Source organism: Afifella sp. IM 167, assembly GCF_020144925.1.
In the GTDB taxonomy this organism is placed as follows: Bacteria; Pseudomonadota; Alphaproteobacteria; order Rhizobiales; family Afifellaceae; genus Afifella.
In genome coordinates, this window is the sequence record NZ_NSLC01000001.1 from 55,869 (window position 1) to 111,521 (window position 55,653).

General features: G+C 66.8%; 53 protein-coding genes (2 of these 53 running past the window's edge). 31 read left to right on the forward strand and 22 right to left on the reverse strand.

All coding sequences use genetic code 11. The features are described 5' to 3' along the window. Window positions 1-940, forward strand: partial view of a hydrogen peroxide-inducible genes activator gene (locus CLD20_RS00270; RefSeq protein ID WP_224404582.1) — the 3' portion only. Its footprint begins 2 nt before the window's first position; 940 of the gene's 942 nt are visible here — the last part of the coding sequence; its start codon straddles the left edge of the window (only 1 of its three bases is visible, at window position 1); the stop codon is at window positions 938-940. 93 nt (window positions 941-1,033) lie between these two features. Then, a complete protein-coding gene (gene ndk / locus CLD20_RS00275) occupies window positions 1,034-1,456 on the forward strand; it encodes a nucleoside-diphosphate kinase (protein ID WP_224404583.1) in 423 nt (140 codons plus the stop codon). Between the two features lie 198 nt (window positions 1,457-1,654). On the opposite strand, the gene CLD20_RS00280 is transcribed toward ndk, so the two are convergent. Beyond that, window positions 1,655-2,944 carry an O-acetylhomoserine aminocarboxypropyltransferase gene (locus CLD20_RS00280; protein WP_224404584.1) on the reverse strand — a complete coding sequence of 430 codons (1,290 nt, stop codon included), beginning with the start codon at window positions 2,942-2,944 and terminating at the stop codon, window positions 1,655-1,657. Window positions 2,945-3,083: 139 nt separating this feature from the next. On the opposite strand from CLD20_RS00280, the gene CLD20_RS00285 reads away from it, so the two are divergent. Beyond that, window positions 3,084-3,581, forward strand: a complete 498-nt coding sequence (locus tag CLD20_RS00285; RefSeq protein ID WP_224404585.1) for a GNAT family N-acetyltransferase — start codon at window positions 3,084-3,086, stop codon at window positions 3,579-3,581. 4 nt (window positions 3,582-3,585) lie between these two features. Here CLD20_RS00285 and CLD20_RS00290 read toward each other — a convergent pair whose 3' ends face one another. Next, window positions 3,586-4,110: a CoA-binding protein gene (locus CLD20_RS00290; RefSeq protein ID WP_224404586.1), complete on the reverse strand. Its 525-nt coding sequence runs from the start codon at window positions 4,108-4,110 to the stop codon at window positions 3,586-3,588. 43 nt (window positions 4,111-4,153) lie between these two features. Continuing rightward, window positions 4,154-4,984, reverse strand: a complete 831-nt coding sequence (locus CLD20_RS00295) for an enoyl-CoA hydratase (RefSeq protein ID WP_224404587.1) — start codon at window positions 4,982-4,984, stop codon at window positions 4,154-4,156. A 92-nt stretch (window positions 4,985-5,076) separates the two neighbouring features. Between CLD20_RS00295 and CLD20_RS00300 the strand changes: the two genes are divergently transcribed. The 4 genes from CLD20_RS00300 (at window position 5,077) to CLD20_RS00315 (ending at window position 8,144) form a co-directional block, all read left to right on the forward strand. Then, entirely contained in the window at window positions 5,077-5,529 is a 453-nt protein-coding gene (locus tag CLD20_RS00300) for a PaaI family thioesterase (RefSeq protein WP_224404588.1), read from the forward strand. A gap of 167 nt (window positions 5,530-5,696) precedes the next feature. Next, window positions 5,697-6,161: a 50S ribosomal protein L13 gene (rplM, locus tag CLD20_RS00305; RefSeq protein ID WP_224404589.1), complete on the forward strand. Its 465-nt coding sequence runs from the start codon at window positions 5,697-5,699 to the stop codon at window positions 6,159-6,161. Continuing rightward, window positions 6,161-6,640, forward strand: a complete 480-nt coding sequence (gene rpsI / locus CLD20_RS00310) for a 30S ribosomal protein S9 (protein ID WP_224404590.1) — start codon at window positions 6,161-6,163, stop codon at window positions 6,638-6,640. The genes rplM and rpsI overlap by 1 nt, the downstream gene beginning before the upstream one ends. 190 nt (window positions 6,641-6,830) lie before the next feature. Beyond that, a complete protein-coding gene (locus CLD20_RS00315; protein ID WP_224404591.1) occupies window positions 6,831-8,144 on the forward strand; it encodes an alpha-amylase family protein in 1,314 nt (437 codons plus the stop codon). A gap of 13 nt (window positions 8,145-8,157) precedes the next feature. Here the strand turns inward: CLD20_RS00315 and CLD20_RS00320 are convergent, their stop codons facing one another. Beyond that, window positions 8,158-8,745, reverse strand: coding sequence for an NADPH-dependent FMN reductase (locus tag CLD20_RS00320; RefSeq protein ID WP_224404592.1), 588 nt, complete (start codon window positions 8,743-8,745; stop codon window positions 8,158-8,160). Window positions 8,746-8,914: 169 nt separating this feature from the next. Here CLD20_RS00320 and CLD20_RS00325 point away from each other — a divergent pair, with 169 nt between their 5' ends. Continuing rightward, window positions 8,915-9,262 (forward strand): helix-turn-helix domain-containing protein, encoded by a 348-nt coding sequence (locus CLD20_RS00325; protein WP_224404593.1) that lies wholly within the window; start codon window positions 8,915-8,917, stop codon window positions 9,260-9,262. On the opposite strand, the gene CLD20_RS00330 is transcribed toward CLD20_RS00325, so the two are convergent. Next, complete coding sequence (locus CLD20_RS00330) at window positions 9,238-11,094, reverse strand: bifunctional diguanylate cyclase/phosphodiesterase (RefSeq protein WP_224404594.1); 1,857 nt, start codon at window positions 11,092-11,094, stop codon at window positions 9,238-9,240. The two genes, CLD20_RS00325 and CLD20_RS00330, sit on opposite strands and share 25 nt — an antisense overlap. 16 nt (window positions 11,095-11,110) lie before the next feature. Further along, window positions 11,111-11,980 (reverse strand): substrate-binding domain-containing protein, encoded by an 870-nt coding sequence (locus tag CLD20_RS00335; RefSeq protein ID WP_224404595.1) that lies wholly within the window; start codon window positions 11,978-11,980, stop codon window positions 11,111-11,113. A 224-nt stretch (window positions 11,981-12,204) separates the two neighbouring features. Here CLD20_RS00335 and speB point away from each other — a divergent pair, with 224 nt between their 5' ends. Beyond that, a complete protein-coding gene (speB, locus tag CLD20_RS00340; RefSeq protein WP_224404596.1) occupies window positions 12,205-13,155 on the forward strand; it encodes an agmatinase in 951 nt (316 codons plus the stop codon). 10 nt (window positions 13,156-13,165) lie between these two features. Here the strand turns inward: speB and CLD20_RS00345 are convergent, their stop codons facing one another. After that, complete coding sequence (locus tag CLD20_RS00345) at window positions 13,166-14,014, reverse strand: arginine deiminase family protein (protein ID WP_224404597.1); 849 nt, start codon at window positions 14,012-14,014, stop codon at window positions 13,166-13,168. Between the two features lie 29 nt (window positions 14,015-14,043). Here CLD20_RS00345 and CLD20_RS00350 point away from each other — a divergent pair, with 29 nt between their 5' ends. The 4 genes from CLD20_RS00350 (at window position 14,044) to CLD20_RS00365 (ending at window position 20,387) form a co-directional block, all read left to right on the forward strand. Beyond that, complete coding sequence (locus tag CLD20_RS00350) at window positions 14,044-15,927, forward strand: ABC-F family ATP-binding cassette domain-containing protein (RefSeq protein WP_224404598.1); 1,884 nt, start codon at window positions 14,044-14,046, stop codon at window positions 15,925-15,927. 664 nt (window positions 15,928-16,591) lie between these two features. Beyond that, on the forward strand, window positions 16,592-17,569 hold the full coding sequence (locus CLD20_RS00355) for a DmsE family decaheme c-type cytochrome (RefSeq protein ID WP_224404599.1): 978 nt from the start codon (window positions 16,592-16,594) through the stop codon (window positions 17,567-17,569). 130 nt (window positions 17,570-17,699) lie between these two features. Then, window positions 17,700-20,033: an MtrB/PioB family decaheme-associated outer membrane protein gene (locus CLD20_RS00360; protein WP_224404600.1), complete on the forward strand. Its 2,334-nt coding sequence runs from the start codon at window positions 17,700-17,702 to the stop codon at window positions 20,031-20,033. A 75-nt stretch (window positions 20,034-20,108) separates the two neighbouring features. Then, complete coding sequence (locus CLD20_RS00365) at window positions 20,109-20,387, forward strand: high potential iron sulfur protein (RefSeq protein ID WP_224404601.1); 279 nt, start codon at window positions 20,109-20,111, stop codon at window positions 20,385-20,387. Window positions 20,388-20,555: 168 nt separating this feature from the next. On the opposite strand, the gene CLD20_RS00370 is transcribed toward CLD20_RS00365, so the two are convergent. Beyond that, complete coding sequence (locus CLD20_RS00370) at window positions 20,556-20,903, reverse strand: hypothetical protein (RefSeq protein ID WP_224404602.1); 348 nt, start codon at window positions 20,901-20,903, stop codon at window positions 20,556-20,558. Window positions 20,904-21,041: 138 nt separating this feature from the next. On the opposite strand from CLD20_RS00370, the gene CLD20_RS00375 reads away from it, so the two are divergent. Beyond that, window positions 21,042-22,511 carry an EF-hand domain-containing protein gene (locus tag CLD20_RS00375; protein WP_224404603.1) on the forward strand — a complete coding sequence of 490 codons (1,470 nt, stop codon included), beginning with the start codon at window positions 21,042-21,044 and terminating at the stop codon, window positions 22,509-22,511. 4 nt (window positions 22,512-22,515) lie between these two features. Here CLD20_RS00375 and CLD20_RS00380 read toward each other — a convergent pair whose 3' ends face one another. Both CLD20_RS00380 and CLD20_RS00385 read right to left on the reverse strand, forming a co-directional pair. Continuing rightward, entirely contained in the window at window positions 22,516-23,118 is a 603-nt protein-coding gene (locus tag CLD20_RS00380; RefSeq protein ID WP_224404604.1) for a LysE/ArgO family amino acid transporter, read from the reverse strand. After that, window positions 23,115-23,909 carry a DUF4239 domain-containing protein gene (locus CLD20_RS00385; protein WP_224404605.1) on the reverse strand — a complete coding sequence of 265 codons (795 nt, stop codon included), beginning with the start codon at window positions 23,907-23,909 and terminating at the stop codon, window positions 23,115-23,117. The genes CLD20_RS00380 and CLD20_RS00385 overlap by 4 nt, the downstream gene beginning before the upstream one ends. Before the next feature lie 167 nt (window positions 23,910-24,076). On the opposite strand from CLD20_RS00385, the gene CLD20_RS00390 reads away from it, so the two are divergent. Both CLD20_RS00390 and CLD20_RS00395 read left to right on the forward strand, forming a co-directional pair. Beyond that, on the forward strand, window positions 24,077-24,544 hold the full coding sequence (locus CLD20_RS00390) for a CYTH domain-containing protein (protein WP_224404606.1): 468 nt from the start codon (window positions 24,077-24,079) through the stop codon (window positions 24,542-24,544). A gap of 37 nt (window positions 24,545-24,581) precedes the next feature. Next, window positions 24,582-25,556: a CHAD domain-containing protein gene (locus tag CLD20_RS00395; protein WP_224404607.1), complete on the forward strand. Its 975-nt coding sequence runs from the start codon at window positions 24,582-24,584 to the stop codon at window positions 25,554-25,556. A 10-nt stretch (window positions 25,557-25,566) separates the two neighbouring features. Here the strand turns inward: CLD20_RS00395 and CLD20_RS00400 are convergent, their stop codons facing one another. Both CLD20_RS00400 and CLD20_RS00405 read right to left on the reverse strand, forming a co-directional pair. Continuing rightward, a complete protein-coding gene (locus CLD20_RS00400; RefSeq protein ID WP_224404608.1) occupies window positions 25,567-26,016 on the reverse strand; it encodes a DNA polymerase III subunit chi in 450 nt (149 codons plus the stop codon). A 24-nt stretch (window positions 26,017-26,040) separates the two neighbouring features. Beyond that, complete coding sequence (locus CLD20_RS00405) at window positions 26,041-27,543, reverse strand: leucyl aminopeptidase (protein WP_224404609.1); 1,503 nt, start codon at window positions 27,541-27,543, stop codon at window positions 26,041-26,043. Window positions 27,544-27,719: 176 nt separating this feature from the next. On the opposite strand from CLD20_RS00405, the gene lptF reads away from it, so the two are divergent. From lptF to rsmA, 6 genes are all read left to right on the forward strand, one after another. Beyond that, on the forward strand, window positions 27,720-28,928 hold the full coding sequence (gene lptF, locus CLD20_RS00410; RefSeq protein WP_224404610.1) for an LPS export ABC transporter permease LptF: 1,209 nt from the start codon (window positions 27,720-27,722) through the stop codon (window positions 28,926-28,928). After that, window positions 28,925-30,007 (forward strand): LPS export ABC transporter permease LptG, encoded by a 1,083-nt coding sequence (gene lptG / locus CLD20_RS00415; protein WP_224404611.1) that lies wholly within the window; start codon window positions 28,925-28,927, stop codon window positions 30,005-30,007. Before lptF ends, lptG begins: the two co-directional genes overlap by 4 nt. Further along, window positions 30,004-32,427, forward strand: a complete 2,424-nt coding sequence (locus CLD20_RS00420; RefSeq protein ID WP_224404612.1) for an LPS-assembly protein LptD — start codon at window positions 30,004-30,006, stop codon at window positions 32,425-32,427. The genes lptG and CLD20_RS00420 overlap by 4 nt, the downstream gene beginning before the upstream one ends. A gap of 62 nt (window positions 32,428-32,489) precedes the next feature. Beyond that, entirely contained in the window at window positions 32,490-33,431 is a 942-nt protein-coding gene (locus tag CLD20_RS00425) for a SurA N-terminal domain-containing protein (protein WP_224404613.1), read from the forward strand. Window positions 33,432-33,689: 258 nt separating this feature from the next. Continuing rightward, window positions 33,690-34,697 (forward strand): 4-hydroxythreonine-4-phosphate dehydrogenase PdxA, encoded by a 1,008-nt coding sequence (gene pdxA, locus CLD20_RS00430; RefSeq protein WP_224404614.1) that lies wholly within the window; start codon window positions 33,690-33,692, stop codon window positions 34,695-34,697. Next, window positions 34,694-35,581, forward strand: coding sequence for a 16S rRNA (adenine(1518)-N(6)/adenine(1519)-N(6))-dimethyltransferase RsmA (gene rsmA / locus CLD20_RS00435; protein WP_224404615.1), 888 nt, complete (start codon window positions 34,694-34,696; stop codon window positions 35,579-35,581). The genes pdxA and rsmA overlap by 4 nt, the downstream gene beginning before the upstream one ends. Here the strand turns inward: rsmA and gmk are convergent. The 8 genes from gmk to CLD20_RS20335 form a co-directional block, all read right to left on the reverse strand. Next, window positions 35,545-36,243, reverse strand: a complete 699-nt coding sequence (gmk, locus tag CLD20_RS00440; RefSeq protein WP_224404616.1) for a guanylate kinase — start codon at window positions 36,241-36,243, stop codon at window positions 35,545-35,547. The two genes, rsmA and gmk, sit on opposite strands and share 37 nt — an antisense overlap. Beyond that, window positions 36,240-37,127: a YicC/YloC family endoribonuclease gene (locus CLD20_RS00445; protein ID WP_224404617.1), complete on the reverse strand. Its 888-nt coding sequence runs from the start codon at window positions 37,125-37,127 to the stop codon at window positions 36,240-36,242. Before CLD20_RS00445 ends, gmk begins: the two co-directional genes overlap by 4 nt. 64 nt (window positions 37,128-37,191) lie before the next feature. Next, the gene (mltG, locus tag CLD20_RS00450) at window positions 37,192-38,496 is read right to left on the reverse strand and encodes an endolytic transglycosylase MltG (RefSeq protein ID WP_224404618.1); all 1,305 of its coding nucleotides are present in this window, start codon (window positions 38,494-38,496) and stop codon (window positions 37,192-37,194) included. Between the two features lie 70 nt (window positions 38,497-38,566). Then, complete coding sequence (gene fabF / locus CLD20_RS00455; RefSeq protein WP_224404619.1) at window positions 38,567-39,829, reverse strand: beta-ketoacyl-ACP synthase II; 1,263 nt, start codon at window positions 39,827-39,829, stop codon at window positions 38,567-38,569. A gap of 29 nt (window positions 39,830-39,858) precedes the next feature. Next, entirely contained in the window at window positions 39,859-40,101 is a 243-nt protein-coding gene (locus tag CLD20_RS00460; protein WP_224404620.1) for an acyl carrier protein, read from the reverse strand. Between the two features lie 178 nt (window positions 40,102-40,279). Next, entirely contained in the window at window positions 40,280-41,017 is a 738-nt protein-coding gene (gene fabG / locus CLD20_RS00465) for a 3-oxoacyl-[acyl-carrier-protein] reductase (protein ID WP_224404621.1), read from the reverse strand. A gap of 20 nt (window positions 41,018-41,037) precedes the next feature. Continuing rightward, complete coding sequence (gene fabD, locus CLD20_RS00470) at window positions 41,038-41,991, reverse strand: ACP S-malonyltransferase (RefSeq protein WP_224404622.1); 954 nt, start codon at window positions 41,989-41,991, stop codon at window positions 41,038-41,040. A 157-nt stretch (window positions 41,992-42,148) separates the two neighbouring features. After that, window positions 42,149-44,683: a mechanosensitive ion channel domain-containing protein gene (locus CLD20_RS20335; RefSeq protein ID WP_224404623.1), complete on the reverse strand. Its 2,535-nt coding sequence runs from the start codon at window positions 44,681-44,683 to the stop codon at window positions 42,149-42,151. Window positions 44,684-45,045: 362 nt separating this feature from the next. Between CLD20_RS20335 and rpsF the strand changes: the two genes are divergently transcribed. From rpsF to CLD20_RS00520, 9 genes are all read left to right on the forward strand, one after another. After that, window positions 45,046-45,423, forward strand: coding sequence for a 30S ribosomal protein S6 (rpsF, locus tag CLD20_RS00480; protein WP_224404624.1), 378 nt, complete (start codon window positions 45,046-45,048; stop codon window positions 45,421-45,423). A gap of 4 nt (window positions 45,424-45,427) precedes the next feature. Continuing rightward, window positions 45,428-45,676 (forward strand): 30S ribosomal protein S18, encoded by a 249-nt coding sequence (gene rpsR, locus CLD20_RS00485; protein ID WP_224404625.1) that lies wholly within the window; start codon window positions 45,428-45,430, stop codon window positions 45,674-45,676. 99 nt (window positions 45,677-45,775) lie between these two features. Further along, window positions 45,776-46,390 (forward strand): 50S ribosomal protein L9, encoded by a 615-nt coding sequence (gene rplI / locus CLD20_RS00490; protein ID WP_224404626.1) that lies wholly within the window; start codon window positions 45,776-45,778, stop codon window positions 46,388-46,390. A 282-nt stretch (window positions 46,391-46,672) separates the two neighbouring features. Continuing rightward, window positions 46,673-48,160 (forward strand): replicative DNA helicase, encoded by a 1,488-nt coding sequence (locus tag CLD20_RS00495; protein WP_224404627.1) that lies wholly within the window; start codon window positions 46,673-46,675, stop codon window positions 48,158-48,160. A 45-nt stretch (window positions 48,161-48,205) separates the two neighbouring features. Beyond that, window positions 48,206-49,315, forward strand: coding sequence for an alanine racemase (gene alr, locus CLD20_RS00500; protein ID WP_224404628.1), 1,110 nt, complete (start codon window positions 48,206-48,208; stop codon window positions 49,313-49,315). Further along, a complete protein-coding gene (radA, locus tag CLD20_RS00505; RefSeq protein ID WP_224404629.1) occupies window positions 49,315-50,706 on the forward strand; it encodes a DNA repair protein RadA in 1,392 nt (463 codons plus the stop codon). Before alr ends, radA begins: the two co-directional genes overlap by 1 nt. A gap of 61 nt (window positions 50,707-50,767) precedes the next feature. Beyond that, window positions 50,768-51,379 carry a CvpA family protein gene (locus tag CLD20_RS00510; RefSeq protein ID WP_224404630.1) on the forward strand — a complete coding sequence of 204 codons (612 nt, stop codon included), beginning with the start codon at window positions 50,768-50,770 and terminating at the stop codon, window positions 51,377-51,379. A gap of 2 nt (window positions 51,380-51,381) precedes the next feature. After that, entirely contained in the window at window positions 51,382-52,866 is a 1,485-nt protein-coding gene (purF, locus tag CLD20_RS00515; protein WP_224404631.1) for an amidophosphoribosyltransferase, read from the forward strand. Beyond that, a complete protein-coding gene (locus CLD20_RS00520; protein ID WP_224404632.1) occupies window positions 52,863-53,612 on the forward strand; it encodes an SDR family NAD(P)-dependent oxidoreductase in 750 nt (249 codons plus the stop codon). The genes purF and CLD20_RS00520 overlap by 4 nt, the downstream gene beginning before the upstream one ends. Window positions 53,613-53,633: 21 nt before the next feature. On the opposite strand, the gene der is transcribed toward CLD20_RS00520, so the two are convergent. Then, on the reverse strand, window positions 53,634-55,079 hold the full coding sequence (gene der, locus CLD20_RS00525) for a ribosome biogenesis GTPase Der (protein ID WP_224404633.1): 1,446 nt from the start codon (window positions 55,077-55,079) through the stop codon (window positions 53,634-53,636). 10 nt (window positions 55,080-55,089) lie between these two features. Then, window positions 55,090-55,653: the 3' portion of a PQQ-like beta-propeller repeat protein gene (locus CLD20_RS00530; RefSeq protein WP_224404634.1), read on the reverse strand. The gene runs 756 nt beyond the window's last position; the window shows 564 of its 1,320 coding nt (coding positions 757-1,320); the start codon falls outside the window, past its right edge; the stop codon is at window positions 55,090-55,092.

A 55,653-nucleotide genomic window follows, 5' to 3' on the forward strand; every position in this document is an offset into this window, starting at 1 on the left:
GATGACACTCCGCCAACTGCGCTATCTGCAAGCGCTTTCCGAAACCGAGCATTTCGGCCGTGCCGCCAGGCGCGTCGGCGTGACGCAGCCCGCGCTCTCCGCCCAGATCCGCGAACTGGAGGAGGATCTCGGCGAAAAGCTCATAGAACGCCGGCCGAGCGGCGCGCGTCTGACGGCCTTCGGGGCACAGGTCGCCGAAAGGGGTGCGAGGATTCTTGGCCTCATCCAGGAGATCGAGAGCCTGTCGGACCGCTACCAGGGGCCGCTTGCCGGACCGCTGCGCCTCGGCGTCATTCCCTCCGTCGGCCCCTATCTGCTGCCCCGCCTTTTGCCCTTCCTGAAGACGGCGTTGCCGGACGTGCAGCTTCGCCTGCGCGAGACGATCACGGAAACGCTCGTCGCCGAGCTCCTGGCCGACCGGCTCGACTGCATCATCGCCTCCCTGCCGCTGGGCGAGGAGCGCCTGGAGGAGGCGAGCCTCTTCGAGGATCCCTTCTGGCTGGCCGTGCCGGAGGGAGGAAGGCTCGCGCGAAGCGCCTTCGCCGATCTTGAGGCGCTCTCCAGCGAGGACCTGATCCTGCTGGAGGAAGGCCATTGCATGCGCGACCAGATCCTGTCCTATTGCCGCATCCCCCCTTCGGCCGACGAACTGTCCGTCACCAATCTCGCCACCATCATCGAACTGATCGAGATTGGCGCGGGCGTTTCGCTGCTTCCCTCGCTCTTTGCCGAGGCGAACGGCCTTTCAGGCCGGCGGGTCACGCTCCTGCCCTTCGCCGATCCGGGACCGCGCCGGCAGATCGGCCTTGCCTGGCGGCACTCCCATCCGGGCGCCGGCCAGTTCCGCGATCTGGCGGGGAAGATCGCCGCCTGGCACCGGGGCACGGCCGCCGAAGGCCGCCCCGTCGCGCGCGGCGAAACGCCGGCGCCTTCTGCCTGAGCGCCGCGAGGCGAGGCGGTTGAGCCGCAAACGCCGCGCGGCTATAGAGCCGGCGACTTTCCATTCATTCCCGACGACTGAGGACACCACACAATGGCGCTCGAACGCACCTTCTCCATCATCAAACCCGACGCGACGGCCCGCAACCTGACCGGCGCCATCAACGCCATGATCGAGGGCGCCGGCCTCAGGATCGTGGCGCAGAAGCGCGTGCAGATGACGCGCGCGCAGGCCGAGACCTTCTACGCCGTCCACAAGGAGCGGCCCTTCTTCGGCGAGCTCGTCGACTTCATGATCTCCGGCCCCGTCGTCGTGCAGGTGCTGGAGGGCGAAGGCGCCATCGCCAAGTACCGTGAGGTGATGGGCGCGACCAACCCGGAGAATGCCGACGAGGGCACCATCCGCAAGGCGCACGCAAAGTCGGTCGGCGAGAATTCCGTTCACGGCTCCGACGCGCCGGAGACGGCCGCCGTCGAGATCGCCCAGTGGTTCGCCGGCAACGAGATCGTCGGCTGACGCCTCAACGGCGCTGGAAATGCAAAGGGCGGGGCTGCGGCCCCGCCCTTTTTCGTTGCGCACCGCTCGGCCGCAGGCGCGGCCAGATGGTGCAAGTGCTGCCCTTCGTCATGCCCGGGCCTCGCCCGGGCATCCATTCCAGGCGGCGACTTCATCCGAAGTCTGAGCCGAAACTATAATGACTCTAATGCGAGCGGCTTACGCCCCCTTCTTCAGACCCTGCTCGAGGTCGGCGATGATGTCGTCGACATCCTCGATACCGACGGAGATGCGCACCGTGTCGGAGCCGGCGCCGGCGGCGCGCAGCTGCTCCTCGGTGAGCTGGCTGTGGGTCGTGGAAGCCGGATGGATGATGAGCGAGCGCGTATCGCCGATATTGGCCAGATGCGAGAAGAGCTCGACGCTCTCCACGAGCTTGACGCCCGCATCGTAGCCGCCCTCCAGCCCGAAGGTGAGCACGGCACCCGCCCCCTTAGGCGCGTATTTCTTCTGCAGGTTATGGTAGCGGTCGCCCGGCAGCCCGGCATAGGAGACCCAGGAGACTTCCGGCCGGCCGGAGAGCCATTCGGCGACCTTCAGCGCGTTGTCGCAGTGCCGCTGCATCCTGAGCGGCAGCGTCTCGATGCCGGTGAGGATGAGGAAGGAATTGAACGGCGAGATCGCCGGGCCGAGATCCCGCAGGCCGAGCACGCGGCAGGCGATGGCGAAGGCGAAGTTGCCGAAAGTCTCGTGCAGCACAATGCCGTGGTATTCCGGCCGCGGCTCCGACAGCATCGGGTAGCGCCCCTCGCGCGACCAGTTGAACGAGCCGCCGTCGACAATGACGCCGCCCATGGAATTGCCGTGGCCGCCCATGAACTTCGTCAGCGAATGCACGACGATATCGGCGCCGTGCTCGAATGGCCGGCAGAGATAGGGGGTGGCCAGCGTGTTGTCGACGATCAGCGGCACCCCGGCCCGCTTGGCGATGGCCGCGATCGCCGCAATGTCGGTGACGACGCCGCCCGGATTGGCGATCGATTCAATGAAGATCGCCTTGGTGCGCGGGGTGATCGCCTCCTCGAAGCTCTGCAGGTTGTCGGTATCGGCCCATTTCACCTTCCAGCCGAAATTCTGGAAGGAATAGCCGAACTGGTTGATGGAGCCGCCATAGAGCTTCTTGGCCGCCACCAGCTCGTCGCCCGGCTGCATCAGCGTGTGCAGCACGATCATCTGCGCGGCGTGGCCCGAGGCGACGGCGAGCGCGGCCGTGCCGCCCTCCAGCGCCGCGACGCGCTCTTCCAGCACCGCCGTCGTCGGGTTCATGATGCGGGTGTAGATGTTGCCGAAGGCCTTCAGCCCGAAGAGCGAGGCGGCATGCTCCGCATCGTCGAAGACGTAGGAGGTCGTCTGGTAGATCGGCGTCGTGCGTGCACCGGTCGAAGGATCGGGCTGCGCGCCGGCATGGATGGCGAGCGTGTTGAAGCCTGGCGTCTGGTCCTCGGGCATATATTCCCCCTTTCTGGGTGTCGGTGGCCGGATTTAGCGGCAAGGCGGCAGCGGCGCAAAGGGCGGTTTTTCTCCAGGAGCTGGCCGGCGGAGGAAAAGTTGCTAAACCGGGGCCACCCGCCACCGACCTTTGCCACCCATGACGACCACAATCCGCCGCGCCGACGAGGCCGATATCGACCTCCTCCTGCCCCTCTTTCTCGACATGCAGCGCCACTATCTGGGCGAGGCTGCCATCGACGCGCAAACGGCACGGCCCCGGCTCCTCGCCGCGCTGAAGCCGGCGCCCGGTCGCGCCATCCTCCTCGCCGCCGAGGGCGAGGAGGCGCTCGGCTTTGCCTGCCTCTACGAGATGTTCCCGGGTGCCGATCTGCAGCCGGCCTGGTTCCTCAAGGAACTCTATGTGGCCGCCGCCGCGAGGGGCCGCAGGATCGGCGAGACGCTGATGCGGCACGCGGCGCGGCTTGTGCTGGACAACGGCGCCTCGCGTCTCGACCTCACCACCGGGGCCGGAAGCGACAACGAGGCCGCGCAGCGCTTCTATCGCCGTCTCGGCATGGATCTCGTCCCCAAAATCTATCTTCGCGCCGAGCGCGCCAGGCTGGAGGCGCTGACACAGGACGAGACCGAGGCCTGACGGCTCACGTTCGGCGCAGGCCCCGATGCTGGAAGCCGGCGCGCACCACCGGCTTCTTCGACGAGATCGCCCGGCGCGAGTTGACCCCCGTCCAGCCGATTTCGCCCGAAAGCCGCCCGTATTCGATCTTCGGGCAGCGGTTCATCACGACCTTGATGCCGGCCGCTTCCGCCCTCGCCGCCGCCTGGTCATGGCGCACACCGAGCTGCATCCAGATCACCTTTGGCAGCGGCTCGAGCGCCAGGGCCTCGTCGACGATGCCGGGAACGGCGTCGGAAGCGCGAAAGATGTCGACCATGTCGACCGGCCCCGGCACGTCGCCGAGCGAGGCATAGACCGCTCGTCCCAGAATCTCCTTTCCGGCGATGCCGGGATTGATGGGAAAGACCTCGTATCCCTTGTCGATCAGGTATTTGACGACGAAGTAGCTCGGCCGCACCTCCTTGGCGGAAGCGCCGACGACGGCAATCCGCTTCACGTCGTGAAGGATGTCGCGGATGAAAGCGTCGGAATATTCCGGACCGCTCATGAGGCCTGCCCGACCCGCGTTGCGCGCAGGCCTGCGCCGCCCCTCACCATTTCGGCTCGCGCTTTTCCACGAAGGCCCCGATCCCCTCCTTGGCCTCGTCCATCATCATGTTGCCGACGATGACGGAGGAGGCGAAGTCGTAGGCATCGCCCAGCCCCATGCCGAGCTGCTCGCGAAACGCTTTCTTGCCGAGGGCCAGCACCGAGGCGGGACGGGCGAGAAGCCGTTCCACGAGCTCGCCTGTCTCCTCGCTGAGCTTTTCCGGCGGCACGACCCGGTTGACGAGCCCCGCCTCGCGCGCGCGCTCGGCCGAGATCATCGTGCCGGTCATCAGCATTTCCAGCGCCAGGGCCCGCGGCACCTTGCGCGACAGTGCCACCATGGGCGTGGAGCAGAAGAGGCCGAAATCGATGCCGTTGACGCCGAAGCGCGCCTCGCTGGAGGCCACCACCATGTCGCAGCTTGCCACGAGCTGGCAGCCGCCGGCGGTGGCGAGCCCAGCCACCTCGGCGATGACGGGCTTTTCCAGCTCCGTCAGGCCGCGCATCACCCGTGAGCAGCGGCGGAAGATCTCCTCGAAATAGGAGCGCCCGTGGTCCGGGCCGGCGCGGTGTGCCGTCAGTTCCTTGAGGTCGTGCCCGCCGGAAAAGAGCTTGCCCTCCGCGGCGATGACGACGACCCGCACCTCCTTCTCGTGCGCCAGCTTCAGCGCCTCGGTAAGAGCGGCAAGCACGCTTTCCGACAGTGCATTCGCAGGCGGATTGGCGAGGATGAGCCGCAGCACGGCGCCGTCCCGTTCGATTCGCAGCGGCCCCTCCCCGGCGGGCTGGCTCTGCATCTGCCCGCTCTGGCGGATCGCGGTGGCCTCGCTCATGGCGTCCTCCCGGCTTCTTGCGTGCTGTTCCTGAGATAGGGAATTGTCCCCTACTCTGCTAACGGCAGGCAACAGCGAAATCGGGAGGAAGAATGACGCTGAGACCGGTGATGAGCGAGAAGGAGGTGGAAGCCTTCCTCGACAGGGAGTTTCCCCAGATCCACCTCAATGGGCGCGTCTACTCCGTCGCCTCGATTGCGCCGGGCGAGGCGGTGCTGCGCCTCGACGCGGCCGAGGCGCATTTGCGGCCGGGCGGCACGGTCTCCGGCCCGACGCTCTTCGCCCTCTCCGACCTTGCCGCCTATGTGGCAATCCTCGCCCATATCGGGCCGGTGGCGCTCGCGGTCACGACGAACCTTTCCATCAACTTCCTGAGGAAGCCGCCGCCGGGCCCGATCCTAGGCACCTGCCGTATCCTAAAGCTCGGCAAGCGTCTGGCGGTAACGGAGATTTCCATCGCCCCGCCGGGCGAGGCGGATCTGGTCGCCCACGCCACCGCCACCTATTCCATTCCGCCCCATCAGGATCGTCCCTTGGTATCTTAATACCACATCAACAAGAGTCTGATTTTTAGGGCTTTTTGGAAGCAGCGGGGCGGTTTGCGACTTGACAGGAGGGGCATTCCCCGCCTATCTGCCGCCGACCGCGCGCGGAGGGAAGCCCTTCCTGCGCGCAACGCCTCGCAAGCGGGGCTCCCCCAAAGAGGAAGATGATGAAGACCTATTCCGCAAAAGCGGCGGATATCGACAAGAAGTGGATCCTCATCGATGCTGAGGGCCTGATTGTCGGCCGCCTTGCCTCGCTGGTGGCGATGCGCCTCCGCGGCAAGCACAAACCGAGTTTCACGCCGCATATGGACGATGGCGACAACGTCGTCGTCATCAACGCCGACAAGGTGATCTTCACGGGCCGCAAGCTCGATCAGAAGAAGTATTACTGGCACACGGGCTTTCCCGGCGGCATCAAGGAGCGCACCGCGCGCAAGCTGATCGAGGGCCGCTTCCCGGAGCGCGTCGTCGAGAAGGCCGTGGAGCGCATGCTCCCGCGTGGCCCGCTCGGCCGCCAGCAGCTGAAAAATCTGAGGGTCTATGCCGGCGCGGAGCATCCGCATGCCGCACAGCAGCCGGAGGCGCTCGACGTCGCCGCCCTCTCCAAGAAGAATGTGAGGGTGATCTGATGGCTGAAACTCTGCAAGACCTGTCCGAGCTGGGCGGCGCCGCCGAGCCGGCGCAGCCGGAAGCCCCGGTGCATGTCCAGAAGCTCGACGAGCATGGCCGCGCCTATGCCACAGGCAAGCGCAAGGACGCCGTCGCCCGCGTCTGGGTGAAGCCAGGCTCCGGCCGCATCACCGTCAACAACAAGGACTACACCGAGTATTTCGGTCGTCCCGTGCTGCAGATGATCATCGAGCAGCCGATCCTTGTCGTCGACCGCAACGGCCAGTTCGACATTATGGCGACGGTTTCCGGCGGCGGCCTTTCCGGCCAGGCCGGCGCGCTGCGCCATGGCATCTCCAAGGCTCTGACCTATTACGAGCCAGGGCTGCGGGCCGTCCTGAAGAAGGTCGGGTTCCTGACCCGCGACAGCCGCGTCGTGGAGCGCAAGAAGTACGGCAAGGCCAAGGCCCGCCGGAGCTTCCAGTTCTCCAAGCGCTGATCGCTCCCTTCTTTCCAGAGATTCAAGGGCGGGCCGCTGGCCCGCCCTTTCTATTTCGCGCGGCCGAAACGTCTCCGCCGCTCTCGCTCAGCCGGAACCCGGCGGCTCGATGCCGGGTTCTCGGCTCATCGGCCGCGCCCGCCCGCTGGCGGGCGCATCGTCTTTCGTTGCACATCGAGAGGAGCCGCCCATGCCCGCCTGGGTCCGGCACGCCATGTTCTGGCACCTATATCCGCTGGGATTTCTGAACGCCGAGAAGGAGGCGACTGGGACGATCACGCATCGCCTGCCGGCGCTCGTGCCCTGGCTCGACTATGCGGTGGAGCTCGGCGCCTCCGGTATCCTGCTCGGCCCGATCTTCGCCTCCTCCACCCATGGCTACGACACGATCGACCATTTCCGCATCGATCCGCGGTTGGGCGACGAGGCGGATTTCGACGCCCTCGTCGAGGCGGCACGCGCGCGCGGCCTGCGCCTCGTGCTCGACGGCGTCTTCAACCATGTCGGCCGCGACTTCCCGCTCTTTCGCGAGGCGCTGCACAAGGGCCGGCGCGCCCCGGAAGCCGAATGGTTCCGCCTGTCCTGGCCGGAAGACGGCGGCGCGCCGCGCTACGACAATTTCGAGGGTCACGACCAGCTCGTCGCGCTGAACCACGAGGCACCCGCCGTGGCGGACCATGTCGCCCGCGTCATGACGCACTGGCTGGAGCGCGGCGCCTCCGGCTGGCGGCTCGACGCGGCCTATGCGGTACCGCCCGCCTTCTGGGAAAAGGTGCTGCCGCGCGTGCGCGAGGCCCATCCCGAGGCGTATGTCTTCGGCGAGGTGATCCACGGCGACTACGCCGGCATCGTCAGCGCCGCGGGCTTCGATGCCGTCACCCAGTACGAATTATGGAAGGCGCTCTGGAGCTCGCTCAACGACCGCAACCTCTTCGAGCTCGCCTGGGCGCTGGAGCGCCACAACGGCTTCCTCGATGCCTTCGTCCCGCAGACCTTCGTCGGCAACCACGATGTGACGCGCATCGCCAGCCGCCTGTCGGAGCCGAAACACCTCGCCCACGCCCTCCTCGTGCTGATGACCGTGGGCGGAACGCCATCGGTCTATGCCGGCGACGAACAGGGATTTCGGGGCGTGAAGGAGGAGAGACTCGGCGGCGACGATGCGGTGCGGCCGGCCTTTCCGGCGAGCGCTGGCGAACTCTCCGAGCTCGGAGCGCCGATCCTGCGCCTGCATCAGGATCTGATCGGCCTTCGCCGCCGCCATCCCTGGCTCCATGCAGCGAAGACGAAGAAGCTCTCGCTCTCCAACGAGCAGCTTTCCTACAGGAGCGAGGCGGAGGGCGAGGCGATCGTCGTCGCCCTCAACCTTGCATCAAGCGCGGCGAATGTCGCCGTGCCGGATGCCGGGGCCGTTCTCGCCGGGGAGGCGGAACTAACAGCCGGCGGCGGCGAAAGCGCCGTCGCCAGCCTGCCGCCCTATGGCTGGGCGGTCTTCTCGGCCTGAATTCGCAAAAGCCTCAGGCCGCGTTGCGGGCGCCGGCCTGCGCGTCGGTCTTGGGCTCCGAGGTCTGCGCAATCCAGCCCGCAAAGCGGTCGATCCACTTCTCCAGGAAGGCCTTGGTGTCCTCGGCAACGACGTTGTTCTCGCCGTCGAAGGCCTCTTCCTTGTAGCTGAAATAGATCTCCGGCTGACCCATCAGCACCATGTCGAGCACCGTGACGATGCCCTTCAGGGCATTCTGGCCGACGGCCGCGCCGATCGCGCCCGGCGACGTGCCGATGATGGCCGCAGGCTTGGCTTCCCAGGAATTCTGGCCCCAGGGGCGCGAGCCCCAGTTGAGCGCGTTCATGATGGCGGGCGTATAGGAGCGGTTGTACTCCGGGGTGACGAAGAGCACGGCGTCTGCCGCCTCCACTTCACGCTTCATCCTGAGCACGGCTTCGGGCGGGTTTTCCCACAGATCCTCATTATAGAGGGGCAGATCGCCGATCTCGACAAACTTGAATGTGAGCCTTTCGCCTGCGAGCTTGTCGATCGCCTCGGCGAACTTGCGATTGAGCGAAGCGCGGCGGAGGGAGCCGACCAGCACAGCGACAGTTTTCATGGCAACGCCTTTCATTTAGAAAAGTTATCCACTCTACAATAGTTACCGTGCTGCGCCGCACAAGGAGGCACCTTTGAGAGCGCCAGTCACCTCTCCGAAACTGGTAAACGCGGCATCCGAATTCCCTTCGGCTGCCAAAGTCGGGGGGCGCTGCCAGCGCGCCAATGAAGTGATCTCGCTCATCGGCGACAAGTGGAGCGTCCACATCGTCATGCTGCTGGGCGGCGGTCGCAAGCGCTTCATGGAAATCAAGCGCTCGGTCGACGGAATCTCCCACAAGATGCTGTCGGTGACTCTGCGCGGCCTGGAGCGCGACGGCTACGTCACCCGCACCGTCTTTGCGACCATCCCGCCGAAGGTGGAATATGAGCTCACCGATCTCGGCCGCGAGCTGCTGGTTCCGCTGGCTGCGCTCGGTTCATGGGCGATCGACAACCACCATCGCGTCGCGGCCGCCAGGAGCGCCTATGATCTTCGCGAAACGGACGCGCCTCAGGCCGAGCGCACCGCGAGCTGAGAGGCCTCGCCCGCTGCGGCATCGAGAACCCGCGTGGCCTGGAACAGCGTCTCGATATCGCGCTTGGGCATCGGCCTTGCGTAGAGATAGCCCTGCGCCTCCTCGCAGCCTTCGCCGAAGAGCACGTTCGCCTGCTCGATGGTTTCCACGCCCTCCGCATTGACCCGCATCTTGAGCGCATGCCCCATGCGAATGATCGCCTGCACGATCGCCTGCGCGCCCTCATGCGTGCCGATATCACCGATAAAGGAGCGGTCGATCTTGATCTTGTCGAAGGGAAATTGCCGCAGGTAGCTCAGACTCGAATAGCCCGTGCCGAAATCGTCCATGGCGATCTGCACGCCGAGCGCCTTGAGTTTTTCGAGCACCGCCAGCGCGTTGGCCGTATCGGACATGAGGACGTCTTCCGTGATCTCCAGTTCCAGCCGCTCCGCCGGCAGCCCGCTTTCGCTGAGCGCCCGCGAGACCATCGCCTCGATATCCACATTCTGAAAGAGAGCGGGAGAGAGGTTGACGGCGACAACGAGTGGCGACCAGGCGAGCGCATCCCGGCAGGCGACTTTCAGCACCCATTCGCTGAGGGGGCGGATGATTCCCGTCGCTTCGGCGACGGGAATGAACTCGGCAGGCGAGACGTTTCCGCGCTTTGGATGGTGCCAGCGCAGGAGCGCCTCGGCACCGGTGATGCGCTGCCCCTGGAGCCTGATCTGCGGCTGGTAGTGCAGCTCGAACTCGCCCTTGACGAGAGCCTTGCGCAGATCCGATTCTAGGCTCTTGCGCGCGCTCATCTCGCGGTTCATTTCCTCGCGATAGAAGTGATAGGTCGCGCGTCCGCTCCGCTTCGACTTGTAGAGCGCCAGATCGGCGTTCTTCAGAACCTCGCCCGCATCGCAGGTTTCCGGGCGCCCCCCCATCGCAATGCCGATGCTGACGCCGATCACGATGTCGCTCTCCTCCACCCGGAACGGCCGATCGAGCGCTTCGACGATCCTTTCCGCCAGCTCCGCGACCTTTGCCGGATCGGCATCGCCGATACGGATGATGTTGAACTCATCGCCGCCGAGGCGCGCCAGCGTATCGACGGGGCGCAGACATTCCATGATGCGGTCCGCCGCCCGCTTCAGGATGAGGTCGCCCGCCGCGTGGCCGAGCGTATCGTTGACATCCTTGAACCGGTCGAGGTCGAGCGCCAGCACGCAGACAAGCTTGCCGGAGCCGGAGGCGTCCTGCAGCGCCTGTTCGAGCCGCTCGCGGAAGACCATGCGATTGGGCAGGCCCGTCAGATGGTCGTGGTTCGCCAGGTAACTGATACGCATCCAGGCATTGTTGAGCAGCCGCAGCGGAACGACCCGGAGGGCCCAATAGGCGAGCGCGCCGAGGATGAACGAGAAGACGGACAGGGCGAGAGCGTTCTCGTAGACACTCCTCAGGGAATGGGTGACGATCAGCTTTCCCGCCGGCACCCCGTAGCTGAACAGCGCCCTCTCCTCGGTCATCACCGGCCAGGAGAAAGCCGGCTCCTGCTGGGGGCTCTGAGCGACGACCTGGCCGTCCTCATCGAGAACGCGGTGGAGCGCGGGATCCTTCGGCTTGTCGAGATCGGCGATAAGCGCGCGAATCCTGAGCCCCTCGAAGCTCCAGAAATCCGGGTTGCCGCTGATAATCTGCGACACCTGGGACGCCTTGACCTCGATCTCGCCCACCAGCTCCCCGCGCTCGCGCGCATGGTTCGCAAGAAGATAGCCGCCCGGGACGCCGACCGCGATCGCCGTCGCAGCGACGGCGGCCGTCCACTTTATCAGGCGCATGAGGCTGCGGTCGTTCCTCAGCATCTTCCCGACCTCCCCCTCATGGCAGGTCGTCGGCGGGAAGGTGCCCACTCGAGCGGAGCAGGTCCTGGCCTTCCGGCGAGCCGATGAAGGTGACGAAATCGGCTGCGGCCCCGGAGATGTCCTTGCGCGTGACGATGTAGAGCCGCTTGGCGTAGGGATACTCGCCGGAGCGGATCGTCTCGACAGTTCCGTGCACGCCGTTGAAGGCGAGCGGCTTCAGCTTCCGTCGCTCGGCCTTGATCTGGCCGAGGGTCGTCACCCCGAGGGAGCCGTACACCCTCTCCAGTACATCCGCATTGTCCTGATCGTTCGCCGCCACATGCAGCTCGGACCGGGAAAGCGCGGTTTCGACCGCGTCTTTCATCTCAGGGGACATGCTCTTCAGCAAGGCGATATCGGCTTCCGTTTCCGGCCGGAGAATGAGGCGGATGGGCTCCGCATCCGGCCAGGTCGCACGCGCGCCGGAATAGATCGCGATGGCGTCCTGAAGCGTGATGTCATCCACCGGGTTCTCGCTGCCGACGGCAAAGACGATCGGTGTGCGGGCATATTCCTGCGCGCGGATCGGCTCGCTGGCTTCGCTCTCCTTGAGCGGCCTTGCGCTGAGCGCGATGTCGATCTTGCCGGCAATGAGCGCGTTGATTCCGCCGCCTGACCCGAGGCTCGGCAGCACCGTGAGGGCAATGCCCGGATGCTCCCTGCGGAAGGCTTCGGCAACGATCTGAACGCCCCCGAGGGCGGTACCAGTGCCGCCGACGAGGACCTTGTCCTCCCGTGCCTGCGCAGCGGCGGAATGTCCGAAGAAAAGGACGATCCCGACGAGAAGGAGCATGGTGGAAAGAAAGGGGCGATGCGTCGGCGAGAGCGTGTTCGCAGTCCAGACCATACTCTGCTCGCTGAATTCCGCGGCCGACCCCCTGGAAGGAGCCTGTCGCGGACGAAGGACAATTCGGTTTTCCACCTACCCGAGTACTACCTTTGCGTGTATGAGCGGTAAACGGATTCTGCCGGATTTTGATCGCTCTCCGGCGCATGCCCCCTATCCGGCGACAAGGTTACCATCTGCCTTCGCCGCTGGCCTCCGGCCTCGCCTGCTGCTAGTCGTTCCGCATGTCCGAGAAGCCTTCCATCGACCATGCCTTCCGCGCCGACACCCTCAAGGGCGGCGCGCTCGACCCGACCTATGCCGGCGCCCTCTCCTTCATGCGACGGAGATATTCGCGCGATCTTGCCGGCGTCGACGTCGCCATCCTCGGCATTCCGCTCGACGTCACCGTGACCAACCGGCCGGGCGCGCGCTTCGGCCCCTCCGCCATCCGGCGCGCATCGGCGATCTTTGACGGCGATCCGCAATATCCCTGGGGCGTCGACATCTTCGAGAACCTCGCCGTCGTCGATTACGGCGATGTCGACCTGCCGCTGCACCATCCGATGGAGATACCGGGCGTCATCGAGGCGGAGGCCGCCGCGATCCTCGCGGCGGGCGCGCATCTCTTTTCCCTCGGCGGGGACCATTTCTCCACCTGGCCGCTCCTGAAGGCGCATGCGGCCAGACACGGGCCGCTGGCGCTCGTGCAGTTCGACGCGCACCAGGACACCTGGCCGGACGACGGCGTGAAGCTCTCGCACGGCACCTTCGTGTTGCGGGCGGTGCGCGAGGGCATCATCGACCCCGAAAAATCCATCCAGATCGGCATCCGCACCGTCGCGCCGGAGACCTGCGGCATCGAGATCATCGATGCCTATGCGTGGCAGGAGATGAGCGCCGAGGAAGCGGCGCGGCGCATCAAGGCGCGCGTCGGCGATGCGTCCGCCTATCTCACCTTCGACATCGACTGCCTCGACCCCGCTTACGCGCCGGGCACGGGAACGCCCGTTGCCGGCGGGCCGTCATCGGCTCTGGCGCTGATGACGCTGGCGAAGCTTGCGGGCGTGAACTTCGTCGGCGGAGACGTCGTCGAGGTCGCCCCGCCCTACGACCACGCGGACGTGACGGCGATCGCCGCCTCCACGGTGGCGCAGCACTATCTGGGGCTTCTGGCGCTCCGGCGCGCCGGCTGAAGCTTCGCCCTCAGAAGCGGATCGACATGCAGGAAAGCCCGCCGTCGAGGAGCTGGGCCTGCGTGACCGGGCTCGTCATCACCTCATATCCCATGATGGAAAGCATCTCGGCCGTTTCCGGATAGCCGGCCGCGATCAGCATCACCGCGTTGAGGCGGAGCGCATTGGCCGCCGCCTCCTCGCCTTCGGGGATCTCCACCACGTTGTAGCCGGTAAAGACGCCCGACTGGGCAAGCAGCGGCACGGCAAGGATCGTCTCCTCGTCGAGGAGCGCCGAGCCGGTCTTCAGGTGCAGCAGGCCCTCCGGCATCGCCACGGGGCGCAGCGGATAGCCCCAGCCGGCAAGGATCTTGGCGAGCGAATCGAGCCCTTCCTGCGTGGTGCGCTTCGAAAGCCCGGCGATCACCTCCCGCCCCGTGAAGAGGAGGTCGCCGCCATCGACGAAGCCCTCGGGCAGCTCCGTCAGCGCCACGAGCTCCGACAGCGCCTCGCGCACCTCGTCCGGCTCCTCGTCGCGGCTCGGCGCGGACAGGTTGAGGAGCACGCCGCCCTCCGGCAGCACGAAGGCCGGGTCCTCGATGAACACCGAATCCGGCAGTTCCGGCAGCGCCGGCTCGACATGCACGGTGAGCCCGGCCTCCTCCAGCGCGGCGCGGTAGGCGAGGTGCTCTTCCATGAAGACGTCGAAGCTCGGGCTGCCCCGGTCCTCGGCCCGCATGCCGTCGACGACGGAGGGCGCCGGCTCGCGGACAAGGGCGGTGGAGAAGCGATAGGCGATCGAGGGGTCATGCATCATGGCGCGGCCATAGAGGCTCGCTCGGCCGAGCACAAGGCGGCGATGCGCGAGCGGCGCTTGCAAGCGCACCGCGCCACGCTTAATCCCCCCGGATGCTTCAACTCTCTGGCCTCACATTGCGCATTGCCGGGCGCACGCTCATCGACAAGGCGAGCATCTCCCTGCCCACCGGCTCCAAGGTGGGCCTCGTGGGCAAGAACGGCGCCGGCAAGACGACGCTCTTTCGCGCCATCGCCGGCGACATCGCCCCCGACGAGGGCGAGATCGTCCTGCCCAAGCGCGCCCGCATCGGCCGCGTCCTGCAGGAGGCGCCCGGCGGATCCCATACCCTGCTGGAGACGGTTCTGGCCGCCGACGAGGAGCGCACGCAGCTCCTCGCCGAGACGGAGACGGCGCAGGAGGGCGGGCGCATCGGCGAGATCCATACCCGGCTCGCCGAAATCGGCGCCCACGAGGCCGAGGCGCGCGCGGCGCGCATCCTGAAGGGCCTCGGCTTCGACGACGCGGCGCAGAACCGCCCCTGCTCGGAGTTTTCCGGCGGCTGGCGCATGCGCGTGGCGCTCGCCGCCGTGCTCTTTTCCGAGCCGGACATCCTGCTGCTCGACGAGCCGACCAACTATCTCGACCTGGAGGGCGCGCTCTGGCTGGAGCGCTACATCGCCCGCTACCGCCATTCGGCGATCCTGATCTCGCATGACCGGGACCTCCTCAACAACGCGGTCCGCTCCATCGTGCATCTGTCGGAGCAGAAGCTGACGCTCTATTCCGGCGGCTACGACGATTTCGAGCGCCAGCGCGCCGAGCGCCAGGCCCTGCAGGCCAAGCTCAAGGACAAGCAGGAAGCCCAGCGCAAGCACATGCAGGCCTTCGTCGACCGCTTCCGCGCCCAGGCCACCAAGGCCCGCCAGGCGCAGTCGCGGCTGAAGGCGCTCGCCAAGCTCCAGCCGGTCTCCACCATCGCCGACGAGACGGTGCTGCCCTTCCGTTTTCCCGACCCGGAAAAGCGCGCCGCCCCGCCCATCCTGCAGATGGAGGCCGTCCAGGTCGGCTACGAGCCCGGCAAGGCGATCCTGAAGGGCCTCAGCCTCAGGATCGACGACGACGACCGCATTGCTCTTCTGGGCGCCAACGGCAACGGCAAGTCGACCTTCGCCAAGCTTGTCTCCGGCCAGCTGGAGCCGCAGAGCGGCACACTGAAGCGCTCCAACAAGCTGAAGATCGGCTATTTCGCCCAGCACCAGCTCGACGAGCTCATTCCTGGCCGGTCGGCGGTGGAGCATATCCGCGCCCGCCTGTCGGGCCTGACGGAGCCGCAGCTGAGGTCCCGCGTCGCGCAGATGGGCCTCGCCACGCAGAAGATGGACACCAAGGCCAAGGACCTTTCCGGCGGCGAGAAGGCGCGCCTCCTGATGGGCCTTGCCACGCTCGGCCGGCCGCACCTGCTCATCCTCGACGAGCCGACGAACCATCTCGACGTCGACAGCCGCGAGGCGCTGATCCACGCCCTCAACGACTATTCCGGCGCCGTCATCCTGATCAGCCACGACCGCCACCTGATCGAGGCGACGGTCGACCGGCTGTGGCTGACCTCGGGCGGCACCGTCGGCTCCTATGAGGGCGACATCGAGGATTACCGCCGCGAGGTTCTGGAGGGCCCGCCGAAGAAGCCGGACGCCGCCCGCCCCGCCGCCGCGCCGGCGCCGCGCCAGAGCCCCGCCGACCGCCGGAAGAAGGCGGCACCGATCCGCCAGAAGATGAAGGAATGCGAGCGCCTGATCGAGGTCTTCACCAAGGAGGTGGAGGAGCTCGACGACCGCCTCGCCGACGGCGCCCTGCATCGCGGCGACCCGGAAAAGGCCGCCGGCTATGCCAGGAAGCGCGCCGAAAAGGCGGTGATGCTGGAGCGGCTGGAAGAGCGCTGGATCGAGCTCGGCGCCATGCTGGAACAACTGGAGGACGAGCCGAGCGCGGCCTAGCCGGGCAAGCTTTCCAGACCGGCGAAAATCCCGCTGTAAACACGCCGCCCGGCGCGCGACGCGCCGGCGGCAATGCCGAAAGCCGGGGGCGGGCGATACCCCTCCGGCTGCGCCATCCCTCTGCCCTTCGCACACTCTTCGCAGCGGCTCGGCCGCCGCGCCTTACCCGCGTGCGGCCTGCGTGATCCATGCGCTAGCCGCGTGGCGCGCCACGTCTGCGCGGCGGGCGGAGCCACAGATCAATACAACTTGAGCGCGAATACAATACTTAACCTGTATATATTTAGCACTGTTCATCATTACTGTTGCTATTTCGCGACTCCGGCCGTTTTGACTGGTGCATTTATGCCGATCATAAATTTGATAATTGACAAAGCGGAAAATCGCCCCTTAGCCTAGAGTCAAATTGATATAACACCTAGAAACGAGTGCGGATCGCTTCGGTTTTATACGTATCGTTACCACACCTTACAATAATTCTAGGCTGAATATCACTAGCTTTCAAAAGCTGGTGTTAGGGGGGAAATAGATGTCAATCTTCAGCGGTTCAGACCGCGCGATATCCTTTGCCTTGTCGGCAGGGCGGCGTCTAGCGATTGCAGCTTTATCGATCATTGCAGTATCGCTGGGCGCGACGGAGTTCGACGGCTCCGCCAGGGCAGAAATGAGCGGCGCCAGCCGGGACTTGAGCGGCACCAGCCAGGCCGTGATCGACCTCAGCGACGCCATGAGGGACCTCGACCCGGCGGTGGAGGACCTCAGCCAGGCGGTGATGATCAGCCCTCCGGCGGTGGGCCAGGTTGGCGCCCACTATGTCGGCTCCGAGCCATGCCGGCTCTGCCACGCAGGCTCGTTCGACGAGTTCAAGCTGACCGTCATGGGACGGCTTCTGGAGAGCGGCCACCACACGGTCGGCGGCAAGATGGAGTGCGAGAGCTGCCACGGGCCGGGCTCCTCGCACGTCAACGCCGGCGGCGGGCGGAACGACATCGGCACGGGCGTCATCCGCTCGTTCCGCAAGGACGATCCGAGGTCCACCTCCGCCGACACCAATGGCATCTGCCTGTCCTGCCACGAGAAGGGCCAGCGCACCTATTGGAAGGGCTCCGTCCATCAGACCCGCGGGGTCGCCTGCACGAGCTGCCACACGGTGATGCGCCGTTCCTCGCCGAACATGCAGCTGGCCAAGGGCAACGTCATGGACACCTGCTTCCAGTGCCACAAGGACAGGCGCGCCCAGTCCGTGCGCACCGCGCACATGCCGATGCACGAAGGCAAGATGGACTGCGCCAGCTGCCACAACCCGCATGGCGGCCCCAACGACAAGATGCTGCAGGAAGCGAGCGTCAATGACGTTTGCTACACCTGCCATGCCGACAAGCGCGGGCCGTTCCTCTTCGAGCATCCGCCGGTGCGCGAGAACTGCCTCAACTGCCACGAGCCGCACGGTTCGATGAACCGCAACCTCTTGACGGTGATGCGGCCGCGGCTGTGCCAGCGCTGCCATACACCGGGCCGCCACCTCGGCAACCCCGCGCTCGGCGTCAGTTCCAACCGCTACATGGTCAATAGCGCCTGCCAGAACTGCCACACCAACATCCACGGCTCCAACAGCCCGTCGGGCCGGCGCTGGCACCGCTGAGATCGAAAGAAGGGCGCGGGGCGGCTGCAGCCCGCACAGGCCCGCCGCCCCGCCGCCGACAGGAGACGACACGCAAGGAGCTTCGCTCGCAAACCAAGACCTGAGCAGATTTCTCTGGGGGGAGGAAACGATGAAGGTTCAACGCCGATTGACGCTGGCCACGATGGCGCTCATCGCCGGTGGCGCGGGGCTGCCGCAAGCCGCCATGGCACAGGAGGAGACGGAGGCCGAGGCCGTCACCTGGGGTGAGGTGGAGATAGGCGCCCGCGTCTTTCTCAAGAAACCTCCGAAGCACGCCACCGTCTGGAACACGCCCAGCATCCAGGCGCCGCAGAGATACAGCTCCGCGAAGTTCGAGGAATACGGCGATGTCGATTCCGGCCTGCTTCTGCAGAAGGTGATGTTCGGCTGGCAGTCCGGCGACGGGCTCTATTTCGCCGAGGCCAGCGCCGAGAACGTCGGCAAGAACAACGGCCGCTACATCTTCGACTGGTCGCGGACCGGACTGCTCTACGGCTCCTTCATGTGGGACCAGATCCCGCACCTTTATTCCACCACCGCGCAGAGCATCTGGCAGGGCGTCGGCACCGACAACCTGACGACGAACGTGTCCTTCCCGGCGAGCCCGCCGACCGCCGCGCAGTACGACGCGGCGATCGCATCCAACGTCAACCCGATCAGCATCGGCATCGATCGCCGCCGCATCCAGTACGAGCAGTCCTACACGCCGAACCCGAACTGGGAGTTCGAGGCGAGCTACCTCAACGACCACCGCAAGGGCACGCAGCCTGCCGGCATCCTGATGAACGGCTTCGGCGCCGGTCCCGTGCACCGTGTCGACGTCCCGCGCCCGGTCGACGACGTGACGCAGAACATCAAGGCGACGGGTGAGTATTTCGCCAAGACGCCCTGGGGCGGACGCTTCAACGTTTCTTTGACGGGCCGCGCATCGATCTACGAGAACCGGTACGATTCCTTCACCTTCCAGAATCCGTACTACCAGGCGCCGGGGACTAACTACCCGCAATTCGGCCGCGTGAGCTTGGCGCCCGACAACTCGGCCTATTCGATGGGAGCCACGACCGGCATCGATCTGCCGTGGAAGTCCCGCTACATGGCCACGGTCGCCTATACGACGATGGAGCAGAACGACACGCTCCTGCCGTATACGATCAACCCGAACGCCCCGGCGCTGACGCTGCCGACCTCCAGCGCCAAGGCGAAGATCAACACGCTCCTCATCAACAACAGGCTCCACACGCAAGTCAGCGACAGCGTCTCCACCACGCTGCGCTACCGCTACTACGACCTCGACAACCAAACGCCCGAATGGCTGATCAACCAGTACATCATGGGCGACTCCGTCACCGCGACGCCGGCCGGCGGCGGGCTGACCGCCCTCGCCTACGCCTACACCAAGCAGAACGGTTCCGCGGAGGTGAGCTGGCGGGCGAGCGACAAGGTCACGCTCGGCGGCGAGCTCGGCTGGGAGCGCTGGGACCGCGAAAGGCGCTCGGTCAACGTCACGGACGAGTATTCGGGCAAGGTGACGCTCGATGCGCACCTCACCGGCAGGGCGCAGCTGCGCTCCAGCTACCAGTATTCGCAGCGCCGCTACGACAGCTACGACCTCGGCCCGGTGCTGGATGCCATGAACAGCCAGCCGCTCGGGACCAATGTCGATCCAGGCGTGCGCAAATACGACATGGCCAACCGGGACCGTCACAAGGCGAATGTCTCGCTGGAACTGACCGCGCTCGACAATCTCGTCGTCACGCCGAATTTCGGCCTGCGCTTCGACGATTACCTCACCGACCCGACGATCCCGGAATACGGCCTCCTGAAGGACAACAGCTGGAACGCCGGGCTCGAGGTCGCCTTCTCGCCGACCCCGGGCATCAACCTGATGCTGGCCTACGTCTACGAGGATTTCGACCGCGACATGGTCGGCGCCAGCATCACCGGCGGCGGCGCGGCCACCGTTACGGGCGGCTGGGACAGCAAGATGAACGAACAGGTGCACACCCTCATCGGCGGCGCCAATATCGAGATCATCCCGGGCGTGCTCGATCTGGAGCTCTACGACAGCTACGCCTACGGCGTGTCCAAATGGACCGCGACGGCAAGCGCGCGCACGCCTGTCGCCACGCCCCTCTGCCCCGGTGTGACCAACTGCGCCGCCTTCCCCGATGTCGTCAGCAGGTACAACCGCTTCGATGCGGCGCTGAACTACCATCCCGAAACGGGCGATTTTCTTGGCCTCGACGGCGATCTGACCTTCAAGCTCGCCTATTCCTGGGAACGAAACTTCAGCGACAACTGGCAGGACGGACTCGATACGCCCTACCAGCACCTCATCGACACCGATGCGGCGAGCTACGCCATGGGGACGTGGAACACCAACTACAACGTCCACGCGATCATGGCTTCGCTGGTCTACCGCTGGGGCGGCGCGCCGCACTGACGCTCACGCCCGCACAAGGCCGGTGCAAGGACCCGAAACAACCTGAAAGCAAAACCAAGAGAGGAAACAGCCAATATGAGTGATGGTACGAAGAAGCCGAACGGCAGCCTGTCCCGGCGCGAACTGCTCGCAGCCTCCGTGCTCGCGGCCTCATCGCTGGCGATCCTGGGAGCCGGCTCCGCCGAGGCCCAGCTCGCCAAGAAGGCGAAGCAGAACATCGCCGGCTATCAGACGACGCCGAAGGGGCGGCAGCAATGCGACAATTGCCGTCATTTCCAGGCGCCGAACGCCTGTCAGGTCGTGGAGAGCCCGATCTCGCCGACAGGCTGGTGCCGCCTCTACGCCAAGAAATAGGGCTGCGGCGCACCACCAAACGCGGAGGGAAGCCTGAAGCCTCGAAGGCGAACCCGCGTGACCTCCAACTTGCGGGGCCTTGCGCCCCGCATTTTTCTTCCGCGCCGAAGCCGCGACCGGACCCAGCGCGGCAACAGCCTTGTTGCGATAGCCCGCATGACGAGGCGGCTAGCCGAGAGGCGTCTGCTGGTGCTGGACGATCTTCCAGCCGTCCTTGTAGCGCCGGTAGGTGGAGGTGCAGATGGCCCGGTAGGGATCAGCCCCGTCCCGCCGACCCTCGGCCTCGTAGCCAAGCACCACGGTATCCCCGTCGGGCCGGCCAAGATGCCGTTCGGTGATGGCGACGCAGGTCCAGCGCGGCGCCTCGGCGACGCTCTTGACGATATCGGCCCCCTGCAGGAGGCCGACCGGCGAGCGAAAGGCCATGATGCAGCCCTCGCCCAGCGTTACGTCGTAAACGCCTGGGGCCTCCAGCCACAGCCGTTCCTCCAGCTCCCATGCGCGCGCGTCGTTCATCTTCCTGTCCTTCTCCTGCATTCTTGCCGGCCGGGCGTCGCCGCGCCCGCCTGTCGTTAAGGTAAAGCTGCCCTTCCGGTTGCGGCCCGCCCTCAGGAGGAGCGGAATCGGTCTCCAAGATTCGGGGGGATCGAAACCGTGCAACGCATTCCAATCATTCCCGCAGCAGCTCTTCTTCTCGCCGTCTTGGCCAGCCCTGCCCTCGCCCAGGATTTCACGCCCGAGCAGGAGACGGCGCTGGGCCAGGCGGCGCGGCAACTGGGCGGCGAGCCTACTCGGGAGCAGTTCCTGGCCTTCCTGACGGAGCCGATCCGCAGAAAGGACCGGAACGGCGACGGCTTCGACATCGGCGACGTAGCGGCCGAGATCGATGCGGAAGAGGCGACGGCTCGTGCCGTCGCGATCGGCCGTATCCTGGCCGGCGATCTCGACGGCGACTTTGAGGTGACGCGCGCCGAGGTGCAGGCATTGCAGCGTCTTCAGAAGGGCGACCTCGTTGCGCGGCGCTTCGACGAGGTCGACAAGGACGGGAACGGCGTCGTCACGCTTCGGGAGATAGCGGAGGATTTCCAGGAAGGCGGCGTCGGCATCCGGAGCACCGGCGGAACGGCCGCCATCCTCATGGCGCTCGATCCGGATAGGGATGGCCGTCTGACGCTCGCGGAGGCCGGCGAGGTCACCGAACGCTTCTTCTCCAGCTACGACACCGATGGCGACGGCGTCATGAGCAGGCGCGAGCTGTCGCCGCTCGCCAGCGCCACCCAGGCCCGCCTCCAACTCGCGCGCCAGGAGATCGAGAAGGTCCGCGAAGAACGCGAGGCACGCGCCGTCTGCGGCGCACCGAAAGCGGAGCCGGACCAGAAGGTCATGCTCATCGGCGCCTATGAGGCGGCGGCGATCTCCTCCGTCTTCGTCGGCTCGCCGGAGGAGGAGACCGGCACCGTGCCGGTCCATGTCGAGCCGGGGAAGACCCCGCTCTACGTGCTGGCCACCTCCTACCAGCCGGTGATCTGGCAATTCGACGGCGCGGTGGAGCGCGTGGCTACGGTCGTCGTCGGCGGCCGCGCCAGTGGCGGCGTGGCCGGCATCGCCGAAGACCGGGTGCATTTCCTGGAGGCGGAGGACTGCCTGCCCTACACCTACAAGCCGCGTTCCGTCGAGGGCGTGCTCGTGCGCCGGAAGGCGGCGGCCATTGCCGGCGTCGACGACGTCGAGGCCGCCGGCGACTATGCGCTCGCCGGCGTCTCGCTCCCCGACATGACGCTGGCGCCCCGGGTCAGCGGCAACGCCGGGGACGGCCCGCCCGTGACCAGGATTTCGTCGCCCGCCGTCGTGGCAAACGCAAAGGTGGGCGTCTACGAGGTCCTGCCTGGACCGGCAGGCGTCGCGCAGCTCGTCGCCAGCGGCCATCTCGTCAAGCTACGCGGCCACAAGGAGTACCGTCTGGTAAAGCCGATCCCGTATCTGCCGGCGCGCCTGACGGGGGCTCATTCCATCAACCTCGTCGTGGCTCCCGGCGTGCCGCGGCCAAAGGGAAACCCCGGCCATTCCTGCATCGTCATGGAAAAGACCGGCGAGACCATCGGGCTCACCCCGTCCTGCCGGTAGGGTGTCAGCCATCGAGGAGGAGTTTTGCCGCGATCGCCCACATGACGAGGCCGATCAAAAAGTCGAGCACGCGCCAGGCGCGCGGATCGGCAAAGACGGGACGCAGGAGCCGCGCCCCGTAGCCCAGGGCGAAGAAGAAGACGAAGGATGCCGCCATGGCACCGGCCGCAAACGCCACGCGCGCGCCCTCGTACTGCGCCGAGACCGAACCCAGAAGCACCAGCGTGTCGAGATAGACATGCGGATTGAGGAAGGTGAAGGCGAGGCAGGTCAGAAGCGCCGTAGCAAGGCTTTCCCGCCCGCCGCCGAGCGGCTCCAGCCCATCGTTCGCGCGCAGCGCCGACCAGAAGCCTTTCGCCCCGTAGGCGATGAGAAAGGCGGCGCCCCCATAGCGCATCGCCGGCCCGAGCCAGGGCACGGCCGCGATCAGCCCCGCAGCCCCGGCGACCCCCGCCGAAATGAGAAGGGCGTCCGACAGCGCGCAGACGAGGCAGACGGCGAAGACATGCGAGCGCGCCAGCCCCTGGCGAAGCACGAAGGCGTTCTGCGCACCGATCGCGGCGATGAGGCTGAGCCCGAGGGCAAAGCCCGCAAGGGCGGCACTCATGGCTCGGCGGCGGCGCCGGAAAGTTCGCGGATCTCGCCCGCAAAGAGCCGTTCAAGGCTCGCCGGCCGGATCTCCCCCGGCTCCGAATAGGGATAGGCGAAGGCGATGACGAAGAAGACGATGAGCCCGGTATAGGCGCCGAAGATCGATAACAGGAGGAGGTTGGGCGCCGTCGGAGGAAAGGCGCAATAGGCCATCGCCGTCAGCGCCACGCCGACGATCGCCGCCAGCATGAAGAGCGAATTGACCCCCTCCCCGGCCGCATCCTCGCGCATCAGCCTGAGGCTCGAAATCTCGCGCACATATTTGACCAAAAGCGGCTTCAGCGTCTCCTGGCGCACCCCGTCGGGCTCCAGCGCCAGGATGGCGTCGTAGACCTTTTCCCAGCGCTCCCATGCCTCGCCCGACAGGTTCTCGCCATCGGCAAGGCCCGGCAGCTCCTCCCGGAGGACGATGGAGGTATAGGCGGCAAGGTCGACACGGGCCGAGCGCGTCTCCTCCACGTCGAAGCGCTTCAGATCGTAATAGACGTCGCCGATCACCGCCGCCTCGCGCGAGATGGTCTCGCCGATCTGGTCGAAGTTGGCGAGCTCCTGGGCAAAGACGAGGGCGAGGATCAGCCCGTGCAGCGCCGAGACGCGGATGACGACCGAGCCCGCAAGGTCCCTCGAATCGTCCACCCCGCGCGACGCCATGACCGCCCTTGCCGCGAAATAGGTGGCAAAGGCGATGGCGATCGTGCCGAGGATGATGACGGCGCCCGCGAGAAAAGGGGGAAGGGAAAGAATCATGTCGGAGCAATCATAAAACCGCATTCTTTGCCGGGCAGTTACCGGGCAGGGTTGACCGGAGCGCAACGCCGGGTTTGCCAGAAGCGTTGTAACGGGCGAGATCAGGCACCGGCCGCAATGCCGAGGCATCGGCCGGGCGGGCGCAGGCAGGAAAGGCTTTGAACGCCATGGGCAAGGAAATCGAACGCAAGTTTCTGGTAAGCGGCCCCGCCTGGCGCGAGGCCGTGAGCGAACAGCACGAGATCCGCCAGGGCTATCTGTGCAACGACGAGCGCGCGAACCTGAGGGTGCGCATCGTCGACGGCGAGAAGGCTTATCTCACCATCAAGAGCGGGCGCGGCCTCACCCGCGAGGAATGGGAATATGCGATCCCGCTGGAAGATGCCGGCGAGCTGATGGAAAAATGCGCCGGCCGCCTCATCGAGAAGACGCGGCACCTCATCCGCCGCCACGACCTCACCTTCGAGGTGGACGTCTTCGCCGGCGCCAACGAAGGCCTTGTCATCGCCGAAGTCGAGCTCACCCACGACCGGCAGGAATTCGAGCGTCCCAGCTGGCTGGGCGAGGAGGTGACCGGCGACGGGCGCTACACCAATGCCTCCCTGTCGCAGCACCCCTTCCGCGACTGGACATGACTTCCGCCCACGCAACCCTTGTGAGTATGTTGGCCCGATGAGCTTTTCCCTCGACCCCGCCAAGCCGATCGCCGAGGAGCTGCGCCGCGCCGCCATCGAGCAGGTGGAGCGCGCGCGCGAAGAACTGAAGACCGAGGACGAGGACCGCCATGAGGCGATCCACCTCGCCCGCAAGCGCTTCAAGAAGCTGCGTGGCCTGCTGCGCCTCGCAAGGCCCGGCCTCGGCGAGGATTACGGCATCGAGAACGCCCGCTGGCGCGACGCCGGCCGGAGGCTCTCCGTCATCCGCGACACGACCGCCGTCCTGGAGACGCACGACACGCTGACGAGCCATTTCGGCGACCGGCTGGAGGACGGCCTTCTTTACGGGGTGCGCCAGGAGCTCGACGACCGCCGCATCCGCATGGTGCGCAAGGTGGACGATCTCGATGCCCGCATCGAGGAAAGCTTCGCCGTGCTGGACGAGGGCGAAAAACGCTTCGCCGAGATCAGCTTCCCGGACGATTTCGACACCGTCGCGGCGGGCCTGTCGCGGACCTACCGGCGCATGTCGAAGGCCATGCAGGCCGCGCGCGACAGCGACGACCCGGCGATCTTTCACGAATGGCGCAAGCGCACCAAGTACCATTGGGTGCACCTGAAGCTCCTGAAGAAACTGTGGCGCGAGCCGATGGAGGCGCGCCGTTCGGAGGCGAAGGAGCTCGCCGACATTCTCGGCGACGAACACGATTTGTCCGTCTACCGGGCCCTCATGCGCGACGAGCCGAAGCTCTTCGGCAAGAAGAAGGTGCAGGAGATGCTGCTGGCGCTGATCGACCGGCGCCAGAGCGAATTGCGCGCTTCCGCCTTCGACATCGGCGCGCGGCTTTGCGCGGAGAAGCCGAAGGCGCTCGCCGCCCGGCTTAGCGAATACTGGGAGGTCGCCCGCACAGAGGCGCTGGAGCCGCGCGGCAAGCTCGCCCCCTCGCCCACCGAAGAACCGCAGAAGGAATCGGAACCGGAGACGAGCTGAGCCTGCCGGCTCAGCCCTGCTTCGACCAGCGCCCGCTCTCGTCCTGCCGCCAGTAGGTGATGTCGGCGCCCTCGCCTTTCAGCTGCTTCCAGGCACCGCGCGCCCAGTCCATCGCGGCCGGGTCCGCCGCCTCGAAGAGAAAGACGACGCGCTCATAGGCGGCAAGGTCGCCCGCATCCGCCCCATGCGTGAGAAAGCGGATGGCCGCGCCGTTCGGGTTCTCGTCGGTTTCCGTCAGATAGATCGGCTGGCGTTCGCTGTGGCCGTCCTCGGCCGTGCCGTGCGGCAGGAAGGAGGCGTCGTCGAAAGTCCACAGCGCCATGTCGATCTCCGACAGCTTCTCCTTCACGCCGGCCTGCACCACGGCGCGCCAGCCGCGCTTCAGCGAGCGCTGCAGAAGGTCGGGAAGCGCCCGCCCGATGGGGCGCGTCTCCAGATGATAGAAGAGGATCTCCGGCAAGCCGCGCCTCCCCGGGCCGAAAGGTCAGCCCTTCTCGTAGCGGTCGCGCACGAACTGGTCGAGGAGCCGCACGCCGAAGCCCGAGCCCCAGGATTCGTTGGTGTCGCTGGAGGGCGAGCCCATCGCCGTACCGGCGATATCGAGATGCGCCCAGGCGACGCCCTCGTCCACGAAGCGCTTGATGAACTGCGCCGCCGTGATGGAGCCGCCCCAGCGCCCGCCAACATTCTTCATGTCGGCGTTCTTGGAATCGATCATCTTGTCGTATTCCTCGCCGAGCGGCAGGCGCCAGACCTTCTCCCCGGTTTCCAGGCCCGCCGCCAGCAGGCCGTCGGCAAGCCGGTCGTCATTGGCAAAAAGGCCCGCATGCTGGTGGCCGAGCGCCACGATGATCGCACCCGTCAGCGTCGCAAGGTCGATCATCGCATCCGGGCTCGTCGTCTTCTGGATGTGGGTGAGGATATCGGCGAGAACCAGCCGGCCCTCGGCATCGGTGTTGATGACCTCGATCGTCTTGCCCGCCATGGAGGTGACGATGTCGCCGGGCCGCTGGGCCTTGCCATCCGGCATGTTCTCCACGATGCCGACGATGCCGACGGCGTTCACCTTGGCCTTGCGCCGGGCCAGCGCCAGCATGACGCCGGAGACGGCGGCCGCGCCGCCCATATCGCCCTTCATGTCCTCCATGCCGGAGGCCGGCTTGATGGAGATGCCGCCAGTGTCGAAGACGACGCCCTTGCCGACGAAGGCGACGGGCTTGTCGCCCTTCTTGCCGCCGTTCCAGCGCATGATGACGACCCGCGGCGGACGCTCCGAGCCCACCGCCACGCCCAGAAGCGCGTTCATCTTCAGCTTGGCGAGCGCCTTTTCCTCGAGAACCTCGACCTCCAGCCCGTCGCCGTCGAGCGCGGCGAGCTTGTCTGCGAACTCGACCGGGCCGAGGATGTTGGCCGGCTCGTTGACGAGGTCGCGGGCGAGTTCGACGCCCGCATCGACCGCCGCCTCGATCTTCCAGGCGGCAGTCGCCTTGACCGGATCGCCGACGCCGATCGTGACGGTGACGGGCCCGTTCTTTTCCTCGTCGTCCTTCTTCTGGCTCTTGTAGCGGTCGAAGCGGTAGCGCCTCAGCGTCAGGCCGAGCGCGAAAGCGGCCGCCTCGCCGGGGCTCGGATAATTGCCGGCCGGATCCTGAAGGATGATCGTCGCCTCGCCCTCGGAGGGAAGGAGCTTTGCCGCCGCGCCGCCGAGCCGCAGCCAGTCGAAGCGCCCGGAAGGCGCGCTCTCGCCGATGCCGAGGAAGAGGATCCGCTCCAGCTCCACGCCCGTCGGAGCCACCATTTCCAGCGCCTTGCGGGCCGCGCCGCGGAAGCTCTTGATGCGGGCGAACAGCGCGAAGCGCTCGCCGGCCGACTTGTCGAGGGAGGCGGCCAGCTCGCCGAGCTGCAACTTCTTGTCGGTCAGGACGACGGCAGTTCCCTTCTCCGGGATCTGCGCTCCTGCGAATTTGATGGAGGTGCTGGCGGCCATGCTGTTGCCTCGTTGCTCCGCTTTTGCGATTGGGATGTGATAGGGAGGTGGCTTAGCCCGGACGGCGGGGGCGTCAAGGTCAAATGCCGTTAACCACGCTTCTTGGTCAAATTTTATCTATGCGTGGCTAACGCTTACCGGCCGGCGGACATGTCGGCGCGCTGGCGAAGGAAAGTATGTCGTTTTTCGGTCTGCCGCTCCTGGAACGCTACGTCTTCCGGCGTGTGCTGATGCTCCTGCTTCTGGTGCTCGGTGCGCTCGTCGCGACGATGTGGATGACACAGGTCCTGCGCGAACTCGACGTGGTCACCGCCAAGGGCCAGGCGATCTGGATGTTCATCCTGATGACGCTCCTGGCGCTGCCGGCCCTCATCCAGGTCGTCGCCCCGATCGCCTTCCTCATCGCCGCGACCGTCACCCTCAACGGTCTCAACGCCGATAGCGAGCTGCCGGTGATGGCCGCCTCGGGCGCTTCCTCGCGGGTCGTCGCCCGTCCGATCCTGTTGCTCGGCATCTTCGTCTTCGCCCTGACGATGGCCTTTCACCACTACATCGCCCCAGGCGCCCTTTCCGGTCTGCGCACCCTGATCAACCATGTGCGCGCCGACCTCATCGCCACCCTCGTCAAGGATGGCGGCTTCCGCACGGTCGACCGAGGGCTGACCATGCATATCCGCGAGAAGGCGCCGGACGGCAGCTTCCGCAACATCTTCGTCAGCGACGACCGGAACGCAGAGGAATCGACCCAGTACATCGCGAAGTCCGGCGTCCTCCTGGAGCGCGGCGGCAACGCTTTCCTGATCATGAAGGACGGCGAACTCGTGCGCGAGAACAAGCTCAAGGGCGAGGCGAGCGTCGTGGAGTTCGAGACCTACGGCTTCGATCTCAGCCAGTTCAAGGCGGGCGAGGTCAATCCAACCTACAAGCCGCGCGAGCTGACGACGCCGGCGCTGATCGATCCAGACCCCGACAACGTCTACTACACCAAGTATCGCAGTCGCTGGCAGGCCGAGCTCCACGACCGGTTCACCGCCCCGCTCTACACCATCAGCTTCGGGATGATCGCGCTGCTCTTTTGCGGCCGCGCCCGCACCAACCGGCAGGATCGCGGCTTCGCCATGGTGATGGCGATCGCCTCCGGCTTTATCCTGCGCGGCGCGGGCTTTGCCGTTCTCGCCGCCGCCACCAGCAACGAGAGCCTTATCCCCCTCCTCTATGTGGTGCCGATCGGCGGAGCGATCCTTGCCTGGCTGGGACTGCGCAGCGACGTGCGCTGGCGCGTGCCGCAATGGCTGGCGATCTGGCTCGACCGGATCGGGGGCCTTTATACCCGCGCCCTTTCCGTCATCCCCGGCGCCGCCCGCTGGCAGAGGCAGGCGCCGTGAGGACGACGCTTTCCCTTTATATCGCCCGGCGGTTCCTCACCTCCTTCTTCATGATCCTTCTGGCTCTGATGACGCTGGTCTTTCTCGTCGATTTCGTCGAGATGCTGCGCCGCCTGAGCGACGTGCCGAACTTTTCCGCCCTTCTCGGCCTGAAGCTCGCCCTGATGCGCACGCCGGGGCTTCTGGAAGACATCCTGCCCTTCCTCTTTCTCTTCTCCGCCATGATCTGCCTGCTCGACATGTCGCGTAAGCTGGAGCTCGTCGTCGCCCGTGGCGCCGGCATCTCCGTCTGGGGCTTTCTGGCCGCGCCGCTTGTGCTCGCCCTCATCTTCGGCCTCGCCTCTACCTTCGTCATCAACCCCGTGGCGACCTACCTGAAGGGCAAGGCAGAGCGCGGCGAGGCGGCGCTCGGCAGCGGCGCGCGGCTCGCCGGCGCCAGCGACGCGATCTGGTTTCGCCAGGACGGCGTCGACGGCCCGTCGATCATCCAGGCGACGAGCTTCGATTCCGACACGCTGCAGCTCCTCGGCGTCACCGCCTTCCTGTTCGAGCCGGACAACAGCTTCCGCGGCAAGCTGACGGCGCCGAGCGCCGACTTCAGGCCGGGCCGCTGGACCTTCCGCGACGCCCGCTACGTCTCGGCCGACGGCGCCCCGCAGCAATTCGCCCGCTATCTCCTTCCGACCTCGCTGAGCGCCAAGGAGATCAGCGAGACGCTCATCCGGCCGGATAGCCTTTCCATCTGGACGCTGGGCCGATTCATCGATGCGGCGGGCCGCACGGGGCTCAATACCGACCGCTTCCAGCTGGCTTTCCACAGCCTGCTCGCCCGCCCCATCCTCCTGATGGCGATGATCGCCGTGGCGGCCACCGTCAGCCTGAGGCTTTTTCGTTACGGTGGCGTAGGAAAGCTCGCCCTGACTGGCATCGGCCTGGGCTTTTTGCTTTATGTGATGACGAAAGTCGTTAGCGATATGGGCAGCAACGGCATCTTGAATCCGGCTTTCGCCGCATGGGCCCCGGCGATCGTCGCTCTTTTGTTCGGAGCCACAGCGCTCCTGTACCAGGAGGACGGATGACACCCGTCCGTTGGAACATCCTCGCGACGCCCCGGCGCGCATCCCTGAGGGTTGCGCGCCAGCTTTCGTTCGCCCGCGCCGCGGCCCCCGTTCTGGTGTTCGTTCTGGCCTTCGTTCTGGCCCTCGGCCCCGCCGCTCTCGGGCCCGCGCCGGCACGCGCGCAGGATCTCGACCTTCGCTCCCGCGCCGCCTCCGAAGATCCCGATTCGCGCATGCTGGTGGAGGCCGATCAGCTCGTCTACGACTTCGACGAGCGCACCGTCTCGGCGGTCGGCAATGTCGAAATCTTCTACAACGGCTACACCCTGGTCGCCGACCGGGTGACCTATCGCGAGCCCTCCGGGCGGCTCCTTGCCTCCGGCCATGTCCGCATGACCGAGCCGGACGGCAACATCGTCCACGCCGAGGACATCGACATCACCGACGATTTCGGTGAGGGCTTCATCGAAAGCGTCAACGTGGAGACGACCGACCGGGCCCGCTTCGCCGCCAACAGCGCCGAGCGCCGCGAGGGCAACGTCACCGTCTTCCGCCAGGGCGTCTACACCGCCTGCGAGCCCTGTAAGGACAATCCCGAGAGGCCGCCGCTCTGGCAGGTGAAGGCCTCCAAGATCATCCACAACAAGCAGGAGCAGACGGTCTATTACCGCAATGCGCGGCTGGAGTTCTTCGGCGTGCCGGTAGCCTATTCGCCGTACTTCTTCCATCCCGACCCGACGGTGAAGCGCAAGAGCGGCTTCCTGACCCCCAGCTTCCGCAACAGCTCGGTGCTCGGTTACGGCGTCACGACCCCCTATTTCTGGAATCTTGCGCCCAATTACGACATCACCTTCTCGCCCACCGTCCTGAGCAAGCAGGGGCTGCTGGCAGAGGGCGAATGGCGTCACCGGCTGATGAACGGCGCCTACAACGTGCGCCTCGCCGGCATCTTCCAGCTCGACCCCGACGCTTTCGAGCCGGACCGCTCGGGCGACCGGGACTTCCGCGGCTCCATCACCACCAGCGGCGCCTTCGCGATCAATTCGCAGTGGAGCTGGGGCTGGAACCTCGTCGGCACCACCGACCGCACCTTCGGCCGCGAATACAAGATCAAGGGGCTGACCGAAGACGATGTCGTCAACACACTCTATCTCAACGGCTTCAGCGAGCGGAACTGGTTCGACCTTCGCGGCTACGCCTTCCGCGTTCAGCGCGAGGACCCATATGTCAGCCCCGACAAGGACGGCATCGACTACCAGGCCGAGCAGGCGGTCGTGCATCCGGTGCTCGACCACAACTACATCTTCGACCACCGCATCCTCGGCGGCGAGATCAGCGTCAACAACAATGTGACGAGCCTGACGCGCACCGATTCCGACTATCTGACCACACCGACGGGCATTACCTACTTCGCCGGCGTGGAGGGCACCTTCTCCCGCGCCAGCACCGACGTGACTTGGCAGCGCAACGTCATCGGCCCCCTCGGGCAGGTCTTCACGCCTTTCGCCTATCTGAAGGCGGACATCTACGACGTGCAGTCGCAGGACCCGCAGCTCGGCAGCGGCTCCTATACCCGCGCCATGCCCGCCGTGGGCCTCGAATACCGCTGGCCGTTCCTGGCCACCTCCCGGGGCATCACCCAGACCATCAGCCCGGTTGCCCAGATCATCGCCCGCCCGAACGAGCAGCACATCGAGGATCTGCCGAACGAGGACGCGCAAAGCCTTGTCTTCGACGACACCATCCTGTTTTCGCGCGACAAGTTCTCCGGCTACGATCGCCAGGAAGGCGGCACCCGCGCCAATATCGGCTTCACCTACCAGGCCCTGTTCAGCAACGGCGCCAGCGTCGACGCCATGTTCGGCCAGTCCTTCCAGCTCGCCGGCACCAATTCCTTCGCCGTACGCGACGCCGGCCTGACCGGCGTCGGCTCGGGCCTGGAGAGCGACCGCTCGGACTATGTCGGCCGCGTCTCTCTCGACACCGGCCAGGGCCTACGCATGACGGCGCGCGGCCGCTTCGACAAGGACGACCTTTCCCTCGATCGCGCCGAGGCGACGGCAAGCTATTCGAACGGCCGCAACAGCGGTTCGCTGACCTACCTCTATCGCACCGAGGTGCCTCTCCTCGGCCTCGGCGAGCAGGAGGAAATCTCGGCCGCCACCCAGGTCGCCGTCAGCCGCTACTGGTCGGTCCTCGGCGGCATCACCTTCGACATCGACAAGCAGGCGCGCGTCAAGCACGCCCTCGGCCTGGCCTATGACGACGAGTGCTTCAATCTTTCGGCCGTCTACTCCGAGACGCGCGACGCCTATACCGATCTCGTTTCGGGCCGCCAGGTGTTCGTCCGCTTCAACCTGCGCACCCTCGGCGAAAGTCAGGTGAGCGTCGATGACGCGACCAGCGAGACGAATTCCTCCTCTAATCAAAACTGGTTCTAACAAATTGACGCCAGAATGGTGGTTTTGATGCAAGATCACCTGAACAATAAGAGACACACCGCATGTTCGTCCTCGCCAAGACTCGCAAGGCAGCCGCGCTCACGCTGATCGCAAGCCTCGGCCTCGCTCTGTGCTTCGCCCCGCAGGCCCTTGCCCAGAGCTCCATCAAGATCCTCGTCAACGACCAGCCGATCACGACCTACGACATCCGCAACCGGGCCAAGTTCCTGCACCTCACCTCGCGCGGTCAGGCCGGCGAGAAGCAGGCGACCGACGAGCTGATCAACGAGGCGCTGAAGATGCAGGAGGCCAAGCGGCGCAACGTCTCGGTCTCCGAGCAGGAGGTGAACGCCGCCTTCGCCACCATCGCCCAGCGCGCCAAGATGCCCGTTTCCGGGCTTGAATCGGCGCTCCGCCAGGCTGGCGTCGACCCCTCCACGCTGAAGGACCGCATTCGCGCCGAACTCGCCTGGCGCGACATCGTCCGCGCCCGCTTCCGCGCCACGGTGCGCATTTCCGAATCCGACGTCGCCGAAGCGCTCGGTGGTCGCGGCGAGGACGAGCAGGCCGATGGCGGCGTCATGGAATGGGAGGCGCAGCCCATCCTTTTCATCGTGCCGAAGAACGGCTCCTCGGGCGCGCTCGCCCAGAAGAAGCGCGAGGCGGAGGCCTTCCGCTCGCGTTTCAAGAGTTGTGACGAGACGCTGGAGCAGACCCGCGGCATGAAGGGCGTGGTGGTTCAGCCGCATGTACGCCGGCCGGCGAACGAGTTCCCGGAAAACGTCCAGCCCGAGCTGAAGCGCGCGCAGGTCGGCACGGCGCTCTCGCCCCTCAAGGTCGATGAGGGCTTTCAGGTGCTCGGCCTGTGCAGCAAGCGCACCATCTCCGGCGCCTCCGCCGCGGCAGATCAGGCCCGCGAGGAACTGGCCAACGAGCGCGGCCAGCTTCTCGCCCGCCGCTACCTTCGCGACCTGAAGTCCGACGCGGTCATCGAATATCGCTGATTGCCGGCACTGCCGTAAAACTGTGACCGGAATCGCCGATGAAGGCGGCGGACACCGCTATCGCCAAAAAACCGGGCTTGATCCGCAGGCCGAAGGGCGACAAGTGAGGGTCTTGCCACGGTGCCTGTCGAAGCCGACCATCGACGCGGCCGCTGTGGCGTGAAAGGCGTTCGGATGCTGGAATCTTCAACACAAGGTGCAGGCAGGTTCCCGGACGCCGCTAAAGCCCCCACCCTTCCGGCAGGATTTGTGATCTAGATGCTTCCCATCGCCCTTACACTCGGCGAGGCCGCCGGCGTCGGCCTCGACATCGCCATCGCCGCCTGGGCGCGGCGCGAGCGCGAGCGCCTGCCGCCTTTCGTCTTCCTCGGCTCGGCCGCCAATGTGCGCGAGCGCGCCATTCTCCTCGGCATCGACTGCCCGGTGCGCGAGGTCACGCCGGAGGAAGCCCCTCTCGCCTTCTCCATGAACTTCCCCTGCCTCGCCGGCTTTCCTGAAGCCCATGCCGAGCCCGGCGAGATCGATCCGGCCGACGCGTCCACCACCATCGCCTCGATCCGCGACGGCGCCCGCCTCGTCGCCGACCACAGGGCCTGCGCCCTCGTCACCAATCCGATCGCCAAGCACGTTCTCGGGGCGGCCGGATTCGCCTATCCCGGCCACACCGAATACCTCGCCGAGCTCGGCGCGGAATATTTCGGCGAAAAGCGCCGGCCGGTCATGATGATGGCCGGGCCCGGCCTCCGGACAGTACCCGTCACCATCCATGTGCCGGTCGCCGACGTGCCGCGCCTCCTGACGAAGGAGCTCATCGTCGAGACCGCCCAGATCACCGCGGCGGAGCTGAAGGCGCGCTTTGCCATTCCCTCCCCCCGCATCGCCATTTCCGGTCTCAACCCGCATGCCGGCGAAAAGGGCATGATCGGCAAGGAAGAGATCGAGGTCGTCGCGCCCGCCATCGAGACGCTGCGCAGCCAGGGCATCGACGCCACCGGCCCGCTGCCGGCCGACACCATGTTCCACCCCGCCGCGCGGGCGAACTACGACGTGGCGCTGTGCATGTTCCACGACCAGGCGCTCATTCCGGTGAAGGCGATCGCCTTCGACGAAGCCGTCAACGTCACGCTCGGCCTGCCCTTCATCCGCACCTCGCCGGACCACGGCACCGCGATGGAGATCGCCGGCACCGGGCTCGCCCGGCCGACGAGCCTCATTTCGGCGATCCGGCTCGCGGCGGAGATGGGGCGCGCGGCGGGCACGGCTTGAACCTCACGGACGGGGAGGTCGCAGAGCGGGTCGCCCGGCTCCCGCCCCTCCGTCAGGTGATCGACGCGCATGGCTTGCGCGCGCAAAAATCCCTCGGCCAGAACTTTCTTCTCGACCTCAACCTGACGCGCCGCATCGCCCGGGCCGGCAGTGCCGCCGGTTGCCTCGTCATCGAGGTCGGTCCGGGACCCGGCGGCCTGACCCGTGCGCTTCTCATGGAAGGCGCGCGCGAGGTCATAGCGATCGAGCGCGACCGCCGCGCCATCCCGGCGCTGGGCGAGCTTGCCGCCGCTTCCGGCGGCCGGCTTCGGGTGCTGGAAGACGACGCCCTTGCCGCCGACTATGCCGAGATGGCGAAAGACGCCGAAAACGTCCGCATCATCGCCAACCTTCCCTACAATATTGCCACCCCGCTCCTGACCGGCTGGCTGACGCCCGAGGCCTGGCCGCCCTTCTGGCAAAGCCTGACGCTGATGTTTCAGAAGGAGGTCGCCGAGCGCATCGTCGCCGCCCCCGGCGACAAGGCCTATGGCCGCCTCGCCGTGCTGGCAGGCTGGCGCAGCCGCGCCGCCATCGCCTTCGAGGTGCCGCCGCAGGCGTTTACGCCGCCGCCGAAAGTCACCTCGGCGCTCATCCGCATCGAGCCGCGCGACGACGCCGCCAGCCTCCCGCCGCGCGCCGTGGAACGGGTCACGGCCGCCGCCTTCGGCCAACGCCGCAAGATGCTGCGCCAAAGCCTGAAGGCCGCCTTTGGCCGGCCGGAGGAGGTTCTGGAAAAGGTCGGCATCGCCCCGACGGCCCGCGCCGAGGAAGTGCCGGTGGAGGGCTTTCTGAAGCTCGCCGGCCTCTATGTGGAAGAGGTGCGCTCGCCCGCTTCGTCTTGAAGCTCGTCGATCAGCTCCCGGCCTTCCGTGAGGAGCTGGCTGACGAAGGCTCTGAGCCCCGTCACGCGATCGCGCTTTAGCCGCTCGGCCGTCAGGATGCCGCGCACCGCCGAAAAGGCGCATTCCAGGTCGTCGTTGACGATGATGTAGTCGTAGCGGCTCCACTGCTCGATCTCCTCGATCGAGCCGGTGAGCCGCCTTCCGATCGTCTCGCGCGAATCCTCCGCCCGCCGCACGAGCCGCGCTTTGAGCTCGCGCATGGTGGGCGGCAGGACGAAGACGCGCACGATGTCGTTCGGCAGTTTCTCGGCGATCTGCGCCGTGCCCTGCCAGTCGATGTCGAAGAGGACGTCGCGGCCGGCCGAGAGGGCATCCTCGACAGGCTCCAGCGGCGTGCCGTAATGATGGCCGTGGACCTGCGCCCATTCCAGAAGGTCGCCACGCTCCACCATGCGGGTGAAATGCGGCTCGTCGATGAAGTGGTAATGGACGCCATCGCGCTCGCTCTGCCGGCGCGCCCGCGTCGTCACCGAAATGGACAGCTCAAGCCCGTCATCGGCGTCGAGGAGCTGGCGGGCGAGCGTGGACTTGCCCGCTCCCGACGGCGAGGAGAGGACGAACATCAGTCCGCGGCGCATCAGGCGTATCGGCTCGGTGGTCATTCCAGATTTTGCACCTGCTCTCGAAGCTGGTCGATGGCCGATTTGAGGTCGAGGCCGATGGCCGTCGTCTCGTGGTCGACCGATTTGGAACAGAGCGTGTTGGCTTCGCGGTTGAATTCCTGGGCAAGGAAATCGAGCCGCCGGCCGATGACGCCGCCTTCGGCGAGCCGGCTGCGCGCCTCGCCCGTATGCGTCTTCAGCCGGTCGATCTCCTCGCGGATATCGGCGCGCGTCGCCGCCAGCACCGCCTCCTGGTAAAGCCGCGCCTCGTCGAGCTGCGTTTCGGATGAGATGAGCGCGACCTGATCGCGGATGCGCGCCTGCAGCCGCTCCACCAGCGAATCGATGCGCGCCTCCGCCGAGGCCACGAGGCCCTCGATGCGGTCCAGGATGTCCCAGAGATGGCCGCGCAGGCGCCAGCCTTCCTGCTGCCGGGCTTCCTGGAGCCGTGCAAGCGCCTCATCGAGGCCCTCGATGACGGCCTTGCCGGTCTCGCCTTCGGTCGGATCGCCCGTGCCGCTCGCCTGCACGAGAACGCCGCGCAGGGCGAGGATGCCATCGGCCCGTGCCGGAGCGATTCCCTCCACCTGCGACAGCCGCTGGGCAGCCGCCAGCACGACGGCGAGCGCCCCCTGGTTGATGGCGATGCCGGGATCGACCGAGCCGCTCTCCTCCGAGAGGCTGAAATAGCAGCTGCCGCGCGTCAGCCGCTTGCGCGTGGCCTCCCGCGCGGAAGGCTCCAGCCCGTCGAAGCCGGGCGGCAGGCGAAAGCGGATTTCGAGCCCGCGCGCATTGACGCTTTTCAGCTCCCAGACGAAGCGCGTCCCGCCGGCATCAAAGGCGTGGCGCGCAAAGCCGGTCATGCTCTGGATGGGTGAGGTCATGGGTCCCGTGCGTAGCGCCGCGAGCCCCGGCGGGCAAGCCGGACGGCCGGCAGAGCTTAAGGCATTATTCCGGCTGCGGCCGCGGCCGCGGGATCAGCGGATCGGCACCGGCGGTCGCCTCCTCGGCCAGAAGATCGCCGGGGCCGGCATCGGCGGTCTCCTGCGGGGCCTCGGCCGCCTTCTGCTCGGCGACCTCCTGCTGCGTGCGCTCGATGCGCCGCCAGCGGGCGACATTGCGGTTGTGCTCGTCCAGCGTGGAGGAGAAGACGTGCCCGCCGGTCCCGTCGGCGACGAAATAAAGGTCGTCGGTATGGGAGGGGCTGGAGACGGCTTCCATCGCGGCGCGCCCGGGATTGGCGATCGGACCCGGCGGCAGACCCTGGATCTGGTAGGTGTTGTAGTCCGTCGGCTTGTCGATGTCGGAGCGCAGGATCGGCCGGTCGGACGGCTTTCCCTCTCCGCCGAAGAGCCCATAGATGATCGTCGGATCGGACTGCAGGCGCATGCCGCGCTTCAGCCGGTTGATGAAGACGGCGGCCACGCGCGGGCGCTCGTCGGCCTTGCCCGTTTCCTTCTCCACGATGGAGGCGAGCGTCACGAATTCCTTCTTGTCGGCAACGGGAAGACCGGGCTCGCGTCGCTTCCAGATCTCGTCGACGAGCCGGTTGTGGGCGCGCGTCATCTGGTCGAGGATCTGCTGGCGCGTCGTACCGCGCGTGAACTTGTAGGTCTCCGGCAGGAGCGAGCCTTCCGGCGGCACGGTCTCGATGTTGCCGGTGAGGACGTCGGAGGCTTTCAGCCGGTCGACCACCTGCAGGCTCGTCAGGCCCTCCGGGATCGTCACCGAATGCAGGATCGCCTTGCCGGAGGAAAGGATCTCCATCACCTCGCGCATGGAGACATGCGGCTCGAAGAGATACTCGCCGTATTGCAGGCGGCTCGCCGCCTCGTAGAGGCGCACGCCGACGGTGAAGACGATCTCGCTGTCGATGACGTTGTTGCGCTTCAGCTGCTTGGCGATGGTATCGACGCCGGAGCCGCGCGTGATGAGGATCGTCTTCGGCTGCTCCAGCGGCCCGTCCGCCAGGAAGCGCTGCTTGCCGAAATAGAGCGCCCCGCCGGCAAAGAGCGCCGCGAGCACGGCGATCATCAGGAAGAAGTTGAGGGTGACGACGAGCGGGTGCTTCGCCTGCCTCGAGCGTGGCGGCGGCGGCGAGGCCGGCTCCGGCTGGATCGCCTGGCGCGGGCTCTTGGGATGGATGCGCCGGCCGCCGGCGCGCGCGCCGTTGCTTTCCGCAGGCGCCGCCTGCGGTTTCGCGCTCTCGGCGGCGCTCCCCTCCTCGCGCGGAACGTCTTCCCCGTCGTTCATGGTTAAGCTTTTCTCACGTCCCCGCCGCTTCGACAACAAAGGGCGAATATGGCGAAAGCGCGCCGCCGCCTCAATTGAAGCGGCGGAACACCAGCGAGGCGTTGGTTCCGCCGAAGCCGAAGGAGTTCGACAGCGCAATGTCGATCTGCTTTTCCTTGGGCTGATGCGGCACGAGGTCGATCGGCGTATTGACCGAGGGATTGTCGAGATTGATCGTCGGCGGGGCGACGTTGTCGCGGATGGCGAGGACGGAGAAGATCGCCTCCACCGCGCCCGCAGCCCCGAGCAGATGGCCGATGGCCGACTTCGTCGACGACATCGTCACGTTGGATGCATTCGCGCCCATCAGCCGTTCCACCGCCCGCAGCTCGATCTCGTCGCCGAGCGGCGTCGAGGTGCCGTGGGCGTTGACGTAGTCGATCTCCTCCGGCGTCGTGGCTGCCCGCTTCAGCGCCGCCTGCATGCAGCGATAGGCGCCGTCGCCGTCCTCGGCCGGGGCGGTGATGTGGAAGGCATCGCCCGACATGCCGTAGCCGACGACCTCGGCGTAGATCCGGGCCCCGCGCGCCTTGGCGTGTTCCAGCTCCTCCAGCACGACGATGCCGGCGCCCTCGCCCATGACGAAACCGTCGCGATCGCGGTCATAGGGCCGCGAGGCGCGCGTCGGCTCGTCGTTGAAGGCGGTGGAAAGCGCCCGGCAGGCCGCAAAGCCGGCGACGGAGACACGGTTGAGCGGCGATTCGGTACCGCCCGCCACCATCACCTCGGCATCGCCGAGCGCGATCAGCCGCGCCGCGTCGCCGATCGCATGCGCACCCGTCGAGCAGGCCGTCACCACGGCGTGGTTCGGGCCCTTCAGCTGATGACGGATAGAGACGTAGCCGGAAGCGAGGTTGATGAGGCGGCCCGGAATGAAGAAGGGGGAAATCCGCCTCGGCCCCTTCTCCTCCAGCATGAAGCCGCCTTCCACGATGCCGCGGATCCCGCCGATACCGGAGCCGATCAGGACGCCCGAGCGGGTCTGGTCCTCATAGGTCTCCGGATGCCAATCGGCATCGTCGAGCGCCTGCTCCGCGGCCGCCATGGAGAACGTGATGAACTCATCGACCTTGCGCTGCTCCTTCGGCGCCATCCAGTCGTCTGGATTGTAGGTGCCGGCGGAGCCATCCCCACGGGGGATCGCGCAGGCGATCTGACAGGTCAGATCGTCCACCTTGAAGTTGTCGATGCGCACGGCACCACTCTCGCCGGCGAGAAGCCTCGACCAAGTGGCGTCCACCCCGCATCCGAGAGGCGTCACCATGCCGAGGCCCGTAACGACGACGCGCCTCATACCTGAGGTTCCGGAAAACAATGTGATGCTTAGGCGGTGTTCTTTTCGAGGAAATTCACCGCATCGCCGACGGTCAGGATAGTCTCCGCCGCGTCATCCGGGATTTCGACGCCGAACTCTTCCTCGAAAGCCATCACCAGCTCGACCGTATCCAGGCTGTCGGCTCCCAGATCGTCGATGAAGCTGGCTTCCTTGGTCACCTTCTCTTCTTCGACGCCGAGGTGCTCCACCACGATCTTCTTGACCCGCTCCTCGATATTGCTCTCACTCATAGCCTCATCTTCCTCGATAGTTCGGTCTGGAATGACTTAGAAAACGGCCCGTATCCCTCAAAAATCCCGGAAAGCCGCGCGGTCGAGGGGACGAACGGGGACGGTCGGGCGGTCCGTTATCATGTTTCGTTAGCCTTGACCAGCAGGCCAGAGGCGGTGTCCGTGCGCTCCTTTGGCCTCAGATCATCGCCATCCCGCCATTGACGTGCAAGGTCTGTCCGGTGACGTACCCCGCTTCGTCGCTGGCAAGAAAAATGGCTGCTGCGGCAATATCTTCGCCCGCCCCGAGCCGACCTGCCGGGATCGAGCCGAGAATGCCCTCGCGCTGCTTGTCGTTCAGCGCGTCGGTCATGGCGCTGGCGATGAAGCCGGGCGCGATGCAGTTGACCGTAATGCCGCGGCTGGCGACCTCCTGGGCGAGCGCCTTCGACATGCCGATGAGGCCCGCCTTGGAGGCGGCGTAATTGACCTGGCCGGGATTGCCGGTGACGCCGACGATGGAGGTGATGGTGAGGATGCGGCCGTTGCGCTGGCGCATCATCCCCTTCAGCGCCGCCCGCGACAGGCGGAAGGCGGCCTCCAGGTTCACCTTGATGACGATGTCCCAGTCGGCGTCCTTCATGCGCATGGCAAGGCCGTCGCGCGTTAGGCCGGCATTGTTGACCAGAATGTCGAGCCCGCCCATCGCCTCCTCGGCGCGGCCGACGAGCGCATCGACCTCGCCCGCCTCCGCCAAGTTGGCGACGAGGACGTGGGCGCGTTCGCCGAGCTCGTCCGCGAGCGCCTTCAGCGCCTCCTCGCGGGTGCCGGAAAGCGCGACGGTGGCGCCCTGCGCGTGCATGGCGCGGGCGATCGCCCCGCCGATGCCGCCGCTGGCGCCCGTCACGAGCGCGCGCTTGCCTTCAAGGCTGAACATTGTCGTGCCTCCCTTGCCTTCTACTTGCCGGCCGCGCGGATCGCCGCCGCGCCGGCTTCAACGTCGTCCGGCTTGCCGACGGCGAGCGCCGCCATTTCCGGCGCGATGCGCTTGACGAGGCCGCAAAGCACCCGTCCGGAGCCGATCTCGGCCAGCAGCCCGACGCCGTCTTTCGCCATCCATTCGACTGATTCGCGCCAGCGCACCATGCCCGTCACCTGCTCCACGAGCCGGGAACGGATCTCGTTCACATCCGAGATCGGGCCCGCCGTGACATTGGCGATGAGCGGCACCGCCGGCGCCTTGATATCGACGGCGGCAAGAGCCTCCGCCATGCGCTCGGCCGCCGGCTGCATCAGCGCGCAATGGAAGGGCGCGGAAACCGGCAGAAGCATCGCCCGCTTGGCGCCGCGCGCCTTGGCGGCCTCGATGGCGCGTTCCACGGCGGCCCTGGCGCCGGAGACGACCACCTGGCCGGGCGCGTTGTCGTTCGCCGCCTGGCAGACCTCGCCGCCCGCGGCTTCCTCGGCCACTTCGCGCACCGCTGCAAGGTCGAGGCCGAGGATCGCCGCCATGGCGCCCTCGCCCACCGGCACGGCCTGCTGCATCGCCTCGCCGCGGATGCGCAGGAGCCGGGCGGCGTCGCCCACCGAAAGGCTGCCGGCCGCGGCGAGCGCGGAATATTCGCCGAGCGAGTGCCCGGCCACGCAGCCGGCATTACCGGCGACGGTGACGCCTTCCTTCTCCAGAGCTCGCAGCGCCGCCATGGAGACCGCCATCAGGGCGGGCTGGGCGTTGCGCGTCAGCGTCAGGGCGTCCTCCGGCCCCTCGAAGATCGTCTTCGAAAGCGCCTCGCCAAGCGCCGCGTCGACTTCCTCGAAGACGGCACGCGATTCGCCGTAGGCCTCGGCGAGCTGCTTGCCCATGCCGACGGACTGCGAGCCCTGCCCCGGAAAGGCGAAGACGATGGACATTCTGTCTCCTTATCGTTTTCGAAGCGGCGCTCCCGCCGTATTGCTTCCGGCCCGGATGCCGGCGCCCGCCGCAAAATCGCGCGCGGTGTGACCATGCCCGCGCGCACCTGTCAAGTTTCGCCCCGCGCGACCTTGTGGCGGTCGCCGGACCTTCTGCTCAGTCGCCGTCGTCCTCGCTGTCGTCGTGGTCGCGCTTGGGATCGGGCAGTCTTGGCTCGTCGCTGCGCTTGCGCCTCGGGCGCCGCCGCTTCGGGCTGCCGGCAGGCGCCTTGGCAGTCTCTGCGCCGGCGGTCTCACCCTCGTTTTTCGGCGCCTCGTCCGGCTCCTGCGCGGCCTCGCCGTCTTCGGCACCGGCCGCCTTTCGCAGCGCAGCGCCGCCCTCGCCGAGCTCCTTGAGGGAGATCGGCAGGGTATCGTGGCTGCCGTCTTTGTAGGTGCCGAGATAGAGCGTGCGATGCGGGAACGGGATCTCGATGCCGCGCTCGTCGAAGACCTCCTTGACGAACTCCGTATAAGCGCGCCCGACGGCCCACTGGCTGCCCGGCAGCGTCTTGATGCGGGCGCGCACGACGACCGCCGAATCGCCGAGCTCGGTGACGCCGTGCATCTCGAAATCGTCGATGATGTCGGTCCCGTATTCGCTCTCCTTCAGCCGGTCGAAGGCCGCGCGCATCGCCTCCTTCGCATCGGAGACGTTCTCGCGATAGGCAATGCCGATCTCGGCGAGGTGGTAGGCGAACTTGCGCATGAAGTTCGACACCGCATCGACAGAGGAGAACGGCACGATGTGATAGACGCCGGAAAGGTCGCGCAGGCCGACCGAGCGCACCGTCAGCTTCTCCACGACACCCGAGATTCCGGCGACGGTGACGACGTCGCCCTCGTTGATGGCGTTCTCGAACTGGATGAAGGCGCCGGTGATGACGTCCTGCACCAGCTTCTGCGAGCCGAAGCCGACGGCAAGGCCGAGGACGCCGGCACCGGCCAGGAGCGGACCGATGTTCACCCCGAGCTGCGACAGCGCCAGCATGCCGGCGATAACGAAGATGGTGATGGAGAGCCCGTTGCGCGCGAGCGACAGGATGGTGCGCGCCCGCGCGCTCGGCAGCGATCCCTGTTTGCCATAGCTGAGGCGGTGCTCGATCCAGGAGGAAACGCCGAGCCACAACAGATAGGCCATGCCGATGATGATCAGCGCGCTGACGATCCGCGCCACGGCGTTGGCGCCGGCATCGGTAGCGAGCCAGCCGGAGACGTTGAGCACGTTCCAGGCATCGATGATGGCCAGAACCACGATGATCGCTACCAGCGTGCGAACGATCTGCAGCATCATCGGGATCAGCGTGTTGAGCCGCCGCTCCAGAACCGGCAGATCGCGCCCGAACCAGGCCGGCAGCTTCACCCCGCGCCGCAGCATGAAGCGCAGGAGCGCCGTCAGCGCGATGCCGATGCCGATGGCAAGCGCCGTGCGCACCGAGGCGCCGACGACGAAGGAGACGAGCACATAGGGCCGCGTGATGCTGATCACGAGGACGACGAGCACGTAGAGCGCCGCGATCCACGGCCAGACATGGCTGAGGATGGCGAGGGCCTGGCCCGAAAGGTCCTCCGGCTTGTCCGTCCGCGCCTCCTGTATGCGATGCGCGAGCTTGCGGATGGCGACGAGCGCGATGATGGACGCCAGGAGCACCAGCGCGACGCGCAGACCCCTTCCGGCCAGGAAGGAGAAGTTGACGTTGGTGATCGGCACGAGGAAGGCGATGCCGTAGACGAGCAGGCTGACGACCAGCATCAGCCGCTTGTAGGCGTAGTCGGTGATGCCCTCTCGGTACTGGATCAGCGACGTCGCCGACGGCTCGAAGGCGATGATCGCCCGCAACAGGACCCGCACCGTACCGACGATGACGAAGGCGTTGAGATAGAGCGACTGCTCGATGCGCATCTCGCCGCCCGTGCCGAAGACGCCGACGGCAAGGCCGGTACCGAGCGCATAGGCAATGCCGAGCGCAATGAGGTCCGCGACCGTCTCGGCGACGAAGGAGATCGACGCGGTCAGGGCCTTGGAGCCGTTGAGCCGCCGCGTGATGCTTTGCGAAAGACGCTGCAGGCCCCAGGAGAGGACGAAGAGTGCGCCGGTGGTGACGAGGATCGTGCCGAGGAGACGCGCGAGCACCGCCCCGGCCTCGTTCCAGTCGAGCGCGACCGCCTGCTGGGCGAAGGCGCCGAGGCCCTTCAGATCGCGAAAGAGCTTGTCGACGACGCCGTAAGTCGCCTCGGCGGCGCCCTTGGTGGCGTCCGCGAGTTGGCGGGCGAGGGAATCGTCGGCCGGCGCCGTCGTCGCGGCTTCTTCGTCGCGCCCGGCCGCCGCCGCCTCTGTCTGAGGCTCGGCGATCCGTTGCAACTGCTCGATCAGCGCCTGGCGCGCCTTGTCGTCCTTCAGGATGTCGGCGAGGAGCCGGGCCTTGAGCTCGGTGTCGAAGGCCCCGTCCGAAGCCTGCGAGGAATCGGACGACGAGCCGCTCTCACTGCCGGAGCTGCCTCCCGAGCCGCCGGAAAGGCCGGAAAGCGGCAGCGATTGCGCCGCGCTCTGGCCCGCGAATGGAGCGAGCACGAGGAAGGCAGCGAGAATCAGGGTGAGGGGGCCGGCGGCCCGGCGGATGCAAAGGGGCATGCGGAAAATGGTTCGGCTCACTTGCGGTTCGTGCGGCGTGCGGGTGCTCTAAGCCGTCCGTTGGGACGACAATGAGGCGACGAGGTCAAGCTAGCGCGGCTTTCGGCAAGGCACAGCCCCGATATCCGCCACCGAGGCGGCCGCGCTTGCAACGGCGCCGAAAATCCCTATAAACCGCGCCATGCGACCGGCTTCGGCCGGAGGCTGAACGGAAACGGGCGTCCCATTCGGGCGCCCGAGGCTTTTGAAGAGAAGCCGTTTTCCGGTGTCTCCGCTCCTGAAGACGCATGATGAACGCCTTTCCCCGCTCTTCTCAAGTGGCGCGGGTGCGAGGCTTCGGAGAGGCTCCGCGCCAGGCTGGTCGGCAAGACGAAAGGCTGAAAATGTCACTTTACGAGCATGTTTTCCTGGTTCGCCAGGACGTGTCCGGCCAGCGCGTGGACGAGCTGGTCGAGCACTACAAGGGCGTCTTGGAGAACGGCGGGGGCTCCGTCGGCAAGACGGAGAACTGGGGCATGAAGTCCCTCACCTACCGCATCTCCAAGAACCGCAAGGCCTATTTCGCCCTCATGAACATCGACGCGCCGCATGAGACGGTCGCGGAGATGGAGCGGCAGATGCGCTACAACGAAGACATCATCCGCTTCATGACGATCCGCGTCGACGAGCACGAGGAAGAGCCCTCCGTGCAGATGCAGAAGCGCGAGCGCGACGAGCGCCGCCGCCGCGAGCGCGAGCGGCGCCGGGACGACGAGGAATAAGAAGATGGTTGATATCGCACAGCTGCCGACCCGTCGGCCCTTCCACCGCCGCCGCAAGTCCTGCCCCTTCTCGGGAGAGGATGCGCCGCGGATCGACTACAAGGACATCAAGCTCCTGGAGCGCTACGTCTCCGAGCGCGGCAAGATCGTGCCCTCGCGCATCACCGCCGTTTCGGCCAAGAAGCAGCGCGAGCTCGCCAAGGCGATCAAGCGTGCCCGCTTCCTCGGCCTTCTGCCCTACGTCCTGAAGTAGGATTTCCAACCCGCTGGGGCGGCGCGTCCCTGACAAAGACGAAGCGCCGCCTCTAACCGACCGGCAGGCTGCTGCCGGCGGGACAGCAAGGAGAGCAAAATGCAAGTCATTCTTCTGGAGCGTGTGCCCAAGCTCGGCCAGATGGGCGACGTGGTGCGCGTGCGCGACGGCTTTGCCCGCAACTTCCTCCTGCCGCAGGGCAAGGCGCTCCGCGCCACGGATGCGAACCAGGCCCGCTTCGAACGCGAGAAGACCCAGCTCGAGGCGCGCAACCTGGAAGCCAAGAAGGAGGCCGAAGCGGTCGCCGGCAAGCTTTCCGGCAAGAGCTTCACCGTCATCCGCTCGGCCGGCGAGACCGGCCAGCTCTACGGCTCCGTCGCCACCCGCGACATCGCCGAGATCCTCGGCGAGGGCGGCTTCTCCATCGGCCGCAGCCAGGTGTGGCTCGACCGGCCGATCAAGACGCTCGGCCTGCACGAGATCACCATCTCGCTGCACCCGGAGGTCGAGGCGCCGATCACCCTCAACGTCGCCCGCAATCCCGACGAAGCGGAGCGTCAGGCCAAGGGCGAGGACGTCACCGCCGACCGCTTCGGCGACGACGAGGAGACCGAAGAGACCGAGGCCGTGGCCATCGAGGAGGTCTTCGAAAATCCCGACGACCTCCAGCTGGAGCCTTCCGAGACCGACGAAGAGGACGAGGAGAACGCCTGAGGGCGCCTTCCTCCAAGCGGATCTGCTAAAGGGCGCCCCACGGGGCGCCCTTTTTCGTTGCGGATTTGTTCTTTTTCTGGCAGCTTTCTGCGGCAGCGATGCCAGCGTCAACCGCCCGCGTGCAAAGGCCGGTCGCAGGCCTAACAACGAGGAAAAGCCGCATAAGGCACCGTTCCCTGCGTACAGGCGCGGCGCGGGCTGTTAAGGAATGGTTAATAGCTCGCCGACCGGCCCCAGACCGCCTCTGGCCGACCCTGACCGACGAATCGATTTCAAAGCCTGATGAACGTTCCTGCCCGCCTTCTCCCGCCCGACGCGCCGCTCCCACGCCAGGTTCCGCACAACATCGAGGTCGAGCAGGCGCTGCTCGGCGCGGTCCTGATTAATAACGAGGCCTTCTACAAGGTCTCCGACTTCCTGGAGCCCGCGCACTTCTTCGATCCGCTGCACCAGCGGATCTACGAGACGGCCGGCCAGCTGGTGCGCCTTGGCAAGGTCGCCGATCCAAGGACCATCAAGAGCTTTTTGAACGAGGAGCAGCGCGTCGGCGAGATCACCGTCGCCGAATATCTCGCGCGCCTCGCCTATGAGGCCGCCTCCATCATCAACGCCCAGGATTACGGGCGCACCATCTACGACCTGGCGCTGCGCCGCTCGCTCATCAATATCGGCGAGGAGATGGTCAACGTCGCCTTCGAGGCGCCGGTGGATCTCACCCCGCGCGTGCAGATCGAAGATGCCGAGCGCGCCCTCTTCGAGCTCGCCGAGACGGGCCGCTACGATACGGGCTTCCAGGGCTTCTCCGAGGCGCTGAAGACCGCCATCGACATGGCCGGCGCCGCCTATCAGCGCGACGGCCACCTTTCCGGCGTCGCCACCGGGCTCGAAGACATGGACCGCCTGATGGGCGGCCTGCAGCCTTCCGACCTCATCATCCTCGCCGGCCGCCCGGGCATGGGCAAGACGGCGCTCGCCACCAACATTGCCTATAACGTCGCCCGGGCATGGCGCGGCGAGCAGCAGGCCGACGGCACGCTGAAGACGGTCGACGGCGGCATCGTCGGCTTCTTCTCGCTGGAAATGTCGGCCGAGCAGCTCGCCACGCGCATCATCGCCGAACAGTCCGGCGTTCCGTCCTCCGATATCCGCCGCGGCGCCATCCACGAGGAGGAGTTCGACAAGATCGTCGTCGCCGCCCAGGAAATGCAGAAGATGCCGCTCTACATCGACCAGACCGGCGGCATCTCCATCGCGCAGCTGATGGCGCGCGCGCGCCGGCTGAAGCGCCAGCGCGGCCTGGACCTCCTCGTCGTCGACTACCTGCAGCTCCTCTCTTCCTCCTCGCGCCGCGGCTCCGACAGCCGCGTGCAGGAGATCACCGAGATCACCACCAACATGAAAGCTCTGGCAAAGGAGCTGAACGTGCCGATCCTGGCGCTCTCCCAGCTCTCGCGCCAGGTCGAATCGCGCGACGACAAGCGCCCGCAGCTCTCCGATCTGCGCGAATCGGGCTCCATCGAGCAGGACGCCGACGTCGTCATCTTCGTCTTCCGCGAGGAATATTACCTGAAGAACAAGAAGCCGAAGGAAGGCACGGAGGAGTTCTTCAAGTGGCAGGCCGAGATGGAGGGCGCCGCGGGCCGCGCCGAGGTCATCATCGGCAAGCAGCGCCACGGCCCGACGGGCACGGTCGATCTCGCCTTCGAGGCCGAGGTGACCCGCTTCTCCTCGCTGGCGCGCGACGACCGCATGCCGGTGCGCTATGAATAGCGCCGCGAATCGTCTCGGCACGGACGGGGGAGCCGAAGAGGCAAAGTGAGCGAAGAAGCCGCCGGCCTGCGCCTCACCATCGACCTGGCCGCGCTGGCCGGAAACTGGCGCCGGCTGGCCGGGCTCGTGCGCCCGGCCGAATGCGCCGCCGTGGTCAAGGCCGACGCCTACGGAACCGGCATCGCCGCGGCCGGACCGGCGCTCGCCGCCGCCGGCGCGCGCACCTTCTTCGTCGCCCTGCCGGAGGAAGGCGCCGCGCTGCGCCGGGCGCTGAAGCGCAGCGCCGCCCCCGACGCCCCGATCTACGTGCTGAACGGCTTCTTCCCCCAGGCTGCCCCCCTCTACGGCGAGAACCGGCTCTTCCCGGTGCTCGGCCATCCGGGCGAGCTGGAGCAATGGACGGCCTGGCAGGGCCGCGAGGAGGCCGCCCTGCATGTCGATACCGGCATGAACCGGCTCGGCTTTTCCGAGGGCGAGGTGGAGAGCCTTGCCCGCTCCGGCGGCCCCGGCAAGGGCGTCAACCTCTTGATCAGCCATCTCGCCTGCGCCGACGAGCCGGAGCATCCCATCAACGCAGAGCAGCTTCGCCGTTTCGCCGTCGCCAAGGCACTGCTGAAGCTTCCGCGCGCCTCGCTCGCCAATTCGGCGGGCATTCATATGGGCGCCGATTTCCGCCACGATCTCGTCCGGCCAGGCATCGCCCTTTACGGCGGCGCCTCCCATCCCCAGGCGGTCTCCGACCCGGTCGTCACCGCCGAGGCGCGCATCCTCCAGGTCCGCGGCGGCCATATCGGCGAGACGGTCGGCTACGGCGCCTGCGAGACGCTGAAGCGCACCAGCCGCATCGCCATTCTGTCGGTCGGCTATGCCGACGGCTACCTGCGCGCCGCCGGCTCTTCCGACGCCGCCTCCGGCGCGCTCGTGTGCATAGATGGGCATCTGGCGCCCCTCCTCGGCCGCGTCTCCATGGACCTCATCGCGGCCGACGTGACCGACATCCCCGACGGGCTCGCCGCGCCGGGGCGCTGGGCCGAGCTCTTCGGCCACAACGTCGACATCGACGCCGTCGCCCGCCATGCCGGCACCATCGCCTACGAGCTGCTGACCGGTCTCTCCCGCCGTGCCCACCGCCGCTACGTGCGGGCGGGCGACTGATGGCCAAGCCGAAGAGCCAGTTCGTCTGCGTCAGCTGCGGCGCCGTCTCCTCGCGCTGGCAGGGGCGCTGCGACTCCTGCGGGGAATGGAACACGCTGCAGGAGGAAGGCCCGGCCCTGCCCGCCTCCACGGCGGCAGGGCGCGGCGTCGTCGTGCCGCTCCGCCCGCTTTCCGGCGAGGCGGAGAGCCCGCCGCGGATGCAGAGCGGCATCGCCGAGCTCGACCGGGTGACCGGCGGCGGCTTCGTGCCGGCCTCCGCGCTCCTCGTCGGCGGCGATCCGGGCATCGGCAAGTCGACGCTGCTTCTTCAGTCCGCCGCCGCCCTCGCCTTCGCGGGAAAGCGGGTCATCTACGTCTCCGGCGAGGAGGCGATCGACCAGGTGCGGCTTCGCGCCGAACGCCTGGGCATCATCGGCGCGCCGGTGGAACTCGCCGCCGAGACGCATGTGGAGGACATCCTCGCCACGCTGAAGGCCGGGCCGAGGGTCGACGCCGTCATCATCGATTCGGTGCAGACGATGTGGACCGACCTCGCCGAGAGCGCCCCCGGCACGGTGACCCAGGTGCGCCTTGCCGCGCAGAACCTCATCCGCTTCGCCAAATCCTCCGGCGCCGTCGTCATCCTCGTCGGCCATGTCACCAAGGACGGCCAGATCGCCGGTCCGCGCGTCGTCGAGCACATGGTCGACGCCGTGCTTTATTTCGAGGGCGATTCGGGCCACCGCTTCCGCCTCCTCAGGGCCGTGAAGAACCGCTTCGGTCCGGCCTCGGAGATCGGCGTCTTCGAGATGACCGGCGACGGCCTCAAGGAGGTCGCCAACCCTTCCGATCTCTTCATCGGCGAGCGCGACACGCACAGCCCCGGCACGGCGATCTTCGCCGGCATGGAGGGCACGCGCCCGCTTCTGGTCGAGGTGCAGGCGCTCGTCTCCAATTCCGGCCTGGCGACGCCCCGCCGGGCGGTCGTCGGCTGGGATCCAAGCCGTCTCGCCATGCTGCTTGCCGTATTGGAGGCACGCTGCGGCCTCGCTTTCGGCCCGTTCGACGTCTACCTCAACGTCGCCGGCGGGCTGAAGCTGGCCGAGCCGGCGGCGGATCTGGCCGTGGCAGCGGCGCTGATCTCCTCCCGGCTCGGGGTTGCGAGCCTGCCGGAGAGTATCTATTTCGGCGAGGTGAGCCTCTCCGGCACCATGCGCGCCGTGCCGCAATCCGCCGCGCGGCTCAAGGAAGCCGGCAAACTCGGCTTTCGACGGGCCTTTCTGCCCGAGGCGGGCAGCGACGAGGCAAAGACGGGACTGGCTCTGGACAAGATCGCGAGCTTGGTCGATATGGTGGCCGCCTTCGCCGCGCGGGCCGAGGCTGGCGGCGGCCAGGGTCGCGCGCGCGAATGAGCGGGGCTAGCGAAATAAGCGCGTGCCACGCCGGGCGCCACGCTTCAGGAGGCCATCCTTCATGCCGATAACGCTTCTCGACGGCGTTCTCATTCTCGTCATGTTCGTCTCGGCGATGCTGGCGATGATCCGCGGTTTCACCCGCGAGGTGTTTTCCATCGCCTCCTGGGTCGTCGCCGCGGTCGTGACCTATCTGTTCTGGCAGGATGTCCTGCCCTTCACGCAGAACTACGTCGACGACCGGACGGTGGCGATGGCGATCACCGTCGCCGGCATCTTCTTCCTCACGCTCATCGTCGTCTCGCTGGTAACGATGCGCATCTCCGATTTCATCCTCGATTCCAAGGCCGGGCCGCTCGACCGCACCTTCGGCTTCATCTTCGGAGCCGCGCGCGGCCTTCTCCTCGTCGTCATCGCCGTCCTGTTCCTCAACTTCTTCATCTCGCCGGACCACCAGCCCGGCTGGATCAGCGACGCGCGATCCAAGCCCTGGCTCGACGCCATGGGAGAGGATCTGATGAACACCCTGCCGGAGGACCCGGAAGCGGAAATCATCGAGCGCTTCCGCCAGCAGGACGCCGACCGGCAGGCGCAGCCGGAACAGCCCGACGGCTCCGCCGGCAGCTACGACGCCGACGACCAGAACGCCCTCAACCGCCAGCTCTCGCAGTGACGATGGTCAATCTCTACACGCATCCCTTCGACGCAGGCCCCGCCGGGAACTGCGATGACGACCGCTTCCACGAGGAATGCGGCGTCTTTGGCATCTTCGGTCATTCCGAGGCGGCGGCCCTGACCGCCCTCGGGCTGCACGCCCTGCAGCATCGCGGCCAGGAGGCCGCGGGCATCATCTCCTACGACAAGCGGCAGTTCCATGTGGAGCGCCATATCGGCCTTGTCGGCGACAACTTCACCAAGCCCTCGGTCATCAGCCGGCTCGCCGGCGACACCGCCATCGGCCACAACCGCTATTCCACCACCGGCGCGCCGGTGCTGCGCAACGTCCAGCCGTTGTTCGCCGAGTTCGCCGGCGGCGGCTTCGCGGTCGCCCATAACGGCAACATCACCAATGCCCGCGCGCTGCAGCACGAACTGCAAAAACGCGGTTCGATCTTCCAGTCCACCTCCGATACCGAATCGATCATCCACCTGATCGCCACCAGCCAGAAGGCGCCGCTGGTCGACCGCCTGATCGACGCGCTGTCGCAGATCGAGGGCGCCTATTCCCTCGTGGCGCTGTCGGAAAAGAAGATGATCGGCTGCCGCGATCCGCTCGGCGTGCGCCCGCTCGTCCTCGGCGACCTCGACGGCGCCTATGTGCTGACCTCCGAGACCTGCGCCCTCGACATCATCGGCGCGCGCCTCGTGCGCGAGATCGAGCCGGGCGAGATGGTGATCGTCACCGAGCACGGCATCGATTCCATGAAGCCCTTCCAGGCCGGCAAGTCGCGCTTCTGCATTTTCGAACACGTCTATTTCGCCCGGCCGGATTCGGTCGTGGGCGGCTCCTCCATCTACGAATCGCGCAAGAAGATCGGCCGCGAGCTCGCCCGCGAGGCCCCCGCCGACGCCGATCTCATCGTGCCGGTGCCCGACAGCGGCAATCCGGGCGCCATCGGCTTCGCCGAGGAGAGCGGCATTCCCTTCGAGCTCGGCATCATTCGCAACCATTATGTTGGGCGCACCTTCATCGAGCCGACCGATTCCATCCGCCATATGGGCGTGAAGCTGAAGCACAACGCCAATTCGGCGATCCTGAAGGGCAAGCGCGTCGTCCTCGTCGACGATTCCATCGTGCGCGGCACCACCTCGCTGAAGATCGTGGAAATGGTGCGCGACGCCGGCGCCGCCGAGGTGCATATGCGCATCGCCAGCCCGCCGACGACGAACCCATGCTTCTACGGCGTCGATACGCCGGAAAAGGCCAAGCTTCTCGCCTCGCGCATGAGCGTGGAGGAGATGGCCTCCTTCATCCGCGTCGACAGCCTTGCCTTCCTGACGATCGACGGGCTCTACCGGGCCGTCGGCGAGGAGGGCCGCAACGCACTCTCGCCGCAATATTGCGACGCCTGCTTCACCGGCGAATATCCGACCCGCCTCACCGACCAGGAGCAGAGGGGCGACGTGCGCCAGCTCAGCCTGCTTGCGGAGGCGGGATGAACGCCGAAACACGGCCCCTCGAAGGCCGCATCGCCGTCGTCACCGGGGCCACCCGCGGCATCGGCTATTTCGCCGCCAAGGCACTCGCCGAGGCGGGCGCCCATATCGTCGCCCTCGGCCGCACCCAGGGCGCACTGGAAGAGCTCGACGACGAGATCCGCGCCAAGGGCGGCGCCACGACGCTGGTGCCGCTCGACCTCACAGACGGGGAAGGCATCGACCGCCTCGGCGCGGCGATCAACGACCGCTGGGGCAAGCTCGACATCTTCCTGGCCAATGCCGGCACGCTGGGCACGCTCTCGCCGCTCGGCCACGTCAAGGCGAAGGACTGGGAGCAGGTGATGGCGATCAATGTCACCGCCAACTGGCGCCTGCTGCGCACGCTGGACCCGGTGCTGAAGCGCTCCGACGCCGGCCGGGCGATCTTCATCTCCTCGGGCGTCGCCCACACCACCAAGCCGTTCTGGGGCCCCTATGCGGTCTCCAAGGCCGCGCTGGAGGCGATCGCGCGCACCTATGCGCACGAGAACGAGAATTCCCCGATCAACGTGTCGATCGTCAATCCGGGGCCGATGCGCACGGCGATGCGCGCCCGCGCCATGCCGGGCGAGGATCCGCAGACCCTGCCGCATCCTTCCGAGCTCGCGCCCTATCTGGTGGAAATGGCCTCGCCCGCTTTCCAGCGGACCGACCAGCTTTTCGACTTTCCCGAAAAGGCCTGGCTCGCCTATCGCGCCCCGGCCTGAGCGTCCGCCGCGGCGGAGAGGCTAGCCTCTCCCGCCCCGGCCTGAACGACCGCCCTTGCGCCCGCCGCTCGGTCCCCTGCCGCGACTTTCCGCATAGGGGTTCTTGGAGGCGCGCGTCATCAGCCGGATCGGCACGCCAGCCAGGCCGAAATCTTCCCGCAGTCCGTTGACCACGTAGCGCTTGTAGGATTCCGGCAGCGCCTCGGGGCGCGAGCAGGAAAGGAAGAACGTCGGCGGGCGGGTCTTCGACTGGGTGAGGTACTTCACCTTCAGCCGCCGGCCGGAGACGGCGGGAGGCGGATGGTGCGCCACCAGATGGTCCAGCCAGCGGTTGAGCGAGGCGGTCGGCACGCGCTTGTTCCAGATGTCGTAGACCTTGCTGAGCGCGCCCATGAGCCGGTCGAGGCCGGAGCCCGTCAGCGCCGAGATGGGGATGAGCGGCACGCCGCGCACCTGCGCCAGGGTGTTGTTGAGGTCCGCCTCCAGCTCGCGCCGCACGGCATCCGCATCGGTAACCTGATCCCATTTGTTGAGGGCAAGGACGAGCGCCCTGCCCTCCTTGGCGACGAGATCGGCGATCTGCAGGTCCTGCTTCTCGAAGGGCATCGTCGCATCGATGACGATGATGACGACCTCCGAAAAGCGGATGGCCCTGAGAGCATCGCCCACCGACAGCTTCTCCAGCTTGTCGATCACCTTGGCGCGGCGCCTGAGGCCGGCGGTATCGACCAGACGGAAGGGCCGGCCCTTCCACTCCCAGTCGACGGCGATCGCATCGCGCGTGATGCCTGCTTCCGGGCCCGTGAGCATCCGCTCCTCGCCGATGAGGCGGTTGACGAGGGTCGACTTGCCGGCATTCGGCTGACCGACGATGGTGACCCGGATCGGCTTTGCCGGCCCTTCGTCCTCGGATGGCTCGCCATCCTCGTCCAGTTCCTCCTCCTCCGGCCTCGCCTCGAGCGCCATGCGCTCCGGGCCGAGGGCTTCCGCGATCGCCTCGTAGAGGTCGGGAATTCCGAGCCCATGCTCGGCGGAGATCGGCACGGCCTCGCCGAAGCCAAGCGAATAGGCTTCCAGAAGCCCCGCATCGGCCGCGCGTCCCTCCGCCTTGTTGGCGACGAGCACGACGGGGCGGCCGCCGGCGCGGATGAGGCGGGCGAAATGCTCGTCGTCCGGCGTCACGCCGACGCGCGCATCCATCATGAAGAGGGAAATATCCGCTTCGGCGAGCGCCCGCTCGGTCTGGGCGCGCATGCGCCCCTGCAGGCTGTCGTCGGTGGCGTCTTCCAGGCCCGCCGTATCGATCAGCGTGACCTCTAGGTCGCCGAGCTTGGCCGGCGCCTCGCGCCGGTCGCGCGTCACCCCCGGCCGGTCGTCGACCAGCGCGATCTTCTGGCCGGCGAGCCGGTTGAACAGGGTCGATTTGCCGACATTCGGCCGGCCGATGAGGGCGAGCGTCAGCGCCATGGCGCGGCGCCTACTGCAGCGCCGTCAGGGACCCGTCGGCGGTGACGATGTAAAGCCGCCCGCCTGCCGCGATCGGGCTCTGCAGGCCGCGGTCGGGGATCGCCCGCTCGCCGGTGATCTGGCCGCTCGCGGCATCGACGCTGATCAGCTTCTTGTCGTTGGAAACCGCCCAGAGCTGACCGCCGGCCAGGACCGGCCCCGCCCAGGTGGAGAAGAAGCGCTTCTTGCGCACCACCGGCAGGGAGGTCTGCCAGAAGGGCCTGCCCGTGCGCCGGTCGAGCGCGACCAAGTTGTCCTTTAGGTCGACGAGGAAGATGGCATTGCCGGAAACGGCGGGCGTCGCGGCCGAACCGATATTCTGCTCCCACAGGCGCTGTCCGTTTCGCAGGGAAATCGCGATGGTGCGCCCGGAGACGCCGGTCGCATAGACGACGCCGTCATAGACGACGGGGCTTGCGGCAACGTCCGTCAGGCCGGAGACGGCAAGCGTGCGCGTCGCGCGGATCACCGCGTCGGCCCATTCCAGTTCGCCCTTGGCGGCGTTGAAGGCGATCACCTCGCCGGAGGAATAGGG

What these genes read in the sequence shown, in the direction of transcription:
- CLD20_RS00495 (WP_224404627.1), top strand. Translation starts at nt 46,673, where the DNA reads ATGAACGTTCCTGCCCGCCTTCTCCCGCCCGACGCGCCGCTCCCACGC.
- CLD20_RS00390 (WP_224404606.1), top strand. Translation starts at nt 24,077, where the DNA reads ATGGGCAAGGAAATCGAACGCAAGTTTCTGGTAAGCGGCCCCGCCTGG.
- CLD20_RS00405 (WP_224404609.1), bottom strand. Translation starts at nt 27,543, where the DNA reads ATGGCCGCCAGCACCTCCATCAAATTCGCAGGAGCGCAGATCCCGGAG.
- CLD20_RS00350 (WP_224404598.1), top strand. Translation starts at nt 14,044, where the DNA reads ATGCTTCAACTCTCTGGCCTCACATTGCGCATTGCCGGGCGCACGCTC.
- CLD20_RS00335 (WP_224404595.1), bottom strand. Translation starts at nt 11,980, where the DNA reads ATGGTCTGGACTGCGAACACGCTCTCGCCGACGCATCGCCCCTTTCTT.
- CLD20_RS00360 (WP_224404600.1), top strand. Translation starts at nt 17,700, where the DNA reads ATGAAGGTTCAACGCCGATTGACGCTGGCCACGATGGCGCTCATCGCC.
- fabF (WP_224404619.1), bottom strand. Translation starts at nt 39,829, where the DNA reads ATGAGGCGCGTCGTCGTTACGGGCCTCGGCATGGTGACGCCTCTCGGA.
- CLD20_RS00445 (WP_224404617.1), bottom strand. Translation starts at nt 37,127, where the DNA reads ATGACCTCACCCATCCAGAGCATGACCGGCTTTGCGCGCCACGCCTTT.
- CLD20_RS00280 (WP_224404584.1), bottom strand. Translation starts at nt 2,944, where the DNA reads ATGCCCGAGGACCAGACGCCAGGCTTCAACACGCTCGCCATCCATGCC.
- CLD20_RS00320 (WP_224404592.1), bottom strand. Translation starts at nt 8,745, where the DNA reads ATGAAAACTGTCGCTGTGCTGGTCGGCTCCCTCCGCCGCGCTTCGCTC.
- CLD20_RS00460 (WP_224404620.1), bottom strand. Translation starts at nt 40,101, where the DNA reads ATGAGTGAGAGCAATATCGAGGAGCGGGTCAAGAAGATCGTGGTGGAG.
- CLD20_RS00285 (WP_224404585.1), top strand. Translation starts at nt 3,084, where the DNA reads ATGACGACCACAATCCGCCGCGCCGACGAGGCCGATATCGACCTCCTC.
- lptF (WP_224404610.1), top strand. Translation starts at nt 27,720, where the DNA reads ATGTCGTTTTTCGGTCTGCCGCTCCTGGAACGCTACGTCTTCCGGCGT.
- fabD (WP_224404622.1), bottom strand. Translation starts at nt 41,991, where the DNA reads ATGTCCATCGTCTTCGCCTTTCCGGGGCAGGGCTCGCAGTCCGTCGGC.
- CLD20_RS00315 (WP_224404591.1), top strand. Translation starts at nt 6,831, where the DNA reads ATGCCCGCCTGGGTCCGGCACGCCATGTTCTGGCACCTATATCCGCTG.
- CLD20_RS00365 (WP_224404601.1), top strand. Translation starts at nt 20,109, where the DNA reads ATGAGTGATGGTACGAAGAAGCCGAACGGCAGCCTGTCCCGGCGCGAA.
- CLD20_RS00290 (WP_224404586.1), bottom strand. Translation starts at nt 4,110, where the DNA reads ATGAGCGGTCCGGAATATTCCGACGCTTTCATCCGCGACATCCTTCAC.
- pdxA (WP_224404614.1), top strand. Translation starts at nt 33,690, where the DNA reads ATGCTTCCCATCGCCCTTACACTCGGCGAGGCCGCCGGCGTCGGCCTC.
- CLD20_RS00510 (WP_224404630.1), top strand. Translation starts at nt 50,768, where the DNA reads ATGCCGATAACGCTTCTCGACGGCGTTCTCATTCTCGTCATGTTCGTC.
- CLD20_RS00300 (WP_224404588.1), top strand. Translation starts at nt 5,077, where the DNA reads ATGACGCTGAGACCGGTGATGAGCGAGAAGGAGGTGGAAGCCTTCCTC.
- gmk (WP_224404616.1), bottom strand. Translation starts at nt 36,243, where the DNA reads ATGACCACCGAGCCGATACGCCTGATGCGCCGCGGACTGATGTTCGTC.
- CLD20_RS00385 (WP_224404605.1), bottom strand. Translation starts at nt 23,909, where the DNA reads ATGATTCTTTCCCTTCCCCCTTTTCTCGCGGGCGCCGTCATCATCCTC.
- rpsF (WP_224404624.1), top strand. Translation starts at nt 45,046, where the DNA reads ATGTCACTTTACGAGCATGTTTTCCTGGTTCGCCAGGACGTGTCCGGC.
- speB (WP_224404596.1), top strand. Translation starts at nt 12,205, where the DNA reads ATGTCCGAGAAGCCTTCCATCGACCATGCCTTCCGCGCCGACACCCTC.
- CLD20_RS00295 (WP_224404587.1), bottom strand. Translation starts at nt 4,984, where the DNA reads ATGAGCGAGGCCACCGCGATCCGCCAGAGCGGGCAGATGCAGAGCCAG.
- rplI (WP_224404626.1), top strand. Translation starts at nt 45,776, where the DNA reads ATGCAAGTCATTCTTCTGGAGCGTGTGCCCAAGCTCGGCCAGATGGGC.
- rpsR (WP_224404625.1), top strand. Translation starts at nt 45,428, where the DNA reads ATGGTTGATATCGCACAGCTGCCGACCCGTCGGCCCTTCCACCGCCGC.
- purF (WP_224404631.1), top strand. Translation starts at nt 51,382, where the DNA reads ATGGTCAATCTCTACACGCATCCCTTCGACGCAGGCCCCGCCGGGAAC.
- rplM (WP_224404589.1), top strand. Translation starts at nt 5,697, where the DNA reads ATGAAGACCTATTCCGCAAAAGCGGCGGATATCGACAAGAAGTGGATC.
- CLD20_RS00520 (WP_224404632.1), top strand. Translation starts at nt 52,863, where the DNA reads ATGAACGCCGAAACACGGCCCCTCGAAGGCCGCATCGCCGTCGTCACC.
- mltG (WP_224404618.1), bottom strand. Translation starts at nt 38,496, where the DNA reads ATGAACGACGGGGAAGACGTTCCGCGCGAGGAGGGGAGCGCCGCCGAG.
- CLD20_RS00420 (WP_224404612.1), top strand. Translation starts at nt 30,004, where the DNA reads ATGACACCCGTCCGTTGGAACATCCTCGCGACGCCCCGGCGCGCATCC.
- CLD20_RS00370 (WP_224404602.1), bottom strand. Translation starts at nt 20,903, where the DNA reads ATGAACGACGCGCGCGCATGGGAGCTGGAGGAACGGCTGTGGCTGGAG.
- radA (WP_224404629.1), top strand. Translation starts at nt 49,315, where the DNA reads ATGGCCAAGCCGAAGAGCCAGTTCGTCTGCGTCAGCTGCGGCGCCGTC.
- der (WP_224404633.1), bottom strand. Translation starts at nt 55,079, where the DNA reads ATGGCGCTGACGCTCGCCCTCATCGGCCGGCCGAATGTCGGCAAATCG.
- ndk (WP_224404583.1), top strand. Translation starts at nt 1,034, where the DNA reads ATGGCGCTCGAACGCACCTTCTCCATCATCAAACCCGACGCGACGGCC.
- CLD20_RS00355 (WP_224404599.1), top strand. Translation starts at nt 16,592, where the DNA reads ATGAGCGGCGCCAGCCGGGACTTGAGCGGCACCAGCCAGGCCGTGATC.
- CLD20_RS00380 (WP_224404604.1), bottom strand. Translation starts at nt 23,118, where the DNA reads ATGAGTGCCGCCCTTGCGGGCTTTGCCCTCGGGCTCAGCCTCATCGCC.
- rpsI (WP_224404590.1), top strand. Translation starts at nt 6,161, where the DNA reads ATGGCTGAAACTCTGCAAGACCTGTCCGAGCTGGGCGGCGCCGCCGAG.
- CLD20_RS00395 (WP_224404607.1), top strand. Translation starts at nt 24,582, where the DNA reads ATGAGCTTTTCCCTCGACCCCGCCAAGCCGATCGCCGAGGAGCTGCGC.
- CLD20_RS00425 (WP_224404613.1), top strand. Translation starts at nt 32,490, where the DNA reads ATGTTCGTCCTCGCCAAGACTCGCAAGGCAGCCGCGCTCACGCTGATC.
- CLD20_RS00330 (WP_224404594.1), bottom strand. Translation starts at nt 11,094, where the DNA reads ATGCTGAGGAACGACCGCAGCCTCATGCGCCTGATAAAGTGGACGGCC.
- fabG (WP_224404621.1), bottom strand. Translation starts at nt 41,017, where the DNA reads ATGTTCAGCCTTGAAGGCAAGCGCGCGCTCGTGACGGGCGCCAGCGGC.